The organism is Pseudoalteromonas sp. MM17-2 (genome assembly GCF_022347945.1).
In the GTDB taxonomy this organism is placed as follows: domain Bacteria; phylum Pseudomonadota; class Gammaproteobacteria; order Enterobacterales; family Alteromonadaceae; genus Pseudoalteromonas; species Pseudoalteromonas ruthenica.
In genome coordinates this window covers 1-57,671 of record NZ_JAKRFV010000022.1, presented here as the reverse complement: position 1 = coordinate 57,671, position 57,671 = coordinate 1, and the positions used below count along the sequence as shown (strand labels likewise).

Below are 57,671 nucleotides of genomic sequence, written 5' to 3'. Positions count from 1 at the left end.
CAGCGACCCCGCGCTTACGCTTGATAAAGCAGCTAATCAGTGGACAATTCGCAGCACTCAGCGTGGACGTTACCATGTTGAGCTCCATTGCCCCGGACAGGGTCAATAACGATGAACCCGCCAGCGCGTATTCACACCAAAGGCGACCCTCGCGGCGACAAGCGTATCGTGTTGATGAGTCGTCGTGCGCTGATCACCCTTGCAACGGTAACGTTGGCGCTGTTGTGGATACTGCAACCCAATCGCGCACTGCTAATTGATATGCTTGAAGACGCGCAAGACCCCACTGTGGCCATCGCCTTCTTGAACGTACTTAAAAGCAACCAAGTACCGAGCTTAAAACTGGATTTAACCCTCGCAAAGCAGCACTTCAAGCTCGATCAATATCATCAAAGCTTGGCCCAGCTAACACCGCTGACTAAATTTGCCGACTCCGCTTTACTTACGCAAGCGCAAACGCTCTACGCCGACAGCCTACTGCGACTGATACAGCGCCAAGACCCAACGGCGCGCAGACAATTAATCGATTATTTAAACGCCCTAGTGCCAGAGCTTAACTCATCACAACGCCAACACTTTGCCAGCTATGCCTTGCAAATAGGCGAGCCTCGCCTTGCTTATCAGCTGCTAAGTCAACAACAAGGTGAACATCAGGCTTTATTGTCTTTAGCGTTGCAAGCGGGGCTCAAAGAGCGGGCTATTTTTCACAGCCAAGCCTTGTACGAGCAACAACCCTCAGATGCACACTTTGAGCAGCTACTTGGGTTATATAGCGCGCAACAACACTGGCAACAAGGTGAGGCGCTTATTCGCCGCCATCAACATCAGTGTGACAACACCTGTTTGCAGTTGAGTATTAATTTTTTACGGGCCGCCAACAAGCCAACGTTAGCAGCCCAATTAAGTGCGAGTAAGGCCAAACAAAGTACTGATCCCGCTGATTGGCGCCAAGCCAGTGAACGCTTTGCTGAGGTGGGTGATATTGAACAAGCCGCAGTGTGGCTTGCTAAAGTGTTGAGCGTTGCACCTACTTTAGCCGATAAGCGCCAACTTCATGATTACTATCTTTGGCTGGGCGATACCGCCAGTGCGCTGGTACTTGCAAAGCAAATTATTGCCACGCAACCTGACAAAGCCCTTCTGTGGCAAGGCGTCAGTGAAGCTTTAGCGGAGAGTGACCTATTTGCTTTGAGCGACTTTTACTATCAGCTAGCACTCAAAGACGAGCTCGATGATAGCACCCTTAAACAATGGGTCGACTTCAGTGACAAAGCCCTAGGCGCACAAACGACCCTCACGCATTTGCAAACGCTGCATCAGCGCTTTCCAGCTCGAGAATTTTATTGGTTCCAACTCGCGCGTTTTTATAATTTTGTCGGCGCACCAAAGCAAGCCACGGCCTTGTGGGCAACCTTGCCGCTTGAGCCGACATACGATTACATCAACTTGAATTACTTTGCGCAAAGCTTTGTCGCGATTGGCGACGTAGATAAGGCGCTGATGCTACTTTATCGATACAGCGATGAAGAAGCCTTAGATGTAGAGCAGCTTACCAACTTACAAGAGCTGGCGACCTATATCGCAAACAGGCCATTGCAACAGCGCTTTCAGCGTGCTCGTGTGCATCGAGGCGATACCAATTTGGACCCCTACTTACTGATTGCCACCCACAATAAGCTCGACCAACGAAGCTTAGATACCTTGTGGCTTTATTATGCGCAAACAAAAAGCATTGTGGTGCTCAATCATCTCCTAGAATACGGCCTCAGCGAGCAAAATGCAGCACTGATAAAACGTGCCAGCGACGCCTTAACAGCCGATCACAGTGGCGACAAACGCTTATCCGTGCAGCTATTGCGCGTGCGTTTAGCCATGTATAAAAAACACCATACTCGCGCCAAAGAGCTGCTAAGTACATTACTCACCCAGTACCCGCGTAACCCGAACGTGCAACAAAGTGCATTGTGGCTGGCAATAGACAGTCAAGACACCCCATGGCTGCGTGAGCTGTACTGGTATTTAGCACCACACAACCAGCAAACTGCCTCTATGTATCAGGCTTTAGCTTATGCGGCGCAGCAACTGGGCGAATATACTCATGCTGATAGCTGGTATCGCAAGTTAGATAACGCCGAGTTAAGCACCGCCGCTGATAAATTAGCCTGGGCTTCGCTGTTGCAAAACCAAGGTGCTTTAGAGCAAGCTCAACGCTTGCGTGTGCAAGTGCTCACACAATTAAGTGCTGAGCTTCGCGCCCTCCAAGACGGTGAAATCAGCTACGTATCATTGCTACGCACCTTAGTATCGCCCGCCTATGCCAGCGCACAGCTCAATTGGCATCTGCACCAAGGCAACGGTGGCGCTGATATCAAAGCCTTGTTTAGCGACCCAACGCTTGGAGCCTTGCAAAAGATAGCCTTGTTACAAGCCCATCAAGTCATCGCATCCGAGCAGTTCAATGACAGCATTTTATTGTCTTTAGCGCTGGCACAGCACAACCACTCGCAAGCACGTGCTTTGGCTTACCAATCAACAACACTGACCGCCACTGAGCGGGCCACAGCACTCTCGCAATTAGGTGATAATTTTGCCGCATGGCAACTGGGCCAACAAGCCCTCAATGGTGGTGTCGCCAAACAAGATTTAGCACCATTGCAACGCTTTTTAGCAGCCCAACACGACCGCCATGCCCATGGCGTGCGTTTTGAACACAGCCTGCTTGATACGTGGCAGCTAAGCACAGAGCAGCTTAGCTATTATCGTCCTTTAGGCGATGGTCATATGGCGCTTTCTTATCAATATGATAGCGGCGACCCCGCCTCAACCCTAATCGATCATTACCAAGACCAGAGTGTGAATCTAGATTGGCGGATACGCGCTCGACCGCGTTGGCAAGACCTGCACTTTGGTATAGCCATCAGCGAGCGCGATACCAACACGGTATTTGGTCAGCACGCAAGCGCAACGTGGCAATCAGATAGACGCCTAAGCCACACCCTGAGTGTGCGTCACAGCATGCCCTCGCAGCAAAGTGAAAATCTCTACATGTTCGGCAATGAGGATAGGCTCGCCTATCAACTGAGCTGGCAGCCAACGCGCTACGAGCAAGTAAATATAAATATTTCGCGGGCGCTGTTTCATTCCGATTTTGGTGAGCCTATCGGTCAACAATGGCAAAGCAGCGTGCGTCTGAGTGAGCAATTCAACTTTACTCCGAGTTGGCAGGTGTATGCGCAGTATGACCACCAAGAAAACACCTTGGACGAGCGGCCATTACCGCGATTAACAGCACACCTCCAGCGCCCAGAGCCAGTTAGAGCTGTGGATTTTCTAACCCCTAAATACCGACGTTTAGCGTTGGGCCAATCGTTGCTGCGTGGTGAAGTCTCACAACCTGGGCGAAACACCCCAGGTATGCGCTATTGGCTTGATACTGCCGTGGGTTATAACTTTATTGAGCAACGCGTCGATTATTCGGCTAACGTAGGGCTGGGTGTGCAAGCATTTGGCAATGATGAATTTTTCATAAAGGGTGTGTGGCAAAGTGCCGACCAAAATGGCCGTGAGAGCTTAACACTCAACGTGGGATACTTTATCGACTTTTGATGTGAGGATAAAATGATGAAAACAATAATGGCATTGGCTTTGGCCTTCATAATCAGTGGCTGCGCAACGCACTATGCCGGTGAAAGCCCGACGCTCAGCGCCAATCAACAGGTTTATATTATGCCCTTGGCAAATCAGTCAAATATGCCTATGGCGCAAGCTCAGGCTGAGCAACTGCTGGCATCTGCACTTGCTGGGCAAGGGTTGAAGGTAACACTCTACCCCAAGCAACAAGTGGGTGATTTACAGGCGAGCCTTGAGCCTGCCCAGCGTAATCAAGAGGCGCAGCGGTGGCTGAGTGAACAACAGCCGGGCTATGTGGTATCTGGTTCAGTACAAGAGTGGCAATATAAGTATGGCTTAGATGGTGAGCCGGCTGTTGGGCTGACACTGACCCTTGCAGATAGCAGTGGCAATGAGCTTTGGCGTGGTTCCACATCAAAAACAGGATGGGGCCGTGAGTCGCTCTCGCAGGTCGCACTTGAGGCCATCGATACCCTGATTGATGAATTAGACTGGGATTAGTCGCGCTATGCCTCACAGTAAACGTCGTGGCCTTAATGCCGTTATCAGGCGCCTGCTTTTTGGCAGTGACCACCAGCCTATCGCCTGGTTTGAACTGGTTTTTATCACCTTTATTGCCCTGAGCATCTGGGTGTATCAAGCCAGCCTCGCTCATGAACACGCCACTGATTACTTTTATTGGCCGATGTTGGGGCCCCTTGTCATCGCCCTGCGCTACGGGTTTGGTCGCGGAATGATGAGCTTCGTGCTGTTACTTGTGAGTGTCGGTGTGGTCGATAATTTTATCGCCACCGAAGTACCGATTAGCCTATCTGTGTCTGTGGGCACAGCAGTAGTGACCATGTTGGTGGGCGAATTTCGCGATCACTGGCATGATATCAATCAGCGCTTTGAGCTAAACCATCGCTATATGGAACAAAAGCTAAAAAGCTTTACGCAAAATTATCATTTATTGAAGATATCCCACGACCAGCTTGAGCAGCGCGCGGCTGGCAAACAAATGAGCTTACGTACAGGCATTCAACTACTCCAACAAGCGGCCTCCGGCCATGCAGAAAACCGCCTTGCCAACTTGGCCCAAAAGAGCCTTCAAGTATTTGCTGATGTGATTACCATGTACCAAGCAGGTTTGTACGAAATACGCGATGGCAAGCTGGTGCCCGGCGCACTGGCCACCATTGGCAGTGAACATGCCCTTATCGCTGATGATTTAATGCTACAAGATGTGTACACCTCTAAGGCTGTACTCTCTCCGGCGAACTTTATCGACAGCGATGAGTATAATCTCAATTATCAGTTGGTGATCCCCCTAGTTGATGTCAGCGGCGAGCTACAAGGGGTGGTGCTTGCTGAGAAGGTCAAGTTTGTGTCCCTCACGCAAAGTAATATTGCCCTGATTGCATTACTGGCCGGTTATATTGCCAACTTTATGTCACACCAGTTGTTCGCACCCATTCTCAAACCCGAACAACGCCAGCTGTTCCGCCAGTATTTGGAAAACCAACTGTGGTATAAGCGCCATTACGGTGCAGATAGCGCCATGGTGGTGTTTTACGACAACAGTGAAGCGCAACACCTCGATTTAGAACATGTTACCGATTTTCGCCGTGGTGCCGATATTTACTGGTCTTGCGAGCGTGAAGATGGCCGCCAAGCATTGTGCGTGCTGTTGCCGATGACCACAGTGATGGAAGCCGAGCAATTTGTGCAGCGGATCCGCAGTATCCTCGCCAATAATGCCCCCATTGCCGAAGGCGATTTAGACGTATTCGGTCCGCTGTTGGTATTTGAGCAATACCAGCAAGTAAATACCTTGCTCGAAGACTTAGGAGCGTTCGATGAAGATTTGGCTGATTCTTCAAACGATTCTCTTTGAGTCGGCAAGCCTTTACCTACTCGGCGAGCAAGACCTTAGTCTGCTCGGCTGGTTAAGTTATGCTGCTAGCCATGGCGCTGCTGCGGGAACCTTCACCTTAGTGTGCTGGCTGGCGCTGCCGCGACGCTATAAACAACCCGTTATCGGTGCCATTACCTTTATTTTTGTCATTGCGTTCAGTATGCCCATGGTCGGCATGCTGGGGTTGGCGACGATTTTTATCGTCGCCTTGTATTTCCCGAAGAAAAAGCAGCCGGCACTATGGGAGCGCTCCGAAAGCTTGGAATTACCCCTGCACCCAGAGCAACTTGAACAAAGCCAATTTGGTGCCGCCGCACTGAAAGATATTTTGTTGTTTAATCCCTCCGATGAGCGTCGCCTGATTGCGGTCAATGCCTGTCGCTTTTTACCAGAGCGCGTGGCGGTGCCGCTGCTTAAGTTAGCGCTGACCGACAAGGTCGATGACGTGCGTTTACTTGCCTACGCCGCCATCGAAAAAATAGAATTTGGTATCAACCGCAACATTGACGCATTAAAAAACAAACTAAGCGAAGGCGCACAAGCCTCGTTGCACTTTCAAATTGCTGAGCTGTATTGGGAGCTATGCTACCTTGGCATCGCTGAAGGGCCACTGCGCAATCACTACTTAGAGCAAGCGAAAAGTTACTTACTGCAAGCCGAAGCCCTCACCCCTTCACCGCGCAGTGAGTTACAACTCGGCCGGGTGCTGCTGGAATTACAAGAATATGATTTAGCCACGCAGTATCTAGAAAAAGCGCGTCATCGCGGCCTATTATTAAAACAAGTGGCACCCTATTTAGCCGAGGCTGCTTTTGCTCAGGGCGATTACGACCATGCCGCTTTATTAGTCAGTCACCTGCCCACCGAACCCGGTGATGCGCTAAATGAATTAAGGGAGTTTTGGCGTCGTGAAGCGTATTGATGTGTGTTTATTGTTAGAGGGCACGTACCCTTATGTGCGCGGCGGTGTATCAAGCTGGGTGCATCAGCTGATCAGTGGCCTTAGCCACCTTAACTTTTACCTTGTATTTATAGGCGGAAGCCGCTCTTTTTATCAACAGCAACATTACACCTTGCCTGACAATGTGGTCGGCATGGAGACCCATTACTTGATGGACAAGGACGGCTTGCTGGCACCGCGCGCTCGACGCGGGAAAAAATCCGCTTTCAGCCTTTGGCAAAATGTCATCTCACGTTTCAAAAACCCAGAGCAAACCTTAGATGGTGAGCATTTACAAGGCTTGTTGGCTAACTTGGGTAAAAAACATGGCCTAAGTTATGATGACTTTTTATACAGCGAGCGCTCTTGGGATGTGATTGTTGATTTGTATTTCCAACACGCGCAAAACCAATCGTTTGTGGATTACTTTTGGACTTTTCGCAACATCTACAGCCCCTTATTCACCTTAGTCAAAGTGGCTGAAAACCTGCCCCCTGCGCGGCTATTTCACAGTATTTCGACCGGTTATGCCGGCTTTCTCGGCGCCTTGGCGAAACAAAAACAGCAGATGCCTTATTTATTAACCGAGCACGGTATTTATACCAAAGAGCGCAAAATTGATCTCACCCAAGCAAGCTGGATCAAAGACCGACACAGTGCGCTGGACACCAGTATCCATAAAAAAATGGAGCAAACACGGCAAACCTGGATAGATTTTTTTGAGCAATTAGGGCGTACCGCCTACGACCAAGCAGATAGCATCATCGCTTTGTATGAAGGCAATAGACAGCGGCAAATAAAAGACGGCGCACCGGCAGATAAAACCGGGGTGATTGTCAACGGTATCAGTATGGAGCGCTTCAGTGAGGCCTACGCCAAGCGACCGCAACAGGCGCCTAAAGTCGCGGGGTTAATTGGTCGCGTGGTGCCCATTAAAGATATAAAAACGTTTATTCGTGCTATTCGTGTGGCCCTTAATAGCGAACCAGAACTGCAAGGGTGGATCATTGGCCCCACCGAGGAAGATCCAAGCTATGTTCGCGAGTGCGAACTGCTGGTTAATAGCTTGGGGCTGCAAGACAATGTGCTGTTCTTAGGCATGCAAAATGTTGCCGAAATTCTTCCCAAACTTGGCGTGTGTATGCTCACCTCCATCAGTGAGGCGCAACCTCTGGTACTACTTGAGGCCATGGCCGCAGGTATCCCCTGTGTGGCCTCAGAAGTTGGCTCATGCCGCGAAATTCTTGAAGGTATGAACGAACACGACCAACAACTTGGGCGCTGTGGCTATGTAACAAATATAGCCGACCCCAACCAAGCCAGTGAAGCCTTGCTGGCGCTATTGGAAGATGACCAGCGCTGGCGACAAATGGGTGATAACGGCTATCGCCGAGTGCAAGCATATTATCAAGAACATACGATGTATGAGCGCTACCAAACGCTGTATGAGGAGCATTTAACATGGCAGGAATAGGCTTTGAGCTACGCCGAATATTAAAGAAAAACACCCTGCTCTCTTACCTCGAAGCATACGGCTTGGCGGCAGTTGTGGGCTCAGGGCCCTGGGTGCTATCCATTTTAGCGCTGATGATCATCGGTATGATAAGCATCGGTCGAGTGTTCCCTAACACTCTGATCATACAGTACCTAGTGCTAGTCACTTACATGATGGCTGGCTCACTGATCCTCAGTGGTATGTTCCAACTGCTACTAACACGGTTTATCTCCGACCGGCTATTTGAAGGCCAAGATCACAAGGTAACGCCAAATTTATTGGGCTGCATGTTACTTGTTTCGGCGCTTGGCACAGCCATTGGTATTGCCGTGCTCGCCAATACATCGTTAGATGCAGCAGTAAAAATGGCGTTGTTATGCGGCTTTGTGGTGCTGTGCAACCTGTGGTTAATCATCGTATTCCTAAGCGGTATGAAGCAGTATTATCGGATTGTTGCCACCTTAGCGATTGGCTACACCCTGATGGTGCTGGCTTCATGGTTACTGCCACCTTACGGTATTTTGGGGCTATTGATGATCTTTGCCGCGTGTCAGGGGCTTATCACCTTTGTTTTACTCTTTTTTATTTTACGCAATTACAGCGCCGGTTCGCTTATCGCCTTTCAGTTTTTAAACCGCAAGCAAGCTTTTTACTCATTAGCATTATGTGGGTTGCTTTATAACTTGGGAGTGTGGGTGGATAAATTCGTATTTTGGCTACACCCCGAGGTGTCTTTTGCCGTTATCGATATGTTCCGCGCCTCATATATCTATGATTTGCCAATTTTTATCGCGTACCTCGCCATTATTCCTGGCATGGCGGTGTTTATGCTGCACATGGAAACCGACTTTGCCGCCTCAAACGAGCGGTTTTACCAAACGGTGCGCGAAGGCGGCACCTTGGAGTCGGTGTACTTACTTAAAGACCAAATGGTATTGCACTGCAAAGACAGCTTGTATCAAATTTTTAAAGTGCAAGGGATCACCCTCGCATTGCTGCTGTTGTGGAGTGAAGAAATTCTCACACTGCTGAAAATAGACCTCGCGTATCTACACTTGCTGTATGTCGATTTAGTCGGCGTGTCCTTGCAAGTTATTTTGATGGCCATACTCAACGTCATGTTTTATTTAGATAAACGTTATCAGGCCACGGCCTTGGTGACGGTGATGACCCTCGCCAACTTGATGCTCACTGAGCTCTCCATTCAGCTTGGGCCTGAGGTCTATGGCTACGGTTTTGCTTTAGCCATGCTGATCAGCACCGTCTTGGGGTTAGTGATGCTAAATCGTCAGTTTAACCGCCTCGAATATGAGACTTTTATGCTGCAACGCTAACAAGTAAAGCGCTCATTGCTCGCGACAGCTAAAGCGATACGCGTCATTCAATGCCGTGGGCAGCACCAAGGTGGAAAAGCCCAGCGGCTCGGTTTGTGCACAGACTCGTTGCAGCTCACCGCTGCCGACCTCGGCCACTGACAAATATTCCACATGAAAAACCGCCTTTTTAGCATCAACAAAAGGGGCTAGGCGTGCACACTCATTAAAGCGAAAGCACGATTCATTGACCGCAAAATCAAAATAAGGCTCCAAGGTTTGCGCCAGGCCAACGTTGTTTTTAAGACCCACATACAAGCCGACCGAGCGCGCATATTCAGCAATAAACTGGCTGTAATTAATGCTGTTCTCACGAGTGAGTGCAAAGCCGGTGTTATTAATGTGACCATCAACATTATCCGGCTCCACCGCATCACACCCTTTGGCAGCGGCCAAATCCATGCGCGCGCGCATGATAGCGCGGACATTGCTACTGCGTGTGTCCAACCAACGCTCATTAGCAAAATTGGCCAAGGTATTGCCAAGCTCGGAGTCTAAAAACTCGCCAGCATCTTCACGGTAAGATTCATAACTTCCGGCTGAAAAATAACAGATGACGAAACGCCCTTGCTGTTGGAGGCTGGCAATGGTCTCGGCAGCGGTATTAAACAAATCAATGTCATAAGCGAATACATCGTACTCGCTATTGAGCGCCCCCAATAATTGCCATTGCCATGTACTACCTTGCGGTGGATACGGCGGCGGCCCTGCAGGCGCTTGTGAGTCGGAGCTTGACCCACCGCAGCCCACCAACATACTCATACTTAACAGCAATGCACTACTTAACCGTCTTATCATTGATGACTCTCTTTTCTCTGCTTAGCAGTCCATTGCGCTGGTATTATTTATTAATTGTTTGCCTCATGAGTCCTTACCCTGAGGCCAAAGCACTTAGTTATCTAAAAGCGGCCATCATTTGGGGCAATGCTGCGCTTTCGTATAGGTGTTATATTCCGTATCATTGGGTTTTAGTCAAGTGAAAGAAGCGGATGAATATTCAACAGGTTATTGACGACATTAACACCGATGTACGTTCACGATTGTCGCAGTTCGAGGGCGCGGTGGCCAGTTATATTCCAGCTTTGGCTGAGGTCGATAGTGAGCAGTTTGCGATGGCGGTGCATACCGTGGATGGGCAAACCTTCAGTACCGGCGATGTGGAAGTGCCTTTTACCATTCAATCGGTCTCCAAAGTACTCACTCTAACTTTAGCATTGCAACGCTATGGCAACTCGTTGTGGCACCGCGTTGGCAAAGAGCCTTCAGGCACTGCGTTTAACTCGCTTACCCAGCTTGAATTTGAACAAGGCATTCCGCGCAACCCGTTTATTAACGCCGGCGCGATTGTTACCTGCGATGCACTTTACTCTCGCTTAAGCGCGCCCACTCACCATATGTTAGAAACCGTGCGTTGGCTCAGCGGTAATCCTCGAGTGTGTATCAACCAAACAGTATCCCGTTCAGAGTTTCAACACCGCCATCGTAACGCTGCCATGGCGCACTTAATGACCTCGTTTGGCAATTTTGAGAATGATGTGGAAGAAGTGCTCAAGGTTTATTTTGGCTTTTGCGCTATCGAAATGAACTGCCAAGAACTGGCGCGCACCTTTGGCTATCTCGCTAATCGGGGTGTCGACATCGCCTCAGGCGAGCGCATTCTGACCAGCAAACAAAACTCGCAATTGAACTCACTGCTCTTTACCAGTGGCCTTTATGACGCCGCTGGCGATTTTGCATATCGCGTCGGCATGCCCGGTAAATCCGGAGTAGGCGGTGCCATTGTTGCTGTTGTTCCCGGGCAATTTGCGGTCTCGGTGTGGTCACCCAAGCTCAATGCCTTTGGCAACTCCAGCGCAGGTCTTTATGCGCTGGAGCTGTTCGCCGACAGACTTTCGCTGCATCTGTTCTAAACCTTAAATTGACTCACTAAATCGCGCAGATGCTGCGCCCGCGCTAATAAGCTTTGCGTTGCGCTTTGCTGCTGCTCGGCATAAGAGTGAATGCTGCCGGCACTGTCTGATATTTCATGGGCCGACTGGTTAATGTGCTCAACCACTGTGCCCTGCTCTTCGGTGGCGGCGGCAACCTGATGATTGCCCTGACTGATCTCCTCAAACTTTTGCTGAATCGCGCGCAGCGACGCCACCGCCGTTTGCGTGTGCTCAGTGACTTGGCGGCTACTTTCTGTGCCTCGTGCGATGGCCTCTTGTGATTGCGTCGAAGTGCTTTGCAAGCGCGCCACTTGATCGCGGATCTCTGAGGTAGACTTTTGCGTACGCTGCGCCAGTGAACGCACCTCATCTGCAACCACAGCAAAACCACGCCCTTGCTCACCGGCGCGAGCAGCTTCGATAGCGGCGTTCAGGGCTAATAAATTCGTTTGTTCGGAAATGGCATTGATCACTTCCACCACCGAGTTAATTTCTGCCGCCTGATTAGCAAACTCACCCACGCTGCTATCCACATTATTGAGAATATCGTTGAGTTCTTGCATGGTTTGCGCGGTGAGCGTCATATTGTCGTTGGTGGTGGTCGTTTCACGCACCGCTTCTTCGGTATCACTGGCGGTACGGTGGGCAATATCGGATACCTCGGTAATCGTTTGCCCCATTTCAGTGATCGCTGTCGCGACCTGATCCGTCTGTGAGCGCTGGCTTTCTGTGGCGCTGAAGGTTTTATCGGAAAAATCAGCCAGCTCAGCAATGCCCTCGCGCATCGCTTGTTCGGTGACACTGATTTCATCCACCAGCTCAGCGACTTTGGTAATAATGGCGTTAAAGCCCTTGGCCAGATGCCCCAACTCATTATCAACGCTATCATCAAGGCGCGTACTTAAATCGCCTCCTTGCCCAGACATAGCAAGGAGGTCATCACCCACGGTACGAATGCGGCTGCTTAGCCAATTGGCAAAATACATGGTTAACACCAAGAACACCACTGCAAGTACCACACTGGCAAGCACCGACGTCCAAATAACCGAATTAATTGCGCCGGAGATCTCATGCTCTGGCAGCACCGCGACCAATTTTAACTCGGTGCCTTCAATGGGCATCACCGCACCATAAACCGCCTCGCCATCAAGCTCAGTTTCATTGAGTACAAAGCCACTGCCATTGCTAGTAAGAGCCGAGCTCATTGGTGCTAACCGGTTAACATCGGCCACCGTTTTACCAATAAAGCGGCTGTTTTCATGAGCAATGATGCGCTGTGTGTCATCAACCAGGAACAAATACCCTTGCTCGCCGACTTTACGTGAGGTAACCATATTGGCAATTTTCGACACATCATAACCCAGTCCCGCGACTCCTGCGCGCTGGCCATCAATACTCACTAAGGTATTAACGTATAAAGTCAGTTGTCCACCTTGTTCACTGGCATCCAGTGCCAACTGCTGCTGTGCACTGCTAGAAATGAAATCAAAGAACCAGCTGTCCCGTGATTCACTGCGCGATACCTGCTTAAACAGTCCACCCTCGGTGTAATAATTCAGGCTTTCTCGGCTTACCCAAAATACCGATGTCGCACCGGATTTCTGCTGTAAGTCGCGAAAGTAATCAAGCACTAGTCCATGCTGAGCACTCCCTTGCTCGCCATCGCGCACCCATTGATGCAACATCGCGTTTTGCGACAGCGTTTTTGAAACCGTAGTGGGATACATCAGTTCGGCTCTAATTTCATTCGCTACTCGCCCAACAGTATCTGGTAATAACTGCGTTTCAGTTTGCCGATAATAAAGGCTGGAAAACTGCCCAGTATTAATGAGTGCAGTCACTAACGTAACCACAAACAGGGCGACAAACACAAAACCAATGAAAATGGTTTTGAGGGTGAGGTTTTGCATGGTGTAGCTCCTAAAACATCGGTCTTATTCACTATGGCACAAGATTGTTAAATTGCGATTAAAACGCTGCTAATCGCTTCATTTTTAACACTTTTTGAACCTATATTGGAAAATTCATTGGGGCCGTTATACATCGCCATTATGCTTGGCTAACAGCACCATCGCCTCTTTTAAAGGAACTGCAGGGGAGTAATAATACCCTTGACTAAAGTGACAACCATACTCACGCAATTGTTGCTGTTGCTGCTGTGTTTCCACGCCTTCGGCAATCACTTCCATATCGAGCTCTGAGGCAATACGAATAACGCTGGCAATCACCACCTGGTGCTTGTGTTCGCTGAGCATTTGCTGGGTAAAGCTCTTATCGATTTTAATATAATCAGCATGTAGGTCGATAAGGTGACTCAATGATGAATACCCTGTACAAAAGTCATCTAAGGCCACCATGACTCCTTTGCTGCGTAACTCATTAAGCATCCCTTCGGCTTGCTTCCGGGCATGAATGGCCACCGATTCGGTCACCTCAATGGTCAAACAGCTGGGCTTTAAGTTATAGTCAGCCAAGGTATCGAGCACCGTATCAACGGGATGCAATACATGGTTAAATTCTGAGGCTGAACGATTCACTGCCATGCTGATGTCGTTGTAGCCTTGACTATGGATCCATGCCAAATCGGCCAGCGCTTTGCGCAGCACAAACTGGCCCAAAATGGCCACAAGTCCGAACTCCTCAGCGATGGCAATAAACTCATCGGGACGGATCACCCCAAGCTCTTCATCGCGCCAGCGTGCTAGGGCTTCAAACTTAACAATACGCCCGCTTTGGTTATCGATAACCGGTTGGTAGGCCACATCTAGGCCATCAAAGCGCAGTAGCTTATGGAGTTTGTCGCGCAGTTTAAGTTTACGCAGGTAAATGGCTTCAATCTCTTGGCTGTGTACCGCAATGCTGTGAGACTGAGCGCGCTTAACACTCAACATGGCATGATTGGCGTTGCGAACGAGCACCGTGGCGCTATCGGTATCGCTATGCATGTGAGCAATGCCAATACTGCAACTTAATTCAATGCTTAAATCCCCCAAGCGTATGGGCTGGTGGATTCGCTCCAACACTTTCTCGGCGCAGCGGTGCGCGTGCCCAGGTTTGGCATCGGCAATTAAAATAGTGAATTCGTCACCGCCATAGCGGCTGATCACATCATGATTACGCACACAATTTTGCAGCCGCAACGCCACCGCAATCAGTACCTTATCGCCAATTTCTGGACCATATAAATCGTTGATATCTTTAAAACGATCGAGGTTTAAAAACAGCACTGACGCGTGCTGCTCTTGAGCGCGAAACAACGAAATATGTTGCTCCACTTTCTCTAAGAAACTGCGACGATTTAAAAGCCCAGTTAAGGGTTCTTGACTGGCGTAAAACCGTAGTTGGCGCTCACTTTCTTTCCATTCACTAATGTCACGAAACAAACCAATATAATGGGTAATTTGCCCATTAGCACCACGGTTAACAGTGATCGACAGCTCTTCTGGGTAAATTTCACCATTTTTACGACGATTATAAATCTCGCCTCGCCAATGGCCCATTTGCTCGAGCTGCCGCCACATTTCATGATAGAACTCTGGAGGATGCTGACCTGAGGAAAGCACTGCGGGTGAACGCCCTTTTAGTTCACTCTCACGATAACCGGTATACAACTCAAAGGCGGGGTTAACCCGTAGGATGCGGTTATTGTTATCGGTGATCATGATGGCTTCTTTGCTTTGCTCAAACACGATATTACGCAGTGATAGCTCAGCTAACAGCTTATCCTTTCGCGCCAAATCGGCATCATGGCGGGCTTGAGCAGCAACGATAAATGCCAAGTCCTTAAACCACTGCTCATCAACTTGGTCAAACGTTCGCTGTTGTTCAAATAGCGCCACCAAAATACCAATGGGTTGGCGTGATACATCGCGTAGCGTCACACCGATGTAGGCTTCAATCCCCAGCTCCGCAAGCATGGTATCATCGGGAAATAAATCAGCCACATTATCGCCAAAAGCGCACACATCGACGCTCTGTAATGCATCGGCGCACGGAGAGCCAGCCAGAGGATATTGGAAATTTGTGCGTACGGCACCGTCTTGATGGTAGGCCACAGTCTGTACTTCTGTCGCGTTGGCGCATAACTTACCAACAAAGCAATGGGCTGCGCCAAAAGCTTCATCAATCATACTCAGTGCCAGCTCATAGGCTTGCTCGCTGCAGCTACATTGGTAAAGCGCGTTAAAAGACGATGTCATATGATTCTTGTAATTTTGTATACCATTTCATAAGAAGCTTAGCACAGTATCAGGAACAGGCTTTAAGGGAAATTCTGGTTATTGGTTAGCTGGCGAATGTATGATTCAAATCAATAAATTACAAGAGTTTAATTGTTACTTTCCAACAGTTTAACAGCTGTGATCGGCGCGCATGCTAGCCGGTGGCGAAACTTTGCTCATCGCATCTTGAATTACGTCGTTAAGTTACAAAGTGAAGGATGATCAGCGCTCAGAAGTTGATATACTATCGGCAGTTTCTAAAACGGTAGGTGTGCATGACTAAGCAGGCGAATAAGCGCAAAAATACTTTACTGAGCATTTGTGTGTTTTGCTGCATTGTGCTGAGCCTAAGCTGGTTATTTATTAATGACTCGGCGCTGCTATTGGTGATCACACTGCTGATGATTTTGCTGTTAGTATGGGGCATTGCGCAGCGCCTATTGTCGCTTTGGGATAAACAGCAACCACGCAAATAACCCTAACCCAGCAACTCCACCTCGCAGCGATTGCGGCCTCGTTGTTTCGCCCGATACAGCGCATTATCAGCAGCTTTAAGTACCGCATCCACCGAGCAACCTGGCTGCCACAAACTCACGCCTAGAGACACCGTTACTTGCGGTACTGGTGTAAAATCATGAGCTTGGATAGCCACTCGCAAGCGCTCTGCCAGCTCTAACGCAATGTCTTTACCTATGCCCGGGAGAATAAGTAGGAACTCTTCGCCGCCACTGCGACACACGCCATCGTACTCTCGACAACTGCTCTGCAATAGCTGCCCTAGCCCTTGTATAACGTCATCACCCACATCGTGGCCATAGTTATCATTGACACGCTTAAAGTGGTCAATATCCAAGGTGATCACCGCAAAGGCTTGTTCATCGGCGACCATAGATTGAATAAACACTTCCATATAACGACGGTTGCCAATGCCGGTGAGCGGATCGGTTAAGCTTGCTTTATTCAAGTCATTAATACGCTGACGCTGTTCATTACTGTAAGTTCTCAGTGCGTTGCGTAGTGTTTTCGCTTCAAAAAACCACGTTGGCACATCATCATATTCTTTACTTGAATCGGCCACGCGTTGCGCAAGCTGTCGCAGCGGAGCACTAATTAAATTCGCTAAATACCAAATCACCAACAAGGTAATCACGGTCACTGGAGCAGCTTTGGCAAGCACATTCATTATGGTATTGCCGACACTCTCAACGACTTGGTCGCGCTCAGTCCCTACTAGCACCACCCAATTCGCTGCGCGCACAGGTGCATAGCCCACCAACATACCACCAACACCTTCGCTGCCACTTTGCATTTGCGCATTAGCGAACGCAGGCCACAATGGCGAAGCGGGCGTTATTTTAGAGCCCACACGCTGGCGTTGAGAATGATAAATAACGCTGCCATTTGCGCTGAGCACTATAATATTGGCTTTATCGTTGTGAAAGTGCTGCCCGAGTAGCCGCGAGAGAATATTGTCGCCATGTAAATAAATGGTGCCAGCAATATAGCCTTGATATTGCTCATCGGCGCTAAAAATGGGGTGTGAGGGGCTCACAATTAAATTACTGGCCGGCGATACAAACGGTTGAGGAATGGTGGGTGCTTGTGCGCGCAAAGATTGTTTGGCACTGTCGCTTTGTAATCTCACACCTTTGACACCTAAGGTTAACGGCGCAGTGCTGGTAATCACGCCTTGCTCGTTCACCACCACCACAGAGTTAAAAGACGCGGTTTGCTCTAATAAGCGCAGCGTTTCTTGCTGCTGTGTTTTTGGGGTATTGTTATCGGCTAATCGCGCAGCGCTATAGCGCAACTGCATTTGTAAAGAGTTGAGGAACTGTTCGGTAATATCAGAGAGCTTACTGGCATAAGCCTGATTGGATGTCAGGGTATGGGCCACCATTTGCTGGCCGTGTACTCGGTAGTTAATAATGAACTGATTACCGAGGGTGACCATCACACACAGCACCGCAAACCCGAGAATAACTTGGCGTAAGTCAATCACACCAAAACGGGAAAACTTCATATACACAGCCCAACTACAAGCACTACCTACTACTTTATGAGTATAACAATAGCACTAATCATCAAGCTTGTGCTACATCAAATGATCTTCCTACTGCGATGCCCCGTACTGCTCGGTAGAGAATGATGTATCACCTTAGGTGCAATCGTTTAACTACGGTTGTCGAACAACAATGCTATTGCTGACACGGCTGTAACTATGAATCAACCAAGCGCATATTTAGATTTAGCCGAACTCACTGAGCTGGAGCTGTTTACCTTATGGCTTTGCCTGCATGCAGACAAAAGCAAGGAACAGGTTTTGGCACAACTTCAACCCATGCTTGGCAGCGCTTTTTTATCGCCGCAAACCATGGCGCAGCGTTGGCGTGAGGATGTTTACAGGCAACTTATGCACAAAGGTATGGCCACAGAGCAGCGCCCGGCAAAACCTGGGTTTGCGGATTATCTATTTTGCCTGTTATCAAAAGTGCCCGATGTAGAAACCCATTATGCCAAAGAGCTAGCGCTATTGGAGTCCATCATTCAGCACCCAGAGAAGTATCAAAACAATCCAACCATCATTCAGCATTGGTTGGAATCCCCTATTCACTGACCTGAAAAGGCGAAAAATTCATCAACTATTCAGTATGATTGCGAATCGCGCTTTTTGGCTATAGCTAAATGTGGCCACAAGCTTTAGACTACGTGTAGATAACACCTTGTTTACCCATGTTTATAAAATGAGATTTGCGTATTTCGTCTTATTCCTAACCTTGAGCTTAGCGAGCACTCAAAGCAGTGCCCGCGAGTATAACAGTGCTATGTGTATTCTTTTGAAGCAGCAAATGGCGCAGTTTGATCACTCTCGCACGCACCCAAGTTATCGCAGTGCCAAACGAGATTACGATGCCAATTGTAAGAATTTAGAAAAGCGCACACCGCAAGCGAAAACGACATCGAAGCCCGAAAACGACCAATCTCAGCCTCAGGAAGTAGCTAGCAAACCTAAAAAGGTACTAAAAGAGCAAAGACCTGAGGCCGAACCAACAGTAACCACCTCTGAACCGCAGCTCACTATTGTCGAGCAGCGTGCCGCCGAAGAGGCTGCAAAACAAGCGAAGGCAGAAAAAACGCAAACTACCGCGAAAAAATCAGCTCCGGTGACAGCGAAAAAAGTGGCTCCTGCTCCTGTACAAAGCCAACCCTCAGAGCCCAGTTCACCTTTCGTTGGCTTGATTTTCCCTGCATTAATAGCCTTGGTGCTTATTGCCATGCTAATTACATTGCTGATTTTTATTCGCAGCAACCGCAGTAGCCAAGGTAAAGCTGTGAAGCCGAAAAAGACAGCAGCTATCAAAGCTATTCCTGTGCCGAAGCTGCCTAAAAAACAGGTTAATTACAAAAAGATGTGGCAAAAGGTCACCGGTAAACAGCCTGACACGCTCGACCCACAAGTTTATAAACGCTTTTCTTCGGTTCCTGTACTGGTGAGTCCAAAAGCAAAGCCCTCAGCCATCGAGCAGTTATACATTAGCCCGTACGGTGTGTTTATCGTGGCGCGACCAAACCAAGAAGGCGACATTTTTGGCGGCGAGCACGCTCAAGAGTGGACCGCCCGAAACGGCGATGAAGAAATCAAGTTTGATAACCCCATCACCGAGCTCAAGGCTCAGGCTGGTGCGCTAGCCAAAGTACTGGACATACAAGAGCAACAGGTTAACTTGCTGGTCCTGTTTAGTAACAACGCTTTATTCAAATCTGATTTGCCTGCGTTGGTGATGCAGCGTGAAGACTTGGTTGACTACATTCTTAGCTACAGTGTTGAAAGCTTTGACGCCCAACAGTGTACTAACTTAATCGACAAAGTGAAGCAATTGCTTGCGCAAGGAAGCAACGCCGCGCTGGGCGCGTCTTCAACCAAGCCGTTAATCGAGACGCCCGTGCAACCACCAAGATCAGAGCCGCGCACTGAGCCTAAGTCTCAACCAAGCGCTGCAAAAGAAGAGACACCTCGCCCTGAGGTGCCTGCAGAGAACGTTGCGCCGATGCCCAAAACTGCCACAGAGCCTCGTTCCAGCGATCCGGAAGGAGCAAGTAAGAGCGCGGAAATTCACCCATTCAAACGCAAAGACGACGCACCGAACTCGGACGATACAGCGCACTCTAGTAAAGATTTGGCACCCGCGCCGACTCCCAAATCGACACCTGCAACGGAGCAACAAGAGCAAACTCCTGAGCCGAGCAGTGACAGCAGTAGCAAAGACTGGTCGAATATGAGTGATGAGGAGTTTATGGCGTTTTTAGAAGCCGCCAATAAACGTGCAGGTGGTGAGTCCGACCCAAGCTCCGATGAGCAAGCATCATCCACTTCTGCCACAGAGCCGCCTGCATCAAGCTCGCAGCAAATCCACGAGGGTTCCAGCCAAGGGGATGACCCATTTGACGACTTTGATCCGTCACAACCCTTGTTAGATACCCCTGAGCCTGAGCCTGAGCCTGAGCCTGAGCCTGAGCCTGAGCCTGAGCCTGAGCCTGAGCCTGAGCCTGAGCCTGAGCCATCAATTATTGAGCCCCAAAGCACAGCGACACAAGCGCAAACATCATCAAGCGATGAAGAGTTGGCGCTAGATATTGACGATGGTAACAGTCAAAGCCTTGATGACGCGCTTGCGGAGTTAGAATCTGCGCTTTCAGAGCAAGATCAGCAAAGTGAAGAAGCTCGCACTGATGACTCGGAGCCAGAAAAAACCAGTGCTGAAGACGAAGACGAGAACAAAGACAAAGACAAAAAGTCGAACCCTTTTGCTAATCTTTCGCTAGACCCTGACTTTAAGCCAAGCGAAGAAAAAGTGGATATTGGCGCCGGCCCGCTCGATGACGAGAAACCAAAACGTTAGTGCCTGCGTATTATTTACTGGTGCGCGTGGTATTGAGCGAACGTGCAAAAATAGTCAGGCTACAACGCCGTGTGGTGCCTATAATAAATAATTGTCAGTGGCTCACACTGGCGCAGTAAAGCTCCAGTTACGTATCTAGCGTACGGAGCAAGATTGGGCATAGTCACAACATTTTTGTTGTGAGGAGAGTGGCAAATGGTTGATTTATTTCAGCTTAACTTGGCTTTAACTAACCCAGGTTTAAGCCACATAGAAAAGCTGCAAAAGATAGTTCACACTGCAGCAGAGCATGTTCCCCAAGCCGATGTCGTAAGTCTTTGGGTGGCCAATGAAAACACCTCAAGTATTGTGTGCATCGCTAAATTTGATAAACACACCGGCGCCTATTCTGACGGCGGGGTTATTGGCCAAGATACAGCCCAGGCTTATTTTTCTGCGCTATTCAGCCATGATTTTCTTGCCATTGAAGACGTGCGTCATCACCCGTTTACCAAACATATGGTCGCAGGCTACTTTGAGCCATGTGGCTTTTACTCTTTGCTTGATTACGTGCTGCACGATAACTTCGAGCCAAGAGGGGTGCTTTGCTGTGAAAGCCGCACGCAAGTGCCGCAATGGCAGGACCAAGAAAAGGCAGCATTGAAGCGCATTGCCAATATGAGCTCGCTGTTTTTCGATTTGCCCACTTACCAACGTGCCGTGGGCTAGTTTATTTACTGATAAGTGCTATCACTCACACCGAAATAACACATTGATTTGTGAACTAAAGCTGCTAATTTAGACGCAGGTCAATTATCTAGGAGTGATGATGGCGCACATCGATTTTACTACAAAAATAAACACCGCACGCCAAGTGAACCCGCTGAAAGCTTTGCATACCAGCTTAGAGAGCGATCGCGGCCGCATCATCAATTCCTCCGGCATACGTCGATTGCAGCAAAAGACTCAGGTATTTCCATTAGAGCGCAACGCCGCCGTACGCTCTCGCCTCACCCACTCCCTTGAGGTACAGCAAAACGGCCGTTTTATTGTGCAAAAACTGTTTTCTAAGCTCAATGCACAAGAGCGTGCACACTATGGCCTCACCGACATGGAGCGGCCCTTTGAGACCTTGGTGGAAATGGCGTGTTTGATGCACGATATAGGTAATCCGGCCTTTGGCCATTTTGGTGAGGCCGCCATCAACCACTGGTTTAGTCGCTACCTGCAACAACGCTTTGGCTCGTTGCCGACGCTTGCGCAAACACACCCGCTAAAGCACCAGCTAATGCTTGATTTACAAAACTTCGAAGGCAACGCGCAAGCGATCCGCGCAGTTCACTCGTTGTTAGCACTGAACTTAAGTTACAGCCAAATAGCGGCCATTCTTAAATACACTCGCCCCGGCACTATGGCGAAAGACGCGCGGCCTGAAGATAAAAGCTACCTTATGAAAAAAGTCGGCTTTTACCACAGCGAGGCTGCGTTCATCGCCCAACTAGGTGATGCCTTAGAAATGGATAATGGCTGTCGTCACCCCGCCAGCTACATTATGGAGGCCGCCGACGACATCGCCTATTGCTTGGCCGATATGGAAGACGCGGTAGAAAAAGGCATACTCTCGGTGGAAAAATTGGTGCACTACTTGGATGATGCTTATCGCCAAAGGCTGGGGGCACTGGATACCGCAGAGCAAGGTTACAGCAACCTCGTGGCCAAAGCCTGCGAGTTTGCCCGACAAAAAGCAGATGAGGCCGAGTTCAACTACAACAACACCTTTTTCATTTATCTGCGTGTAAAACTCTTACACCCATTGGTCGAGCATGCGGCAACGCGCTTTAAAGACAACATAGAGCAGGTGTACGCGGGCACTCTCAACGCCTCATTAATCGAAGATGGCAGCCACCACCAAGCCATTACCGATGCCTTGAAAACAGTCGCTCGTGAACGCGTATTTTGTCACCCCGAAGTTGAAAAGCTAGAGCTACAAGGCTATAAAATCATCTCCGGCCTGCTCGATGAATACCAAGTGCTACTCGATTTAGAGTATGAGCAATTCACCCAAGTGCTGAGCCACCACAAAGACTTTTTAATTGCCACACGCATGGTGAAGAAACTTTCGGGGAAATACCTCAACGTTTATGAAAAAGCCGTTGCCAAACTGGATAAAAACGCCGAACACTTTCACCTGTACGAGTTTTACCACCGCTGTCGATTGATTCAAGACCACATCAGCGGTATGACCGACCAATTCGCCTACGACGAGTACCGTACCTTAAAGGTGGTGGATTAAGTAATGGTGATAAAGCCGTGAGCTCTATACAGTCTAAAGGTAAGACATCACCATTCTTGAAGCTGTTGCATTTCCCGTAAACGATCACGCTGCAACACTAAGGCGTCGAAAAGATCATCGACTGAGGTGTTGTTAATATCTAAATTCGGCAGAGCCAAATTGGCCTCTGCAAAAAACCGTTGCTTTTGTCGATTCGCTGCATCGCCAGTATCAAGCCAAGCACTACGCCACCAGTGCTTTATTAAACCTTCTTGTGCTTCTAGGCGCTGTACACTTGGCAAGCGGTCGCGCTTTTCGTTGTTGGCTTGAGCTGATGCGGGAAGCAAATTCCACAGGTCATTATTGGGCCATCGCGCAAAGGGCATGCAATGATCAATGTCATACTCACGTTGCAGCTTACGGGTTGTCCAGACACAAGATAAGCTCTCACCTGCATGGCGCAGTTGGTCAAAGCGCTGGCGTACCTCGGTTGTCGTTCTTTTCGGCTCTAACCAACTCAATGCTTCCATAAAAATATGACGCTTAGTGGGGCACTGGTACTGATCGTTGCCCTGATAGGATTGCATGGTTTTAGCCCATTCATTGACTAAAACAGGCTCAATCCAGCAGGCATAGCGATTAAGCGCTGTCCAGGTGTGCTCAGGCAAAGAGAACTCGCCCCATTTGCATAACGTTTGAAAATCAAGAAATAGTAACTCAGTAGCTCGCACTACCGAACTGCTGAGTTCAAACACGCATTGCTGCGTATTAGGGAAAGTAATGTAACGACAAGGCATATCACGAATGTTACTCACCGCATGCGACAACGTGCGACACACAGATTTAGCCTCTTCTCCTTTAAAGCCATTCCCGACTTTCAGATCTGAGGCGGTGAGGTGGCCTAATTTGTGCCAACCATTTTCCTTCATAAAACCCATATTAGGGCTTTTATTGGGCGTTTGATAAAGGCCATAGTGATCAATTAAGGTTTTATATTGATGGCACCAATAAAGAGCGACTAAGCCAGCTGGTAATATCACGCGATTATCCTCGCGCCGTATCACCGCACCGGGATGACCATCAGCAATACGCAGTAGCACTCGCATCAAGGCAAGCTTATGTGTCGCTGACTTACCATCATTTAACGCCACATGGCGGATCAGCGGAAATGCACCGGAACCATCATCTGGTAAACGAAAAACCAGCGTTTGCCAGCTTACTTGTTCACGTTTTAGCTTATCGCCCTCACGTTTAGTACATAGAGTGCAACTAAGGCCCAAATTGCGAGCCATCGCTTTAAGCGAGTCAGCGCAAACTTGATACATAGCTCGCTCGTTACGCTCATGCTCACCTTGACCATAACGCAGGGAAATAACAATTTGTCCACCTGGTTTAAGTAAGTTGGTCAGTTTACGCAACGAGCGCTCGCGCTGAGACTCCGGAATGTGCATCCAAACGGCGCTAAGTAAAATAAGATCAAAGCTGACTTCTAATCTTGTCACAGCGTGAAGTGCTGGTAATGAGTCCGTGAGCCAGGCCACAGGTAAGCCTTGCGTATGCTGTTCACCGAGCTGAGCTAATAGTTCCGCTGGCTCCACAGCATAGACTTGAGTTTGGTTACCTTATTCAGCAAAATAGCGCGCGTCACGACCTGCTCCGGCACCAATATCGAGGACCCGAGCGCGAGCCTTGTTCAGCACCGGTACAATATATGGCATACACTGCTCATGTACCTGCTCAAAGTCAGTACTTAGATACTGTTCTGCTAAGCGCTCGGCATGGATGTTGTAAAAGTCGCTATTCACAAAAAGCTTTGTTATTTATAAAGTTAGTTAAAAACTATCATATAACGAACAAAAAGTAATGGAGTGCTTTGCACATAAAAAACGCCTCACTGAGGCGTTTTTAAAAGTTAATGTCTCCGGCTGATAATCTCGACTATTTCTAGGCTGTTCTCTAATAGTCGGAACACATCGCCGTGCATATCCACAATTACGTGGCCATGGCGGTCGCGTCGCAGGACCTTGCCGTGACGGTATACGTCATAATCAATATGTCGGCCTATACGCCAGTAGTCATCTTCGTATCTATGGCTGTAATGATCACAGTGATGATGGCGCTCAAAGCGCTCTTTGTGTTTATGCTTATGTTTTTTGCCGTGGTGCATTTTCTTCGCATGGCCTGGGGGCGTGAAGTGTTCAGGCTTAGCCATTGCCTCACTCATAGGAATGACGTAGTTAAGCATAAAGCTGTCAGTCGCATAGCAACCTCCTTAATTGGTCTGTTGACCATTTCGCAACAACTTTACAGTGAATGTGCGCCAATGAACCCAAGCTAAACGTATTGAGGGCAAAAATATTGCGGTTTTCTCATTTTTTATTCTAGTAACGCACTAAAAATAAATAGCTTTTAATAATTAGCCTATACTTTTGTATGAGCTATCAAAATAAATACACTCTAAAGTATCGGTACCTAAATAGGTCATTAATTTGGCTGAGGAAGGAGGCGCTTTGCAGACACAGTCGCACACATCACTGCTTATTTTCGACTCGCAAGGAGTTTGCAGCGCTGCGCACCCCGCTCAGCTTGAGCGCTATGTAGGTCTGCATTTTGATGATTTTTCATTTTTTAACAAACAAGATGTGTGTGTGTTCACCACGTTTTGCAAGCAAGCCCCTTACATTACCCTGCAAGTTGAACTTGAACAGCGTACTTTTATTGCTACCGCGCAGTGGTGTCAGGGCAACCAGAGTAGTTTAGTGGTCTCATTAAGCGAACATTTTGAGGGTTACCGACAGCGCTCCAGTGCTGAGCGTTTGGAGGCCTTAATCGAGGGCACTCAAGCCGGTACGTGGGAGTGGAATATGCAAACCGGCGAGGTTGTGTTGAATGAGCGCTGGGCCAATATTATTGGCTATACGTTGGATGAGCTCTCACCCATTTCAATTGATACTTGGCTGCTCTACGCCCACCCTGAGGACTTACACGCATCGGATGCTGCCTTTGACCGCCATTTCAGCGGTGAAGACCCAGTTTATCAATGTGATGTGCGCATGAAGCACAAGCAGGGTCATTGGGTTTGGGTTCGAGATTGCGGCAAAGTGGTGACCCGCACCGCAGATGACAAGCCCGAGTGGATCTCTGGCACCCATATCGATATAACCCAACGCGTGCATGACTTGGAGCAGCTCACACAAGTAAGAAACGAGCTTAAAACCATTATCGACAGTGTCCCTGCCGCTATTTATAAAGCCCCCTTTGATGAGCCTTGTTGTTTTTGTTTTATTTCTTCGCAGATAAGCCACATTACCGGTTATAACCGCATAAAGTTCGTACAAAGCCCAAACTGGTGGCGCGAACATATTCACCCTGAGGATTTAGATGCACAGGACACACAAACCCGCCACTGGCGCAAAGAAGGGGCACAAGGGGTGTTTAAGTCCGACTTTCGGTTTCGCCACAAAGACGGCCACTACATTTGGCTTACAGAGTACAGCCAACGCATGCAAACCACGGCGAATAATGGCCAAGGTTACTTAGTAGGCTCGCTCACCGATAAAAGCGAAAGTGTCAGCCTCTCGAATCGACTGGATGCGTTTGCACAAGTGCTTCCGGGAATGATTTATCAATTTGCGCTAACGGCTGAGCGCTCTTGGCACTTCCCTTACATAAGCGAGGGATGTACGCGCATCTTTGAAGTCGCACCCGAAGCAGTGCAACAGGACCCCGCCTCGTTGCTTACCAAAATCGCCCACGACGATCGTCAGCGGGTGGTACGTTCTATTTTAAATTCCGCGCAAAGCCTGGATGACTGGGAGTGCGAGTTTAAAGTGGAACTTGAAGACAATGAAGAAAAATGGTTATTTGCCCATGCTATTCCCAAGCGCCAGCTCGATGGCACAGTGTTATGGTCTGGCATGGTGATTGATATTACCGATCGTAAAAGCTTGGAGCTCATCTTACTGCGCGAGTCAACAACCGACCCACTCACCGGACTGTATAATCGCCGTCATTTCAATGAACAATTGCAGCAGCAACTAGCTCGCGCAGAGCGAGATGGTACCCATGTATCGCTAATGATCATCGACTTTGATTTATTCAAACAGATTAATGACCAATATGGCCATCATGCCGGTGACATAGTACTCAAAGAAGCCACCATGCAGATCAGCGCCATTTTACGTAAGTACGATATTTTTGCTCGCATTGGCGGTGAAGAATTCAGTGTTATTTTACCCAATACATCCTTGGCGCAAGCACGCCATGTGGCAGAAAAAGTACGCCGCCAGGTGGAGCATTGCCACATTCAAGCGCACGAACACAGCATTTTGGTGACCACCACGATAGGTGTTGCCTCTACTGAGCAAACCACCGCCCACCCCGGCGCACTTTTAAAACAAGCAGACAATTGTTTATACCAGGGCAAGCATCAGGGTCGTAATTGCGTAGTGAGCGACTAGGCGTTGGCCTACGTATCAGCACCATAGACAACACTTAAATCTTAATGCACCCTGTGCTTTTAATTGCAGTTATCAACGAATATGAGCCTACGCCAACCTTACTCTGTGCTCGTGGTTATCTACACCCTCGAGGGCGAATTTCTGTTACTACAACGCGCTGATGACCCTGACTTTTGGCAATCGGTTACCGGCGGTATTGATGAGGGTGAGATCCCGTGTGCTACCGCAGCTCGCGAAGTGTTCGAAGAAACCGGCATTGATATTAGCCAACAGCAACTCAGGCTGGTGGATGAACAGCGCTGCCACCGTTATGCTATCCGCGAGCAATGGCGCTATCGCTATCAACCGGGGGCAACGGTGAATACCGAGTATGTATTCTCATTGTGCTTGCCCAAGCGTTATCCAATCCAACTGGCCGCCGACGAGCATCTTAGCTACCTGTGGCTTGATGCCAATCAAGCCAGCGCCAAAGCCTGGTCTGACAGTAACGCGCAAGAAATCCGTACACTCGCGTCGAAGCTTGCACATAACAGCCGTTAAACACGAATATTTGTTCCGCCTTTAGCTGCTGTGGTAATCTTTGCTTCCTAACATGGAAGTGTGAACGCTATGGATACTGCACAGATACTTATCAACCTCTTACTCTTCGTTTTTTTGCCGCTGTGGGGCATTGCCGGCTTCATTGACTGGTGTTGTCACCGCGCAACCGATATCGAACACACCTCTGGGTTAAAAGAGTCATTAATGCACTCGGTCATGGGCATCCAAGTGGGTATCCCTATCCTAATGTGTTTGCTATATCGCGTAAATGTCTTGGTGCTGCTGATATGCTTTGCCGCTTGGCTGCTGCACGAGGTGGTGGCCCATTGGGATGTCTCATACGCGACGGGTAAGCGCCACATCAGTATATGGGAGATGCATGCACACAGTTACCTGGCGACCTTGCCGCTTTATATGTTGGCGCTCATCGCTGTGGTTAATTGGCCGGTGGTGGTCGATTTAGTCACCCTCAATTGGCAAGGCCAAATGCAGCTTACCCCGATGGAATACCCTCATGGTGGCTCTTGGTTCTTACCCGCTTACTTAACCTTTATGGCGGTGCTGTGTGTGTTCCCTTATTTAGAAGAAAATATTCGCTGCTTGCGCAGCAGTTTGAAAGGACTTTAACGTGAGCGTTTATATCACCAGCACGGGTTACCACTTGCCGGGCCCGGCCATTAATAATGAGCAAATTGAGCCGCTTCTGGGTTATGTGCACGGCAAAGCAAGCCGTCTAAAAAAGCGCATTTTGCAATCTAATGGTATTAAAACACGCCATTACGCCATTGATAGCGATCACAACACCACTATTTCTAACGCCGAAATGGCCGCTAAAGCGGGTGCCGACTGCCTTGCGCAAAGCTATCTTGATAAACATCAGCTTGGCTTATTGTGCGCTGCCACCAGCCAAGGTGACTTGGTGCTACCCGGGTTTGCCTCTATGGTGCAAGCCGAGCTGGCAATCAGTGATGTAGAAATCCACTCCAGCCACGGCATTTGCTCGAGCAGCTTAATGGCATTAAAGAATGCCTATTTACAACTGTTGGCTGGCGAGCACGAATCGGCCATGGTGGTCGCCAGTGAACTCACCTCGCGGCTGTTCAAAGCCAGCCGTTATGAAGCGGCAGACGCGCAGCTAGATTTTAACGCCGAGTTTTTACGCTGGATGCTCTCCGATGGCGCGGGCGCCCTCATGCTCGAGCGCCAACCTCGTGGCACCTGCTTTAAAATAGAGTGGATCCGCAGTTTTTCGCACGCCGATGCCTATCCTGTGTGTATGTCGGTGGGTACGGCGGATAAAAGCACTAAGCCATGGCAGGATTACCCGAGCTACCGCGATGCCGAGGCCGCAGGGGCTATCTTATTACGCCAAGATGTGCGCTTACTCGATAACATCGTCAAACTGGGCGTGGATGGCTTTTTACGGCTATTAGACCAAGGCCGTGTCCAGGTCGACGAGATAGACCATTTGCTGTGTCACTACTCATCCGACTATTTTCGCCAGCCCATCTTCGACATGCTTAAGCGCGCTGGCTGTCATATTCCCGAGCATAAGTGGTACACCAACTTGTATGAACGCGGCAACACCGGCTGCGCCTCTATTTTTATTATGCTCGATGAGTTTCGTCGCACTCAGCAGTATAGCGTAGGCGATACCATTATCTGTATGGTGCCGGAAAGCGGTCGCTTTAATAACGCCTACATGAAATTAACCGTGGTACAGGAGTAAATATGGAACACTATGTATTAAGTGAGCACGGCCAACAGTGCCTGCAAGGGCTAATGCGCATTTGGTTCGACTTTGAGCGCCAACTTGGACGCGTCGACATTATTGCGCGCCTACAGCGTGGTCAGTTTACAGTGCACGACTACCAAAAATTACTCCTTAATCTGCGCCAGCAGGTGGTTGAGGGAGCCCGTTGGATCACCCGCACCGCTTCAAGCTTTGATAGAGACTATGCCGATGTGCGCGCCGTGGTCATTGGTCATGCCCAAGAGGAGCACCGCGACTACGAGGTGTTAGAGCAAGATTACCTTGCCACCGGCGGCCAACTTGACGATATTCTCAGCGCCCCTCGAAACGCCGGTAGTGAAGCCTTGCATGCGTTTTTAATGTATCGCGGCTCGCAGCCCAACCCGGTGGATATGATAGGCGCGATGTGGATCATTGAAGGCCTAGGCCACAAGATGGCCAGCGATTGGGCAAAGCAAATAGAGCAATGTGTCGCGTTAGAGGGTGAATACACTCGCTTTATGCGCTACCACGGCGATAACGACGATGCCCACTTAGAAAAGCTTTATCAATTAATCGACCGGGTGTGTCAAAACGAGTCTCAAGTGCAAGCTATTTTACGCACCGCCAAGGTTGTCGCCCGCCTTTATGCCCTGCAATTGGAGGAAGTCGATGGCTAATAATAGCGCCAATAAAAACGACTCAGCGCTGCTGCAAGCGCTGGCCGTTGATAATTCCATCCCCATTGAGCAAGCGGCTGTGGATTTATGGCTTAAAGACTTAAACAATCCGCTACGCTGGTTAGTGCGCCCGCTTTTTCAAGGGCTATTCGCTATTTTGCTGCATTTGGTGTGGTTATTTAAACGCTTACCGCTGCCCCAATTTAGTGCCCATGGACTACTACAAAAGTTGATTTGCTGGTTTTGTCGTCACTTTGTGAGTGTGGAGGCTAATTTGTTGATTTTGCGCCACTACGCCACCGAGTCTAACATCTTGAATTTTATTATCGCCAATAGTGATAAAGCCGGTGTTGAGCCAGTGCCGCTGTACCCAAAAACCATTGATGATATGCGCCATGCCAGCTTTGTTGAACATGATCAGTGCTTGTTTAAAGCCTTTGCTCAGCTCGGCCATTGGCAACCGTTATCAAAGCCTAAAGCTGAGCTTGATTGGCGCCATTGGCAAGCGGTTAATATGGATGATTTTCAGGTGGAAAAGCGTTGGAGCCAGTTTTTAGACTTTGAAAGTGCTCATGCACTGTTTATGTGCCTGTTTTGTTTACTACTCAAACGCGACGAATACCGCGACGCCATTAATGGCTTTAACCTAGACCAATCTATGGCTATTCGCATTGGCCAAATGATTGGCGAACCTAATCTCACCGAAATGGCTTACAACAAACACCCACTGTATTTAGTTGGGCCATGGAACCTCAGCCAGCGCTTTTTAATGCATGGCTTTTTTACCGAGTATATGTACGCACGCTTGGAACAGCTGCGCGACTCATCTTGCTAATATCAACAAGGATTTACATAATAAACATGAAACATTCGCTTCTTTGTAGTGCTATTGCACTGTCTCTTTTTGGCTGCGGTGGCAGCTCTTCTGATTCAGAAAATACTCCTTCACAGCCACAAAACACAGCCCCATCGCTCAGTGGTGTTGCCAACAACACGGTTAAAGCTTTGCAAAGCACCACGGTCACGCTAGAGATGAGCGACAACGAAAGTGATGCGCTCACCTTGACCATTGAGGACAAACCACAATGGGTCACTGTGGACCTTAGCGAGAATACCGCCACGTTAACGTTGGCACCGGATTTTTTTGATATTGGCAGTCACGAATTAGCACTGAACGTTTCCGACGGTGAGCTTAGCCAAGCCTATTCTTTAACCGTTGAAGTAGATGACAACCCCGAGCAATGGCGTGATGACATCAGTCTGAGTCGCGCTGAACTGCGTGGTGCTTGGTCAAACAGCGCTAATGATTTTAATATTGTATTTAATGGTTATGATGCCGGCGCGCTAATTATTGATGACACTATGAAGCAGTTTGACTATGAGTTAAACAATAGTGCGACCGCTGTGAACTTAGCTGTTGATCCCGCTTTGTGTGGCCCATATTGCAAGCGTGAGCAACAAGCTGCAACGCTGCGCGCCGTCGCTGAGTCTGACTCGCAACTGCGTATCCATGTCGAGGGGCTAGAGCAAAACTACACTGTTAATATGGCCAAACGCTCTGCTCCTACAATCGAAGATGCCTACTTTACAACAGCAATAGACCCTAGACTCACATTTTTAGGGCAGTTCACCGCTAACGCTGAAACTCGTTTAGAAGCGAAAGTTTCGTTACCTGATCGCTCTTTTTATTACGCTAGCCTAGTTGGAAAACTCGATGGTGAGCACTTCACTGTGAATGAAACCGAGATTAGTTTTTCTAGAGACTTTGAAAACGCCAGTGCGCCTCGTTGGGAAGAAGTGACGATAGGTCGCAACATCGATTACATCGAGCCACTTTACGTTGATGATAACTTTGTCGTGTATGATGCACTGCACAGTGGCGAAGTATTATCTTCATTAAATGGCTACGAAGTAGATGACTTTATTGGCTTAGCCCCTTTATTAGCTGATTATGCTTCTTTAAGCGTCACCTATCGCCTGCACAAAGTAGCCCCACCCTCTTTAGAATTCGGACAAAAATATATTGGTCGATTAGCATCAGTTCACGATGATCTTGCCAGTGAAACACAATTTAGAGGAGTGGTTGAGGTCATCTTTGATTCTGCCAGCGAGCTAACCTTTCCTTTAACTGTTCCACACACTGAAGGGTCGTTGGAACTAAAGTTTCCTTACCAGATAAAAACAGACCACATGCTTTTAGGTAACCCAAGCAATGAATATAAGGTAGGTTTCTTCCAACACAAAGATGACGATATTTTTGTGTCGCCAGATACAAGCTATGTATATACAACAAAAAGATCTATGGGTCTGTTTATGAAGGCCGAAGAGCAGCCGCCGCTTTCAGTGCAAAGCTTTGCCGGTTTGTATGAGCACCTAGATTGGGTAAATGAAAATGACGATATCTATTACTCAGTTTTTCACGACAATGGCACATTGGGTTTCAATTTACGTGCCGATGGCCCTCTCGATGAAGTTGAATTGAGTGAGGAGACATCACACTTTTGGGGAGTTTACGATAATCGCGTCGTTTTTATAAAGTATGATAATTGTCCTCAAGCGACTGACTTTACTACATGTTTTGGCATCGTAAAAAATGCCTTAAACAATAATGAAGTAACTTTTATACAAAGTTTTGCACCTCTGGCAACAGAGGGTGAGAGTATCATTTTTAATTATTCATCATACTATGGTGGCTGGGCGAATAGTGAATTTGACTCAGTTTCCAATACCGCTGTAACTTCACTTCGACAACTAAAAAAGCATTAACTTTTTAACGCCGAGGCAAGCGCCTCGGCTATGCTTTTCCGTTATTCAGGGTTGTTGATTTTGACGATCATTTTGCCAAAGTTACGCCCTGCCAAAACATCATTGAGGCCTTCAGGTGCATTTTCTAGCCCTTCAATTAGGTGCTCCCTATACTTAATTTTTCCCTCTTGCACCCATTTTTGCATGTCGGTGGCAAACTCTTCATAGCGATGAGCGTAATCATCAAAAATAATAAATCCTCTCACGGTCATACGTTTAGTAAGGATTTTCCCCATCAGCAATGATAAGCGATCAGGCCCCGGCGGTAATTCGGTGGCATTGTATTGGGAAACAAGGCCACACACCGGAATACGCGCACCGGTATTTAATAACGGCAATACGGCGTCAAACACTTTGCCACCGACATTTTCGTAATACACATCAATACCGCTGTCGCAAACCTTGGCTAATTGCTCAGCAAAGTCATCGGCTTTGTGGTCGATGCAGGCGTCAAAGCCGAGTTCATCTTTAACATAACTGCATTTTTGCGCGCCACCGGCGATACCAATGACCTTTGCCCCTTTTAGCTTGGCGATTTGCCCGACATTAGCACCTACCGCGCCACTGGCCGCAGCAACCACAACGGTTTCCCCCGCTTGTGGCTTGCCAATATCAAGTAGCCCCATGTAAGCGGTAAATCCTGGCATGCCCAAAACACCTAAAGCATAAGACGGGTTTTGTGGCTGGGAGCCTAGGTTAATAACGCCTTCACCATTGCTGATGGCGTAATCTTGCCAGCCATTCATCGATAGTACCCAGTCCCCTGCTTTAAATCCTTCAATGTGAGATTCAACAACCTGGGAGACCGTACCACCGACCATCACCTCATCGATAGCCACAGGATCGGCATAAGACTCGGCGTCGCTCATGCGCCCGCGCATATAGGGATCAAGAGATAAATAAATCGTGCGCAGCAGCATTTCCCCTTGCTTCGCTTTCGGGGCGTCCACCTCTTGCAGGCGGAAGTTATCTGCGACGGGCTCACCTTCAGGGCGAGAGTTCAATACGATCTGGCGGTTTGATAATGACATAGTCACTCCTTTTTGAATAGCCGTTCAAATTTAAATTGGGACACACCGATGAATTTCAATAGCCGAGCGTCGATTTATTTTTAAGGTGCGAAGATATCAATACAGCGCAAAGCGTTATAATATAACATTTGAAATTTAAGGGAGGACCTATGAAAGATAAATTAGCTATTTTTTTCAGTGCTTTTTGCCTAGTCCATTGCATTGTATTGCCCGCAGGCTTTTTGATATCGACATCTATTTTAGGGCAGTTTTTGTTCTCAGAGCGCATTCATCAAGGACTATTCCTCGTTATTGCAGCCTTAGCGCTGTGGGCTCTTCCTCAAGGTCTGCGTCAGCATCATCAACCACTGCCGTTACTGCTCGCGTTGATTGGCTTGTCGCTGCTTGGCACAGCGTTATTTGTGCCAAGCTTAGAGGTGATTTTCTCCGTTGTCGGCAGTTTATTGCTGATGACTGCGCATCTACGCAATTTTTGGTTGTTAAAAAAAGCTAAGCCACTGTGTGTTTAAATTTGGCCAATTAAAGGTTGAAGACTCGAAAGTAAGTGTTACTTTCGTTACGCTTAACTTCTCGTTATCGCTAAGTCTGTTTGCTGTATGGCCTTGAATCCGCATTTACCTTTGGTTTATCACCCCAATTACTCGTTTAGCTTTGACCCCAATCATCGCTTTGTGATGAGCAAGTTTGCGCGCCTGTACCATCATGTAAAAGGCCTAGGCCTGGTCGGTGATAACCTTGAGCAACCGCCGCTCGGAACCCCGGATGATCTCAGCTTAATTCACTGCGATAACTATGTGCATGACCTATGGCATAACCGCTTAGATGCCAAAGCGATGCGCCGTATTGGCCTACCCTGGTCACACAGCTTAATGGCGCGTACCTTCACCGCGCCTTTGGGGACACTGAAAACAGCCCGCCTTGCCCTTACTCATGGGGTGGCTTGCCATTTGGCAGGGGGCACTCACCATGCTCATTATGACTTTGGCTCTGGCTATTGCATGGTTAATGATTTAGCGTTCACGGCACAAACACTAATTAATAGTGGCGAGGTGACCAATGTGTTGGTTTTTGACCTTGATGTACACCAAGGCGATGGCACCGCCGCGCTGCTGCAACATCAACCCTATGCTTTTACCTGCTCCATTCACTGTGAAAAGAACTTCCCGTTTCGCAAATGCCCCAGTGATTTGGACATCGGTCTTGCCAATCACATAAGCGATGACGAATACCTCGGCGTGGTCGATGACACCCTAGTGCACTTGCTCGACAGCCTGAACCCCGACTTAGTGTTGTATGACGCGGGCGTTGATATCTGGCAGCAAGACGGCCTAGGTAAGCTGGATGTCAGCTGGCAGGGGATCGCACAACGAGATCGTTTAGTGCTCAAACGCTGTGCACAGCACAATACCCCAGTGGCTACGGTGATTGGCGGCGGCTACGATAAAGACCATGAACGCCTAGCGGCACGCCATGCTATTGTTGTTGAGCAGGCGGCACAACTATAAGAAAAAAGGCCCTTACGGGCCTTTGGTTAACTTTGGGAAAATGCTGCTAAAAGGTGCTAATTAAGCACCAGCAACTGTGGATTGGCAGCGTGATAGTCCACAGCCATGGTGATGCTCAACACGGTGATATTAACAATGGAAAAGGCAAACACTTGGCGTGCCCAGCCATGCATATCAATATCGCGGCGATAGCCACGTAGGGCCATCAGCAACCACCAAAAACTAGTCGTGCATGCCACCGCCATAAAGGCGAGCCCGGTGTAGCCACCGAGCGGCAATAGCATGACCACCAAGGCATACAAAGCAATGTAGAAAACAATATGCCGCTGCGCCCGGGCTAAGCCCTTTGCCACCGGGAGCACCGGAATATTGGCGTCGCGGTAATCCTGATAACGGAAAATCGCAATGGCATAGGAGTGCGGCATTTGCCATAGGCAAAACATCAGCAGCAAAATGGCTGCCCCAGCATCAAATTGGCCACTGACGGCGCCATACCCCACCACCGGAGGCACCGCCCCAGAGAGGCTGCCAACCAGGGTGCCGTACACGGAGTGACGTTTCATATACAAGCTGTATACGCCCACATAGATGATGTAGCCAAAGGCAGCAAAGCCCACCGCCAAGGTATTGGTGTAGTAGATTAATGCGCCAAAACCACATACCGCCAATACCAAGGCGTGGAGCAGTGCCGCCGACGCCGATATTTCGCCGGTGACGGTGACGCGGCCTTGGGTGCGCGCCATTTTGGCATCAATGTCACGGTCAATAACATTGTTTACAACGCACCCCGATGCCACCACCAACGAGAGCCCCGTGAGCGTAGCTAGCATCAGTGGCCAGTCTATCTCGCCGCGTGCGGCCAGTAAGAAGCCCCCCGCCACAGAGATAAGGTTGCCGATGATGATCCCCGGTTTAGTCACCGAAAAATAACGACGAAACATAAGCACGACCTCGCCGTTAGTACATCATCATGGCGTTGGACTCATAAATGATCCACACCGATAAGCCAACCACCATAACGATGATAAGGGCACTAAAAATAAAGGAGATACTATTCGCTTTGCCTTCTTCACTAACAAAGTTAAGGTGCAAAAAGTATTTTAAATGCACGCAAATTTGCACTATGGCTGCCACCACCACAGTGGCCAAGGTACTGGTTGTGGATAGCACCCCACTGCTCACCGCCCAAAACGGTGCGCCGGTAAGTAATACCGAGAGTACAAAACCAATGACATAATCCTTAGCGTGATTAACTAGACCTTGCTCTGCGACTGCCTCGAGCTTATCCATCGCGTGAGTTTCACTGTGACTCATGACATCACCCCCATTAGATACACCACGGTAAATACACAAATCCAGACAATATCCAAAAAGTGCCAAAATAAGCTTAAACAGCTTAATCGCGTCACCGTTTGCCCCTTAAGCCCCCGGCGTAGCACCTCAATCATCATCACGCTCATCCAAATCAACCCTGCACTCACATGCAGGCCATGCAGCCCCACTAAAGAGAAAAACGAAGTTAAAAACGCACTTTGTTGTGGGCCATTGCCAGCGGCAATTAAGTGATGAAACTCATACACTTCCATAGCGATGAACACCGCCCCTAGGGCAAAAGTAACCGCCAACCAGCTCAATGTAGCGGCCTGTTTTTGCGCCTTGGCGGTTATCATAGCAAAACCAAAGGTAATACTGCTGAGCAACAAGGCCGCCGTTTCTAGGGCAACAAAGTCAAGCTCAAAGATATCTTTGCCGGAAACCCCGCCGGCGGTGTTCATGTACAGCACCGCATAGGTGGCAAAAAATGACGCGAATAACAGGCAATCGGTCATCAGGTATAACCAAAAACCAAACACGGTATTGCTTGATGTATCGTGGTGCGCACAATCGGGGTGATGCGCCTCACCTAAGGTGTGAATAGCGGTTGATGTAGTGGCACTCATGAGCGACCCTCCGCAGTTGCATGGTGGATATGGGCTGACTCGATGGCTTCAATTTCGGCCACCGGCACATAGTAATCAACGTCATTGCTGTAACAACGCTTAATAAACACGGTTATGGCGGCGCCAAGGCCGGCAATGGCAAGCCACCAAATATGCCAAATCATGGCGAAGCAAAATGCCGTAAGCGCGGCGCTCATAAGCACGCCAGCTGAGGTGTTTTTCGGCATGTGGATGGGCGCATAATGTTGTCCTTGCTGGTAAGCCTGACCTTGCTCTTTGGTGTCGGTCCAAGCATCAATATCACGTACCACCGGGGTGTTCGCGAAGTTGTAGTACTGGGGCGGTGATGCCGTAGACCACTCTAAGGTATGGCCATTCCAAGGGTCGCCAGTGGTATCTTGCAATTGCGCTCGGTTCTTATAACTCACCACTAGTTGGATCACCTGAAATAGGATGCCAAACATAATGATCACTGCACCGACAAAGGCAATGTACAGCCAGATGTTCCAATCTGGGTTGTTGGTGTGGTTTAGGCGTCGTGTCATACCTAAAAAGCCCAGTACATACAGCGGCATGAAGGCAACAAAGAAGCCCACCAGCCAACACCAGAATGACGCCTTACCCCAACGTTCATCCAGCTTGTAGCCCATGGCTTTAGGGAACCAATAAGCAAAGCCGGCAAGGTAGCCAAAAACCGCGCCACCAATAATGGTGTTGTGAAAGTGCGCAATCAGAAACAAGCTGTTATGAAGCACGTAGTCTGCGCCGGGAATGGCCAACAACACGCCGGTCATACCGCCCACGGTAAAGGTGATCATAAAGCCAATGGTCCATAGCACCGGCACGGTGATGCGCAGACGCCCTCGGTACATGGTAAATAGCCAGTTAAACAGCTTCACCCCAGTAGGCACCGCAATGACCATGGTCATCACCCCGAAGAAGGCATTTACGTTGGCACTGGAGCCCATAGTGAAAAAGTGATGCAGCCAGACGATAAAGCCCAAAATGGAAATTGCACCACTGGCATAAACCATGGACTTGTAGCCAAACAAACGCTTGCCAGTGAAAGTCGAGATCACTTCAGAAAAAATGCCAAACGCTGGCAAAATCAGAATATAAACCTCAGGGTGACCCCATGCCCAAAATAAGTTGATATACATCATGGCATTACCACCTGCTTCATTGGTGAAGAAGTGGAAATCCATGTATCTATCTAGAGTAAGCATGGCTAGCACCGCTGTTAAGATGGGGAACGATGCGGCAATAAGAATATTCGCCCAGGTGCATGCCCAAGTAAAAATAGGCATTTTCATCAAACTCATGCCCGGCGCACGCATTTTAAATACCGTCACCAAGAAGTTTACCGCCGTTAGCAAAGTACCCAAGCCTGATATCTGCAACGCCCAAATATAATAATCGACTCCCACACCGGGGCTAAAGGATAACTCTGATAGCGGCGGATAGGCGACCCACCCAGTCTTCGCAAATTCGCCAAGCCCCAGGGATAAATTAATCAGTATTGCGCCGCCCGCCGTAAGCCAGAAGCTCAGGTTGTTTAAAAATGGGAAGGCCACATCGCGGGCACCGATTTGCAGTGGCACTACAATGTTCATCAACCCAATCATAAACGGCATCGCCATAAAGATAATCATGATCACGCCGTGTGCGGTAAAGATTTGGTCGTAGTGCTCAGGGGGTAAGTACCCGGCCGCTCCGCCGGTAGCCATGGCCAGCTGAGTACGCATCATAATAGCGTCAGCAAAACCACGGAATAACATGATCAGGGCAAGGGTTATGTACATCATGCCCAATCGTTTATGGTCAATGGAGGTGATCCAATCTCGCCATAGCACGCCCCATTTTTGATATTTTGTCATCGCCGCTGCAAGCAGCAACCCCAGTACAGCCACAACCGACAAAGTCACCATAATAATGGGCTCGTGGTATGGAATGGCCTCAATTGATAGTTTTCCAAATAGATTCATTTTCACTCCTCGACGCGATGTTGGTTATGCGCCGCATGCTCGGGCTTGGCGTAGTAATTCATTTCACCGTGACCTTGCATGTACTTCATCACAATGCTGTGAAACAGCCCCTGCTCCACCTCGCTGTAATAGCTCACCGGATGATATTCACTGGGTTGGGTTAACGCCTCGTAGCTGTGTTGGTCTAACTTAGTCCCTTTGGCTTTGACATTGGCAACCCAGGTATCAAAGTCGGCCTGTGTGGGGGTGGCAATGGCATTAAACTTCATACCGCTAAACCCGGCGCCACTGTAGTTAGCTGAAAAGCCTTTGAATGTACCAGGCTCGTTGGCAATCAGGTGTAGCTGGGTTTCCATGCCCGCCATGGAGTAAATTTGGCTCCCCAGCTGGGGAATAAAAAAGGAGTTCATGGTACTTTGCGAGGTGATTTTATATTCCACCGGCACATTGGCTGGAAACACCAGCTCATTGACCGTGGCAATACCCTGCTCAGGGTAGATAAATAGCCACTTCCAATTTAGCGACACCACCTGCACGGTTAAGTGCTTCCCTTTACCGGCCAGCGGCTTGTATGGGTCAAGTGCTTGTGTAGAGCGCCAAGTGATCACCCCAAGCACAATGATAATAACGATGGGAATGGTCCACACCGCCGCTTCTATTTTGCTAGAGTGCGCCCATTTCGGGGCATAGATCTCATGGTCGCGACCATCGCGATATTTCCAGGCAAAATACAAAGTCATGATGATCACCGGGATCACCACAACCAACATCAGAACGGTGGCAATAATAATGAGATTTTTCTCATCAATGCCAATTTGCCCCTTGGGGTCCAGCACTCCGCCACTACAGCCACTGAGCACCAACACCATAAGAGCGAAAGCGAATGAAAAGAGTTTTCGAGTTAACAAAACATTACCCTACAACCTAAAGGTTAAACCTCGCCACAAAGTGGCCTGAGCTACTTCAAGCGCATAAATACAGCGCTTAAAGAGCGAAATTCGCGGTTAAGGGAGCATTTTAAAGATGCAAAAATGCTGCTTTGCCAAAGGTTCTCTGCAGCCGCAGCATGGGCGACTGAGTCAGCGTATAGCTTGACCTTCACTAATGTAGAGTGTGCAGAGATAGATTAGCATTGCTGCCCGAGGCACCGCGAATAACACTGCGGTGGGTTGACTGTGGTCAGTGACAAAAATTAAGCAGACGCACTGAGGTCGCTACCAAGGACACGCATTTCCTGAGTGGTAGCAACTAAAAACAATCAACCGGCAAATGATGGAGGAGCGCGGCACCCATGCGCGCCTTGAGGATTCTGGCAACGGGTGGGGGCGACAAAGTCAAACGCCGCTTTACGCAGCGAAATGGCTGCGCGCCTAGGCGCAAAAAAGTGAAACAATAACCAACATAAACCAATTAACAACTGGGCGCTAAGCACCGGCTGGGCAAAAAACTGCATCGCCGCCACCAACCAAGGCTCTTGGCTTAAACCTTCGCCCATTAGCGCTTCAAGCTCAATGGCATCTCCAAGGGAGCCGCTGAGCAACAACGCCGTATTAAGCGCAAAGAGTACACAAGCAAGCACAATACCACGACCAAAGCACGCGCCCAACACCAGCGGTTGCGTTAGCAAGGTTGAATTGTTCGTGTTAACTGAAAGCACTGTGTACATCCACTTCGGGTTTAATTGCGAAATATTGGTTAGGAACTTTCACTACTTACTGAAAGTTCGCGCCGAGTATAACAAAGGCATGCTAGGTTGCAACTAACAAATCACCTAAGTCCGCGCATTAAAGCAAGGTGCTAGTTCTCTGGCCGCGAGATAGACGCGATTGTTATTTTTTTAAAATAAAAGTGATCGCTCTATTTATAAAGTTCCGTAAAAGCGTGCGAAGGGTTTGCAATTGCAACCACCTTTTGTTCCTCTCTAATTGGATTCAAACAGGGGGTGTGCATAGGAATTGGCCCCCCTTCACCATAGCGTAGAATAAGCGCCCTGACTGGGCGCTTTCTTTTTATTGTGCTTTTTTTTAGGCATCATATCGGGTAATATTGTCGCCAGTTAAAAACAATTTATGTGTGCTATGGAAAGCTCTAGTCTTGTCAAGGATTACAACCCAGTAACGCCTGCGGCATTTGCTCGCGGTTACATTGTGTATTGCAGTTTTGGTCACCCTCATTTGGTGTGTCGCCCTGAACATATCCCCGATGATCCTATGCTTCCCCATCCCATCTATGCATTTCGGTCCGGGCGTGTATTCGCCGAGCAGTTTTTGCATGATCTCGACCCATGGCGCAATAGTCAGTTTATTATTAGCACCTTGTTCGACTATTTACATATCACCAGCTTCGGCTCAGGCTATAAGCCAGTCACTTCACAGCTTAACGAGGTGGCCGAAGCTTTGGTGGATGAACGCTTAGTGATATTCGAATTGTGGGATATTGCCGAGCACCCTAATGTGGTTAAACAACAGCTGCAAAAATCAGATAAAACACGCAGTAGCGATGCCGCTGGCTCAAGCGCACCAAAGCGCAGCAGCGGCGCCGATTTGGCAAGCCCAAAGAAAAAGGCACCTGCCCCCAGCTCCACAAGCTCAGCCCCAGTGGTCACCGGCGCAGGCAAAAAAGCGGATACCAGCAAAGCGAGCGAACCGCAAGCAAGTGAAGCAAGCGCGAAAAAAGCGCCAGCACCGAAAAAGGCCCCACCGCAAAGCATGGAAGAGTGTGTGCAGCGCTTGGCGGATGCGCGTAAACGTCTAGAAGAGACCGGCGAATATCAACCTAAATATTCACAGAGTGAATTAGAAGCCTTAGCCGCAAAGGGCGTTGTAAAAGAGCGCTTTATTGTCACCTTACAAGAAAAGAAAGGACCTAACGATAAGCTTGGTTTTGAACGTGAGTCGGGGCGTACAACCACTTGGACCACTACCTTTGACCAAATGGAAAATGCTGATACAGACCCTAAACTGCTGAACGATTTAAATGGTATGAATTGGAAAGAGGATGCCGAGTGGGAAGTTATTATCGTAGACCAAGAAAAGTACTTGGAAAACGAAGACTCTTATACCTTTGTACCAACCTATGATCGGATGAAGGACGTGGGTGTTAAGGAATTTAGCAATAAAAACTTATCGGAAAAAAATGAACACTCCCCAGAGAAGTTAAAAGAGGTCATGACTCCAGAGTACTCTAAAGAGTACAGCAAAATTATGGACGACTTTGAAAAAGCAAAGCTAAACCAATACGATAAAGAGCACGTTAAAGCTTTTTCAAATAACTACTTTAAAGATAAAAATGAAAAAGAGAAATTCCTTTGCCGCCACGAGTACACCTGTGAAATTGGCACAAACAAGTGGTTCTCCGGCGATGGTCTAACAAAGACTAATGGCAACTCTGGATATGTTCCAGCAAATCAACATGGTACGCTAGAGAGCATTACACTAGAGCGCTCCCCTAAAACAATCGCCGAACTAGAAGACCCTAGCTTAGGTGCTATTATTCGCGTTCCTGCGAAGCCGATAAAAGGGTAATAAATATATGCTGGATATTAATAACCTTCCTTCTGAATATCGTTTAGTTAAAACCTTTCCTAATTATTTTGGCCCTCAAAAATTAATGTATATAATTGAAGGGAAAGATTCTCTTATTTTTTTTAATGAGAGTAAGTTGAACGAGGCACAGCAAGCTTTTTTGAAAAAAAGTGTTATTCAAAGCACCTTTAGCCTCCCATTAAGTTCACTCGATTGGGTGGTAGACGTCATAGAAAATGGCTTTATGAAACTACCGAGCGAGGGTGGATTATCTGCTGACACACGTCATGTTAAGAATAGTTTTGATAGGCAAGAATTAAAAGTGCGCTTCTCACCGAATTGCATGGCAGAAGGTGAAAAGGGAATTACGTTGATAAATCTCTCAATACCTGATGATGTATCAAACTACACAGAGCTACAACTGCCTTACGTGTCACTAATAGAGCAGGGTATTCTTGCTGAACTCAAGCGTATAGCCCAAAACTATAAAAACGCTTGAACGCTCTAATATAGATAGAAATAGCGAAAAGCGACTGAAGCGCTCATAAGAGGGTTTATGACTATACCAGCAGAAAGACTACAGTACATTGCAGACCTATTCTTACGCTGTGAGAGAGCAGAACAAAACCCTTGGACAGAATTAGCCTTTGTTTTCGAGTTTAATGAAGGTCATATGGCCAACTCTGGTTTCTTATATAACGGAGAAGCAGTACGCCCTGCCTCTGCCGAAATAGAAGACGATCCTTTGTTGTTAGACGACACTCTGCTCGAATTCCGTGAGGAAGTTTATGAGCAATGCGACTGGCGTTTTATAAAGTTATTGTTCCAAATGGAAAGCGAAACTGGGCGCTTTAAAATCGATTTTGAGTTTGAAGATAAAAGCCGCTGGGAAATCCACCCAGGTAATATGATGGAGATGCGAGAAGAGCTGCGCCCTCATTTCGATTAATGCCTATTCTGATGTGCCTACTATAGGTCTTCGATTGCGAAAAGTATCAGCCAATCAGTCTGGTACTTTTCGTACAGCAAAACCGTTGACATTGTTAATCATCTCTTAGAAACTTAATAAAAAGGCCTTGTTATTGAATGCCTTGTGAAATGACAGGATCAGATCTCAAAGCCCAAGGCACTGGCACAATGAATTTCATAAGACTTGAGAGCGCGACTCGAAATGCGTTGAGGTTACTCAAGCTGGAAACGGATGACTCAATTGCCAGCGTTAAGCCCGAGATAATGGCGCAACTGGCGTTTATTTTGGCCTGCGCTCAATATGAGAAGAACCCTAGAGACGAGCTTTCTGAAGGAAAGGTTTTTACTTTTGGAGTCCTAGCTTCCAGATATTTTACTGCGCCAATTCATAACGAATTCTTAGCAAATATCGATGTGATCTTCGAAGAACTCTTAACGTAAGCCATGCTTTGAGCTCAATTTAGCAAGGCCCGAGAGCGCTGATACGAGAACAATATGAATATACCAGCAGAACGACTCCAATATATTGCCGATCTCTTCCTGCGTTGTAAGAAAGTAGAGCAAAACCCATGGACAGAATTGGCTTTTGTCTTTGAATTTAGTGAAGGTCATGTAGCCAACTCCGGTTTCCTTTATAACGGTGAGGCAGTGCGTCCCGCTTCAGCAAGCATTGAAGAGGAGCCTCTATTACTACGCAATACTTTGCGTGAATTCCGTGAGGAAATTTATGAACAATGCGACTGGCGTTTCATAAAACTGCTGTTTCAAATGGATGGTGAAACAGAGCGCTTTAAAATCGATTTTGAGTTCGAAGATAAAAACCGCTGGGAAATCCACCCTGGTAATATGATGGAAATGCGTGAACAGCTGCGCCCTCATTTCGATTAATTGCTACTTTGGCGTTGGTTGTCGGTTTAATGCATCAAACTCCTATAAGAGGACACTGTATGAATATACCAGCAGAAAGACTCCAGTACATTGCCGATCTGTTTTTACGCTGTAAAAAGGTTAAAGAGACCCCATGGACGGAGCTTGCGTTTGTCTTTGAGTTTAACGAAGGCCATATGGCCAACTCTGGTTTTCTATACAACGGAGATGCTATTCGTCCAGCAACAGCAAGAATCGAAGAGGATATGTTACTGCTTAGCAATACTCTTCGTGAATTTCGTGAGGAAGTTTATGAGCAATGCGATTGGCGTTTTATAAAACTGCTGTTTCAAATGGAAAGCGAAACCGGGCGCTTTAAAATCGACTTTGAGTTTGAAGATAAAAGCCGCTGGGAAATTCACCCTGGCAATATGACGGAAATGCCTGAGCAGTTGCGTCCTCAGTTCGATTAATCGCTATTTTGGCGTTGTTTGTCGATTTTATGCATCAAACGCCTACAAGAGGACACCGTATGAATATACCAATGGAACGACTCCAATACATTGCTGATCTCTTCCTACGTTGTGAGGACGTAGCAGAGAACCTATGGACAGCGTTTACGTTTGTTTTCGAATTCAATGATGGCCATATAGCTAACTCCGGCTTTTTATATAATGGCGACGAAGTTGAACCCGCAACAGCCAGAATAGAAGAGGACATGTTGCTACTTAGCAATACTCTTCGTGAATTCCGCGAGGAAGTTTATGAACAATGCGACTGGCGTTTTATAAAACTGCTGTTTCAAATGGATGGTGAAAAAGAGCGCTTTAAAATCGATTTTGAATTTGAAGATAAAAACCGCTGGCAAATCCACCCTGGCAATATGATGGAAATGCGTGAACAGCTGCGCCCTCATTTCGATTAATTTACGCTCTGCCAATATTATTGAGTCTTTGGTTCTGGCCCAGCACTTCTTGTATAATTGACCAGTGCTTTTGTAAAACAAGGCCGCAGAACAACTTATAATCAACCATAGCGCCCTGCAACCTGATGCAGAGCTAACTGCTTGGTTATAGGAACATGGGTGCTTTAAGTACCAATTCAACGCGACGGTTACGCTGCATATTATCGTCATTATCGTTTGCAGCCAACGGAGCGACTGGCCCGACACCCACCGCTTGCAATCGCTGTTGGGTTATTTGGTAATCACGAACTAGGGTATTCACCACTTCTTGAGCGCGTCGACTCGCTAAGTCTTGGTTGTAGTCAAATGCACCTTTGTTATCGGTGTGACCAACCACATACAAAGAAACATCAGTCCTTTGCGTTAAGAACTTTGCAATTTCATCCAATTGCGCTTTTGAGCTAGGTTTAATGGTGTGTTTATTAAAATCAAACTCAATACCATACAAAGAAACACTGCCTGTGTTTTGTATTTCTTTTAAAAGATTATCACTGTCGATATTTAAAGCTACGTGGCTAACTCCTTTTTCTTCAATAATATCAACCACCAACTCTACACTTTCCTTGGCCCTACGTTGTAGGCTGTACATCGATGTGTATAGCTTGCCATGAGGTGTGTCTTTCTCAGCTGTGAACAAGTAAAAGTTGCTTTTTTCAGTCATGTTATAGATATCAGAATCATGACGCTTAGCAAAAATGGTATCGCGGTAATTATCACGCAAAATATAGTTGCCACAACTACGTGCTTGGCACTCATAAATAATAGTGAACCCAGCTTGGGTCAGTGCATTCATGTAGTTTTTATGGACTGCATAAGGTCCAACCGTTTTATCAATACGGTAATTTAGCGTGGTCACTTTACCGCCGACGGTGCGCACCGGAATTGATTTTTTATACTGACCGACAATTAACGGATAGGGTTCATAATCACTCACGCCGCTGCTTTTGATATAACTGCCAGGGAAGCGCTCGATTAATGGGTGATCAGCACTGCCTTTTGCATCTTTTTCCTTGGCTTTTAGCTGACTAAAATCCAACGCATCAATCTCAAAGTCTTGCTGCACGCTAAGACCCGCATTAGGCATAGGCAACGATGCAATTTGCTCATAGCCTAAGGAAAGCCCTCCGCTGCGCTCTTGTTTAGCAAACAGCATAACTGCACGTGGCTGCTCATTCACTGTTTTCATCGCTGACAGATAGCCAAATCGGTTTTCCTGCACATTGTAATAACCTAAGCGATACAACACTGTATCGCGAAAGGTATCATCAATTAGCCGGGCGTAAGTACGTTTATCACACTCCTGAACGCAATAAACCTGTATGCTAAAACCCTTAGCCTCCAGCTTGGCTTTAACATCAGCAAGTAGGTGTGAAAAGCCGAGCTTAGCGCTAGGCTCAATCTCCTGCATGTAAGCGCGATACTCCCCCGCTAACTCTATACGTTGATCGCCTTTGCCTAGCACTAACACAGGCATATAGCTGTAATGGGCGTCAGCCTTGGTGCGGCCGCCTTTGTATTTGTCGACGAATAGATTACTTTGCGCAAGGCTAGAAGTGGTAAGTAACAGTAAAGCGAAGGTAAAGAGCAAGCGAACCATTATTTTCATCCTTAAATATAATTAGCCTTATTAATACTTATTACCGTATTTAAATCAACTAGTTTCAGTAGCGAAAGCAAAAAGGCGGGGAGCACCGCCCTGCACTTGTCTTACTGCCACAACTGAGTACTCATTAATACCTCTTCGCCGATTACGGTGATCTCCGCTCAATGTGGATTCAATAACATTTCTAATTTTAACCGACGCTTTCAAACAATAAAGAACTGCACCCCAAGCCAGTTTCGCGCGCGGCTACAGCAGCGCGCACTGATCTAAACATCGGAACCTTCTCCCGGGCACTATTAGAGCTTTACACAGCAACCACGCCAGAGCAGCCGCACAGCGCTATACTGATACTGTTGGCGCTTTATAGCAACTGTACCAAAAATTAAAACTCATTGACTTTATAGCTCACAGTTGCCAAAGTTAACTTATTGAGTAAAAAGACATTACTGGAGGCGAAATGGCTAATTGGCTGAGCGCAAAAGTGACCCGAGTGAAGTGGTGGAATGATAAGTTATTCTCGCTGGTGGTCCACGCCGACATCGCCCCTTTTACTGCGGGGCAATACACTAAGCTTGCGTTAGAGGTAGACGGTGAGCGTGTGGCCCGAGCCTATTCGTTTGTAAACCCTCCTAGCAGTGATGACCTCGAGTTTTACTTAATTAAGGTTGACGATGGTGCCCTATCTGAAGCGCTGGCCAACTTACAACCCGGTGATGAGGTACGCATCGCCGAGCAGAGTACGGGCTTTTTCACACTTGATGAAGTGCCCAGCAGCGAGCAAGTGTACATGCTTAGTACCGGCACCGCGATTGGCCCGTTTTTATCAATACTGCAACAGCCCCATGTATGGCAAAAATTTACTCACGTGGTGTTGGTACACTGCGTAAGAGAGCAGCAAGATTTAAGCTATCAAGCACTGGTTAAACAGCTGCAACAGCAGTATCCACAACTACACTATGTGCCCGTGGTCACCCGCGAAAATGTCGATGGCATGTTGAGTGAGCGTATTCCCGGGTTAATAAAAAGTGGCAAACTTTTTGACCATGTTCAGCTCAGTGCCAGCCCAGATGTGGCACAGTTTATGATCTGCGGTAACCCTGAGATGGTAAAAGACACCAGTGCCTGCCTTCAAGAACTTGGCTATAAACGCAACCGACGGCGCACGCCAGGGCAGATCACCGTAGAGCAGTATTGGTAAAAAAGGACCAACAAATGAAATACCTAATTGTGTCATTGCTATGCCTAAACTTTATTGGCAATGCCTTCGGCGAACAAACGCCGCTTGAGAAAGACCCAGCGCAGCAACAAGCGCTTGAGCAAGCCATCAAAAAAGCCGAAAAGAAAGCGGTTAAAAAGCTCAGTAAAGAACAACAACAAGCGGTTGCAGTCGTGGATGCCTTGGTGGATGCCTATAACAACAAAGACATCGACACCTTCATTAGCTACTTCGCTGAGGATGTGGCGTTTTATATGTTCCCCAACGAGTTGATGTTCACTGGCAAAGAGCAACTCATAGCCCGCTATGGCTTGATGTTTAAAAAATTACAGTGTGTAAATACCGCCCCTATCAAGCGTATTGTTCATGGTAGTTTTGTTATTGACCAAGAGCTTTCAGAGTCGTGCAGTACAGACCCCGAAGTTATTGATAAACGCTCTGAAGTGGTCACCAGTTATCAAGTGAAAGACGCCAAAGTACAAAAAGTGTTGTTTTTTAAAACTACCAGCTAAACTGCTAGGTGTGCGCAAGTAATTGAGGAAAGCCATGGCAGCAAACACCCCACCACAGATACAGTTATTATACCGTGTTGAACCGGGATGTTTGGGGCCGGATGGCAAAGATCACATAGAAGGGTTTTGTGCCTACGCACAACAGCATATCAGCGCTCCCGAATTTGCCACTTACCGTTTTGTGCCACGTTACGATAAAAGCAAAGATGAAGTCAGCTACACGCTGCGTAATAAGCGCTTATCACTGCAACAGGCCGAGCAATTTCTTGCTCACTTTGGCAGCCAACGCAGTGATTTTGAAGAACATCTAGACGAACAACTCGCCGAAGCCATCGACCAATTTTTACGTCCAAGCTAGGGGCGTAGCAGCGGCTACACCCCCCAAATTCCTTTAGCCATTAACGATTTCATTAAAGCTATCGTTGTCATGTAAGCTGGCAAACGCGCTTTCGTGCAACAGCTCGTTGCGCAGATTAGGCGAGTAGTCTAAGGCCATGCGAATATCCGCCAAGGCATCGCTGTGCTCGTGTGTTAGTGCGTATGCACAAGCTCGCTGCCAATAGGCATAGCCATAATCTGAGTCAATTTCTAGCGCCTGATTACACAAACTAATTGCCTCTTGGGTATCACCAAGCTCGAGTAAGGCATCCGCCTTGTAGGCGATAGCTTCAACATCTTCAGGCTTACGATTGAGGATCTCGTCGTAAATCTCAACCTTGGTAGCAAAGTCACTCTCTAAATTAGCACGCATCCACAATGAATGAATTTCGTTGGTGATGGTGATCTTCTTCTGGTTGTTGAGGATTTCCTCTGAGCGACCTCGAAGCTGCTCTTCTAAATCTTTTAGGCGCGCTTCATATTCGTCGGTAATGGCACTGACGCGGGAGTTAACAATGTCTTCAACCTTATTTTTTACATCGCGTAGTGAGTTCCACCCAACTAACACCAAAATTGACGCCGTCGCGGTAAGAATAAAAAACACATTGTTAATGGTGTCTGTGGTGTAGACAATAGCGCGATCAGCGGTTTCTAGCTGCGCGTGAGCAATCTTTTCGGTGTATTCGGCACGCAAAGCCTGTTGGTCTTGGCGCACCGCCTTGAGCTCATCAAGGATGTAACGCTCAATCAACGGGCGATACATGGGCTCATTTAAATCCTTAACCACCTGCTGTGTTTGTTGCTCTTGGTTCGGTGTTAGCCCTTTCGCCTGTTGCGCCGGCAGCGCCGACTCGGGGGTATTGGCATAACTGCTGGCCATAGCGCCAAAAACAAAAAGTAAGCCGCTGAATATAAAGCAAACTAACTTAGACATGCCTATTTCCTTTTTTATAAATCTCTCAGCCCCTATGATGCCAGTTTGCTGTGTTTCAGGCAAAAAAAAGCCAGCTACAAAAGTAACTGGCTAACCTGCTTAACAACAATAAAGGTTCAAAGGAACATTAACAGGAGTGAGATTATAATTTAGCAAGATGTCCCTGAACCCATACTTAATTGATTTTGCTAAAACTTAGTTTATCTCCTAGGCTTATTTGGGACGAAGGATTGAGTAGATTGATGTGAAGTATTGGCTGTTATTATTACCCCTTGTGAGCTGTTTGAGCATAGCCCAGAATAAGGTTTTTTTGGTCACCGAGCAGTTGCCGCCGTTAAGCTATGTTGATAAGCAGGGCCAGGTACGAGGAGATGCCACCGAGCGCGTACAACAACTTATGCATCATGCCGGCCTTGATTACAGCATTGAAGTGTTGCCATGGAAGCGCGCCTACAAACAAGCAGAATCCTCTGCCAATACCCTTATTTTTACCATATTAAAAACTCCCTCACGCAGTGAGCGTTTTGATTGGTTATGCCCTTTGGTTCCTCCTTTGGAGGTTTATCTATATAAGCTCAAAAACCGTCATGACCTGGCCCCAAGCTCTCTGGCTGACGCAAAATCGAGCTTAGTGGGCGCAAGTCGTGGCTCGGTTGCACATTCTTTATTACTCAATCAAGGGTTTATCGAAGGCAAAAACCTCATGGTGACGACCAATATCGATGTATTAACGCAAAACCTCCGTAATGGGCGGTTAGATTATGTGTTATTAATTAATACCTCAGTGCATGATACAGACAATATTACCGCAGCTCTGCCGGAGAATTTTAGCCGCGATCTCCCTGCATGCTTGGCAATTAATAAGCAATCTGACCCACAGATCAAGCAGCGATTAATGGCTTCGTTCACTACGTTGAGCGCTACAAACTTCCACCAACCTTGAGAAAAGCGCCAGTGTCATATTGGCTAATGACACTGGCGTTCAATACAGGCCGTTAATCAACTAACGCGATAGGCCACTGCCCCATTTCTCGAACAGCATTCATAACCGTCACAACTTGCTGATGACGGCTTTGCTCATGCGCGCGAATGGCAACCGAAGAGAATGGCTCTGTGGCAGATATGCGGGCGATGTTGCTGGCGATTTGTGAGGTCTCGATATTCCTTCCCGCCATCACCACATGGTTACTGTGAGTGACTTGAATCATCAAGGTTTTATTTTCTGCTGACACCGCTGAATTAGACTCGGGGCGAGTAACGCTCAAACTGTGCTCGCGAACGAATGAGGTTGTCACCACAAAGAAAATAAGCAGGATAAAAACCACATCAAGCATTGGGGTCATATCAGCTTGCGCTTCGGTGTTGGTCGGTCTTTTTCTATTCATAGCATGTTCCTTTTTATTAGACTCCTTATTCACCCTAGACCACGAATGAAAATGTTTTGTTACATTAAAAGCGTATAAACATTTTATTTTTATGATCTTTTTGTGCTTTTAGCGATGCAAAAATTAAAACAGTGAGGTGTATACCTCTAGCTGCCTTTGTCTCACGCACTTTTGTATTGTTTTGTAACAAGCTGGTTGTTTTTATTTACGTAGCCATGACTTATGCTCACAGTAGCCAAGTAAATATGGATATAAGGAAAGGGCAATGAAAGACTTACAAAAACTCGTAGGGAGTTTAAATAAATCAGGTGCACTAAGCGGCTTTCTAGGCGGTGTCGCTGGCGGTGGTCTAAGTGGCTTAGTCACTGGCAAAAGTGGCAAAAAGACTTCTAAGAAAGTGATGAAGTATGGTGCCCTTGCCGCCATTGGTGGCCTTGCTTGGAAGGCATACCAGCAGTATGCACAAAAAAGTTCAGCTGCTGAACCAAGTACAGCACATCAACGCTCAGGCAACTTTAATTATCACTCGACTCCTATGCAACAACAAAGCTTTGAACACGTTGTGGAAGATGACAACGAAGGCGGTCAACTGCTGCTGATGCGCGCGATGATTGCAGCCGCCTACGCCGATGGTCATATAGACGAGCAAGAGCGACAACGCATTTTTGCGCAAGTAGAAAACATGGACTTGCAAACCCATGAAAAAGCCATGTTATTTGATGAGCTGCGCCAGCCCATGAGCTTGTCGGAGCTGGTTCATGCTGTACCAAATGCACAAACAGGTATCGAAGTCTATGCCGCCAGTGCCAGCGCCATAGACCTGAGTCAGCCCATCTCTGGGCAATATCTTGATGCGTTAGCAAATAAGCTCTGTATCCCACAGGAATTAGTCAACAATGTGCATCAACAGCTGACTCAGCAAGCGCGCCTAGCCAGTGAGTAACCGTTGAGTGCACGCTAGAGTGACCCACGCGGCGTCACTCTCTGTTTATTTATCAAGTCACACTCCCCCCTGGTTTTTCACGGCATTTGAGCCGACAAATAAAAAAGATTGATGTTATTTGAAAGTTAACTGAGAACCACAAGGTCTGTCTTAGCTGAGTGATGAAACGGCCGATTCGCATTCACGAACTTCCCATAACTAGGTTGCCTTTGCCAGTGCAAAACGCGCTGTGATCGGCATATGAATAACAGAGGATTCGAGATGAAATCGTTGCCAAAAATGACCCTGAGCGCTTTTGCGCTCACACTTTGCCACACTGCGGGCGCTGCTGAACTTGATGTGCGAGTGCAAAACCTAACCCAAGGTATGTATTTCACGCCCCTGCTGGTGGCTGCCCACGATAGCAACAGTGAATTGTTTCGCGTTGCCACTGCCGCCTCCAGTGAATTACAAGCCATGGCCGAAGGCGGTGCCATCGACGGTCTTGTTAACCAAGTAGAAGTCGCTGGCGGTGATGTGCTTGCCAACCCCGCGCAAGGTTTGCTTGCGCCCGGACACAGTGGCGAAGGCACCCTCACCACCAGTGAAAGTAATACCTATTTATCGCTGGTGGCGATGATGCTACCCACTAATGATGGTTTCGTTGGCCTTAGCAATTGGCCTGTACCGAGCGAACCCGGAACTTACCATGTATACCTTAACGCCTATGATGCCGGCACTGAAGCCAACGATGAAATACGCGGCGGCGGTGCCCCAGGTGTGCCTGGTATGCCGGTTCCGCCGCCTTTAGAGGAACTCATTGGCAGCGGGGGCAGCGGCGTCACCAACGAATTGAGCAATACGTTGGTGCACATTCACCCCGGCAACCTTGGCGATGACAGTGCATCAGCGGGAAAAAGCGACATCAATAACAGCGTCCAGCGATGGTTGAACCCTGTCGCTAAACTAACAATTACTGTGCAGTAGGGGGTGAGCATGCGTTTGCAAACACATTTCCCTCGAGCACTGGGTTTAAGTGCGCTTATAGTGCTTGGTTTAAGCGCCTGCGGCTCTGATAACACAAAACCCACGGGAGCAACTGTGGACACGCCAGAGCCGGTGCAATATCGTTATCAGGTGACACTGACCAACTTAACGCAAGCACAACCATTGAGCCCTATCGCTGGCGTACTGCATCAGCAAGGTCAATTTTGGCGTATTGGTGAGCCGGCTTCAGCTGCTCTCGAAGCACTTGCTGAAGGGGGCGATAACTCGGCGCTGCTAGCAAAGACAGAGGTGATTGCACACTATGGTGGAGAAACGCCTATCAGCCCTGGTCATACCGATGAATTTACCCTGTCAGTAGAGGATGTTGCTGATAGTAAGTTGACCTTAGCAACCATGTTGGTCAATACCAATGATGCGTTTACGGGTGTTAACGCCGTGGATTTAACGCCGCTGGCTGCTGGGCAAAGCATATCGCTCTATGGCCATGGGTATGATGCTGGCACCGAGGGCAACTCTGAACTTGCGCAGTTTATCCCAGGCCCTGCCGGTATGGGTGAAGGATTCAACGCAATAAGAGACGATACTAACTTTGTTGCTTTGCACCCTGGCGTGGTAAGTGCCGATGATGGCTTAGCGCAATCGGCTTTGGGCGCTCAACATCGCTTTGACAACCCGGTGATCAAAGTGGTGATCACGCGCACCGAGTGAATCACATTCATATCTAGGCGTCACACCCAGGAGCACAACCGCTGGGTGTGAACTCACAGCTTTTTACGCCAAACTGCAACGGCACTGAATACCTGCTATGTGACCTTGGTACTTACAAGTCAGTGTTAAGCGGGGCATAGGCAACTGTATTTCTGCCAGAGTCTTTAGCATGATAAAGCTGCACGTCGGCGGCTTTTATCAACGCTTCAATATTATCGCTGATGCCGTAGGCAGCCCCGATAGAGACGGTAAATGCAATGCTCTGCGGCGTTAATGCCGCACCTTGAGTGTGCACAAAGTGGCGAAAAGCCTCCAGTTTTTGCAAACAGTGCTGTGGCTCTTCAACGGCAAAATACACCGCAAATTCCTCACCGCCCATACGTGCGACTTGCTCATAATCAAAATGCTCACATAATGCCTTACTCAATGCCTTGAGCACCTCATCGCCACCATCATGGCCGTAGCGATCATTCACCGCTTTAAAATGATCAACATCTAACATGGCAATCATACTTGGTTGCTGTTGCTGCGCAGCCGCCTTAAGAGATTTGTTCACTTGGCTAAAAAAATAACGCCGATTCGGAAGTTCGGTTAAATAATCCGAGTTTGCCTGGCGACGGATGGTACGAATTTGCTCGAGCATTTCTACATTTTGTCTTACCCGACAGTAAAACTCTTCCGGGTTAAAAGGTTTACGCAGGTAATCGTTGGCACCATTTTTTAAAAATCGCGCCGATAAATGCGAAGACTCCACCCCAGAAATACCGATAATGGCGATATCCTCTTCAGTGTAAATACGACGAACCTCAATGCACAGCTCCTCACCTCGCATTTTCGGCATCTCATGGTCAGTTACGATTACAGAAATATCATTATACTGCTTCAGCTTGGCCAAAGCCTCTAAGCCGTCTCGCGCTTCCAGCACTTGGTATTTATGGCGCTTGAGCAGGCCACTTACATAGTTTCGGGATGTCGCTGAGTCATCCACCACCAATATCTTTATCTTCTCATTGCGCGGCAAGCGCTCGAGCTGACGCTTTAGGTACTGATAGGCCTGCTTGTTTTCTTTGGTGATGTAATCAATGATGGGATGGCGGTCTACAATTTCTCGGGTTTTGCTCTCTAAGCTGCCGGTCATCACTATGGTAGGGATTTTCGCCCTTGTACTACAAGGTATAGCCTCCCCCTGCGGCGCATCGGGCAATATAAAATCGACAATAGCGCAAAAGTAATTGTTTTTTGCAATCAGCGCCTCGGCTTTCGCTTTAGAGTCAGCGATATCAACCTCATAGCCCGCTTGCAAACAAATGTGCTTTTGCACCCGGGCGATAGTAGGGGTGTCTTCTACGATAAGGATTTTTCGTAGCACTATTCGGCGCTCCAACTGTTGCTCAATCGATAACTCAATTGTTAGCCCTACTTGCGCTAAAAGCAATCTTTGCATTTGAATCTTAAGCAAAAATATTGTTATTTAGAAAAGACCTAAAAAGGGCTTAAAAAGATACCCGCCCTGCATGCTTAGGTTTGCCTAGAACCGCAAACCTAACTTCTATAAAGTATAAAAGAAAACAAGGACCATCATGTATATAGGTGAAGTTGCCAAAAGGACGGGGTTAACTGTTAAAGCCATCCGTTTGTATGAAGCCCGAGGGTTAATAACCGCACCACCAAGGCAAGGGCGCTACAGGGTGTATAACAAGTCTCATGTAGAAGTGTTGTTATTGATTATGGAGACAAAAGCCTTAGGCGCGACCTTGGCAGAATTAAAAGGTGCGCTTATCTATAACAACGGCGCGCTTGATTGGTCACGGGTGCACGGATTTTTAGCTGAAATTAAAAACAAATTACTCACTCAGCAATCCGATATTCTGAAGCGTATAGACGCTGTAGAGCGCTGTTTATCCACTCTCGATTCATGCCCCCATATTCAGCACGCTTGACTCTGCCCCTAGGGGCAGAGCTTAAGATAGTCATCGAGTTTTCACCTTACGGAAGTACGCCCGATGACAAAAAATATCCTAATCATTAACGCTAACCCAAAACGCTCAAGCTTTTGCCAACACTTAGCAGATACCTATGAATGTGAAGCGAGGGAGCAAAATAATACCCAAAGAGTTAACCTGTCGGCATTGCAATTCAATCCTAGCTTGGATTGTGGCTATGATGATGAACAACTTTTAGAACCTGATTTACAAGTATTTCAGCAGCAAATTGCCTGGGCAGATCATGTTGTGATCGTTTCGCCTATTTGGTGGGGCAGCCTTCCGGCAAAATTCAAAGGCCTGTTTGATAGAAGTTTCCTGCCCGGGTTCGCATTTAAGTACCAAGGCTATACACCCGTGCCTCTGCTCACCGACAAAACCTCACGCATCATCTTAACCATGGATGCACCGCCGCAGAGCCTACAAGACCAAGCCGCATCGGTTATTGCACAACTCGATATATTCACCTTACAGTTCAGTGGGTTTCAGCCCAGCGCAGTGAGTTTATTTGGCTCAGTTGTAGCGGCCTCTGAATCCGAAAAGTCTGCTTGGGTAAATGAAATAAAGCAATTAGGCCGAGCAGCGAAATAGCTTGTACTGACTCGAGCAGCTTCTCCAGTGCTAGGGTCAGGTTTACGCTTTTGTTTCAAAGGGTCAGAGTTGTTTGTTTCAAAGGGTCTGTTTCAAAGGGTCAGAGTTGTTTGTTTCAAAGGGTCTGTTTCAAAGGGTCAGAGTTGTTTGTTTCAGAGGGTCAGAGTTGTTGATTTTTATCCCGAGCGTTAAATGATGCCGATTTCCTGTCTCCGCCATGCGTTTTTAACTCAATGGTATGCCCCAACTGCTGCTCAATCTGTTTCTTAAAACGCTCATCCCCCAGTACCCAGGTTCTTTGCAGGGCATCTCGAATCTGCGCGACGGAATAATCCGGCATCTGCGATTTAAGCAAGGCTTGGTATGCCAGCTTTCGAGCTGATTTGTCTTTACCTAGGTTTCCAAAGGGTCAGAGTTGTTGATTTTTATCCCGAGCGTTAAATGATGCCGACTTCCTGTCTCCGCCATGCGTTTTTAACTCAATGGTATGCCCCAACTGCTGTTCGATCTGTTTCTTAAAACGCTCCTCCCCCAGTACCCACGTTTTTTGCAGGGCATCTCGGATCTGCGCGACGCAATAATCTGGCATCTGCGATTTAAACAAGGCTTGGTACGCCAGCTTTCGAGCCAATTTGTCTTTACCTAGAGCCTGATAGACAGGATGCTCCGTAATCAGCTCTATTTGCTTGTCCCAAGCATTATGGCGATAACTGGACCAGGGGTATTCAGACGGATGAACAACCATGTTCGCTCGCACCGGGTTCAGTTCAATATACCGACTGACCAAAAGCA

Annotated in this window: 54 protein-coding genes and 3 pseudogenes (1 of these 57 running past the window's edge); 39 read left to right on the top strand and 18 right to left on the bottom strand. The window is 47.9% G+C overall.

The annotated features are described in order from the left end of the window. The 7 genes in view from MHM93_RS15960 to pelG are tightly spaced (at most 12 nt apart) and all read left to right on the top strand, a layout consistent with a single transcriptional unit that may run on beyond the window. On the top strand, positions 1–109 hold the 3' portion of the coding sequence (locus MHM93_RS15960) for an endo alpha-1,4 polygalactosaminidase (RefSeq protein WP_239449778.1). The gene continues 2,510 nt to the left of window position 1, outside the view; the window shows 109 of its 2,619 coding nt (coding positions 2,511–2,619); its start codon lies beyond the left edge, outside the window; its stop codon occupies positions 107–109. Between the two features lie 2 nt (positions 110–111). Then, the gene (locus MHM93_RS15955) at positions 112–3,606 is read left to right on the top strand and encodes a tetratricopeptide repeat protein (RefSeq protein ID WP_239449777.1); all 3,495 of its coding nucleotides are present in this window, start codon (positions 112–114) and stop codon (positions 3,604–3,606) included. 12 nt (positions 3,607–3,618) lie between these two features. Continuing rightward, the gene (locus tag MHM93_RS15950; RefSeq protein WP_239449776.1) at positions 3,619–4,131 is read left to right on the top strand and encodes a hypothetical protein; all 513 of its coding nucleotides are present in this window, start codon (positions 3,619–3,621) and stop codon (positions 4,129–4,131) included. 7 nt (positions 4,132–4,138) lie between these two features. After that, positions 4,139–5,506 (top strand): PelD GGDEF domain-containing protein, encoded by a 1,368-nt coding sequence (locus tag MHM93_RS15945; RefSeq protein ID WP_239449775.1) that lies wholly within the window; start codon positions 4,139–4,141, stop codon positions 5,504–5,506. Beyond that, on the top strand, positions 5,469–6,449 hold the full coding sequence (locus tag MHM93_RS15940) for a hypothetical protein (protein ID WP_138548389.1): 981 nt from the start codon (positions 5,469–5,471) through the stop codon (positions 6,447–6,449). Before MHM93_RS15945 ends, MHM93_RS15940 begins: the two co-directional genes overlap by 38 nt. Next, complete coding sequence (pelF, locus tag MHM93_RS15935; protein WP_053909599.1) at positions 6,436–7,941, top strand: GT4 family glycosyltransferase PelF; 1,506 nt, start codon at positions 6,436–6,438, stop codon at positions 7,939–7,941. Before MHM93_RS15940 ends, pelF begins: the two co-directional genes overlap by 14 nt. After that, positions 7,929–9,296, top strand: a complete 1,368-nt coding sequence (gene pelG, locus MHM93_RS15930) for an exopolysaccharide Pel transporter PelG (protein ID WP_239449774.1) — start codon at positions 7,929–7,931, stop codon at positions 9,294–9,296. The genes pelF and pelG overlap by 13 nt, the downstream gene beginning before the upstream one ends. A gap of 12 nt (positions 9,297–9,308) precedes the next feature. Here pelG and MHM93_RS15925 read toward each other — a convergent pair whose 3' ends face one another. After that, a complete protein-coding gene (locus MHM93_RS15925) occupies positions 9,309–10,133 on the bottom strand; it encodes an endo alpha-1,4 polygalactosaminidase (RefSeq protein ID WP_239449773.1) in 825 nt (274 codons plus the stop codon). A gap of 191 nt (positions 10,134–10,324) precedes the next feature. On the opposite strand from MHM93_RS15925, the gene glsB reads away from it, so the two are divergent. Beyond that, on the top strand, positions 10,325–11,245 hold the full coding sequence (gene glsB, locus MHM93_RS15920; protein WP_239449772.1) for a glutaminase B: 921 nt from the start codon (positions 10,325–10,327) through the stop codon (positions 11,243–11,245). On the opposite strand, the gene MHM93_RS15915 is transcribed toward glsB, so the two are convergent. Together MHM93_RS15915 and MHM93_RS15910 are read right to left on the bottom strand one after the other, a co-directional pair. Further along, on the bottom strand, positions 11,242–13,176 hold the full coding sequence (locus MHM93_RS15915) for a methyl-accepting chemotaxis protein (protein WP_239449771.1): 1,935 nt from the start codon (positions 13,174–13,176) through the stop codon (positions 11,242–11,244). The two genes, glsB and MHM93_RS15915, sit on opposite strands and share 4 nt — an antisense overlap. Positions 13,177–13,302: 126 nt before the next feature. After that, positions 13,303–15,465 (bottom strand): EAL domain-containing protein, encoded by a 2,163-nt coding sequence (locus MHM93_RS15910; protein WP_239449770.1) that lies wholly within the window; start codon positions 15,463–15,465, stop codon positions 13,303–13,305. Between the two features lie 296 nt (positions 15,466–15,761). Here MHM93_RS15910 and MHM93_RS15905 point away from each other — a divergent pair, with 296 nt between their 5' ends. Beyond that, positions 15,762–15,962, top strand: a complete 201-nt coding sequence (locus tag MHM93_RS15905; RefSeq protein WP_045980600.1) for a hypothetical protein — start codon at positions 15,762–15,764, stop codon at positions 15,960–15,962. 2 nt (positions 15,963–15,964) lie between these two features. Here MHM93_RS15905 and MHM93_RS15900 read toward each other — a convergent pair whose 3' ends face one another. Beyond that, a complete protein-coding gene (locus MHM93_RS15900; protein WP_239449769.1) occupies positions 15,965–17,509 on the bottom strand; it encodes a diguanylate cyclase in 1,545 nt (514 codons plus the stop codon). Positions 17,510–17,707: 198 nt separating this feature from the next. Between MHM93_RS15900 and MHM93_RS15895 the strand changes: the two genes are divergently transcribed. The 4 genes from MHM93_RS15895 to dgt all read left to right on the top strand — a co-directional run bounded on the left by MHM93_RS15895 (position 17,708) and on the right by dgt (position 22,659). Further along, complete coding sequence (locus tag MHM93_RS15895; RefSeq protein ID WP_239449768.1) at positions 17,708–18,103, top strand: hypothetical protein; 396 nt, start codon at positions 17,708–17,710, stop codon at positions 18,101–18,103. A gap of 127 nt (positions 18,104–18,230) precedes the next feature. Beyond that, positions 18,231–20,387 (top strand): nuclease-related domain-containing protein, encoded by a 2,157-nt coding sequence (locus MHM93_RS15890; protein ID WP_239449767.1) that lies wholly within the window; start codon positions 18,231–18,233, stop codon positions 20,385–20,387. A gap of 195 nt (positions 20,388–20,582) precedes the next feature. Then, complete coding sequence (locus MHM93_RS15885) at positions 20,583–21,095, top strand: GAF domain-containing protein (RefSeq protein WP_022946437.1); 513 nt, start codon at positions 20,583–20,585, stop codon at positions 21,093–21,095. A gap of 100 nt (positions 21,096–21,195) precedes the next feature. Beyond that, the gene (gene dgt / locus MHM93_RS15880) at positions 21,196–22,659 is read left to right on the top strand and encodes a dGTPase (RefSeq protein WP_239449765.1); all 1,464 of its coding nucleotides are present in this window, start codon (positions 21,196–21,198) and stop codon (positions 22,657–22,659) included. Between the two features lie 47 nt (positions 22,660–22,706). On the opposite strand, the pseudogene MHM93_RS15875 reads toward dgt, so the two are convergent. Together MHM93_RS15875 and MHM93_RS15870 are read right to left on the bottom strand one after the other, a co-directional pair. After that, positions 22,707–24,443, bottom strand: a pseudogene (locus MHM93_RS15875) (class I SAM-dependent methyltransferase). Between the two features lie 107 nt (positions 24,444–24,550). Continuing rightward, entirely contained in the window at positions 24,551–24,850 is a 300-nt protein-coding gene (locus MHM93_RS15870; protein WP_239449763.1) for a hypothetical protein, read from the bottom strand. Between the two features lie 298 nt (positions 24,851–25,148). On the opposite strand from MHM93_RS15870, the gene MHM93_RS15865 reads away from it, so the two are divergent. The 7 genes from MHM93_RS15865 to MHM93_RS15835 all read left to right on the top strand — a co-directional run bounded on the left by MHM93_RS15865 (position 25,149) and on the right by MHM93_RS15835 (position 32,816). Next, a complete protein-coding gene (locus MHM93_RS15865; protein ID WP_239449761.1) occupies positions 25,149–27,098 on the top strand; it encodes a sensor domain-containing diguanylate cyclase in 1,950 nt (649 codons plus the stop codon). Between the two features lie 81 nt (positions 27,099–27,179). Then, the gene (gene nudB / locus MHM93_RS15860) at positions 27,180–27,638 is read left to right on the top strand and encodes a dihydroneopterin triphosphate diphosphatase (protein WP_138587592.1); all 459 of its coding nucleotides are present in this window, start codon (positions 27,180–27,182) and stop codon (positions 27,636–27,638) included. A 69-nt stretch (positions 27,639–27,707) separates the two neighbouring features. Beyond that, entirely contained in the window at positions 27,708–28,265 is a 558-nt protein-coding gene (locus MHM93_RS15855) for a hypothetical protein (protein ID WP_022946431.1), read from the top strand. A gap of 1 nt (position 28,266) precedes the next feature. Next, a complete protein-coding gene (locus MHM93_RS15850) occupies positions 28,267–29,367 on the top strand; it encodes a beta-ketoacyl-ACP synthase III (RefSeq protein ID WP_239449760.1) in 1,101 nt (366 codons plus the stop codon). A gap of 2 nt (positions 29,368–29,369) precedes the next feature. Then, positions 29,370–30,050, top strand: a complete 681-nt coding sequence (locus tag MHM93_RS15845) for an iron-containing redox enzyme family protein (protein WP_239449759.1) — start codon at positions 29,370–29,372, stop codon at positions 30,048–30,050. Then, on the top strand, positions 30,043–30,885 hold the full coding sequence (locus MHM93_RS15840; protein WP_239449758.1) for a hypothetical protein: 843 nt from the start codon (positions 30,043–30,045) through the stop codon (positions 30,883–30,885). Before MHM93_RS15845 ends, MHM93_RS15840 begins: the two co-directional genes overlap by 8 nt. 26 nt (positions 30,886–30,911) lie before the next feature. Then, positions 30,912–32,816: a hypothetical protein gene (locus MHM93_RS15835; RefSeq protein ID WP_239449756.1), complete on the top strand. Its 1,905-nt coding sequence runs from the start codon at positions 30,912–30,914 to the stop codon at positions 32,814–32,816. Between the two features lie 41 nt (positions 32,817–32,857). On the opposite strand, the gene MHM93_RS15830 is transcribed toward MHM93_RS15835, so the two are convergent. After that, positions 32,858–33,886: an NADP-dependent oxidoreductase gene (locus MHM93_RS15830; protein WP_239449754.1), complete on the bottom strand. Its 1,029-nt coding sequence runs from the start codon at positions 33,884–33,886 to the stop codon at positions 32,858–32,860. Between the two features lie 149 nt (positions 33,887–34,035). Here MHM93_RS15830 and MHM93_RS15825 point away from each other — a divergent pair, with 149 nt between their 5' ends. Together MHM93_RS15825 and MHM93_RS15820 are read left to right on the top strand one after the other, a co-directional pair. After that, positions 34,036–34,395 carry a MerC domain-containing protein gene (locus tag MHM93_RS15825; RefSeq protein ID WP_138590165.1) on the top strand — a complete coding sequence of 120 codons (360 nt, stop codon included), beginning with the start codon at positions 34,036–34,038 and terminating at the stop codon, positions 34,393–34,395. 87 nt (positions 34,396–34,482) lie between these two features. After that, positions 34,483–35,391, top strand: a complete 909-nt coding sequence (locus tag MHM93_RS15820; protein ID WP_239449753.1) for a histone deacetylase — start codon at positions 34,483–34,485, stop codon at positions 35,389–35,391. A gap of 56 nt (positions 35,392–35,447) precedes the next feature. Here MHM93_RS15820 and cyoE read toward each other — a convergent pair whose 3' ends face one another. The 6 genes from cyoE to MHM93_RS15790 all read right to left on the bottom strand — a co-directional run bounded on the left by cyoE (position 35,448) and on the right by MHM93_RS15790 (position 40,973). Then, a complete protein-coding gene (gene cyoE / locus MHM93_RS15815) occupies positions 35,448–36,332 on the bottom strand; it encodes a heme o synthase (protein ID WP_239449751.1) in 885 nt (294 codons plus the stop codon). A gap of 16 nt (positions 36,333–36,348) precedes the next feature. Continuing rightward, entirely contained in the window at positions 36,349–36,705 is a 357-nt protein-coding gene (cyoD, locus tag MHM93_RS15810) for a cytochrome o ubiquinol oxidase subunit IV (RefSeq protein WP_239449750.1), read from the bottom strand. Continuing rightward, the gene (cyoC, locus tag MHM93_RS15805) at positions 36,702–37,331 is read right to left on the bottom strand and encodes a cytochrome o ubiquinol oxidase subunit III (protein WP_053909576.1); all 630 of its coding nucleotides are present in this window, start codon (positions 37,329–37,331) and stop codon (positions 36,702–36,704) included. Before cyoC ends, cyoD begins: the two co-directional genes overlap by 4 nt. After that, positions 37,328–39,316, bottom strand: a complete 1,989-nt coding sequence (gene cyoB / locus MHM93_RS15800) for a cytochrome o ubiquinol oxidase subunit I (RefSeq protein WP_239449748.1) — start codon at positions 39,314–39,316, stop codon at positions 37,328–37,330. Before cyoB ends, cyoC begins: the two co-directional genes overlap by 4 nt. A gap of 2 nt (positions 39,317–39,318) precedes the next feature. Then, positions 39,319–40,185 carry a ubiquinol oxidase subunit II gene (gene cyoA / locus MHM93_RS15795; RefSeq protein WP_239449839.1) on the bottom strand — a complete coding sequence of 289 codons (867 nt, stop codon included), beginning with the start codon at positions 40,183–40,185 and terminating at the stop codon, positions 39,319–39,321. 389 nt (positions 40,186–40,574) lie between these two features. Then, a complete protein-coding gene (locus MHM93_RS15790; protein WP_239449747.1) occupies positions 40,575–40,973 on the bottom strand; it encodes a hypothetical protein in 399 nt (132 codons plus the stop codon). A gap of 421 nt (positions 40,974–41,394) precedes the next feature. On the opposite strand from MHM93_RS15790, the gene MHM93_RS15785 reads away from it, so the two are divergent. The 7 genes from MHM93_RS15785 to MHM93_RS15755 all read left to right on the top strand — a co-directional run bounded on the left by MHM93_RS15785 (position 41,395) and on the right by MHM93_RS15755 (position 45,601). Then, on the top strand, positions 41,395–42,840 hold the full coding sequence (locus MHM93_RS15785; protein WP_239449746.1) for a hypothetical protein: 1,446 nt from the start codon (positions 41,395–41,397) through the stop codon (positions 42,838–42,840). Positions 42,841–42,847: 7 nt separating this feature from the next. Then, positions 42,848–43,339 (top strand): hypothetical protein, encoded by a 492-nt coding sequence (locus MHM93_RS15780; RefSeq protein ID WP_239449745.1) that lies wholly within the window; start codon positions 42,848–42,850, stop codon positions 43,337–43,339. A 57-nt stretch (positions 43,340–43,396) separates the two neighbouring features. Further along, positions 43,397–43,789, top strand: coding sequence for a hypothetical protein (locus tag MHM93_RS15775; protein WP_239449744.1), 393 nt, complete (start codon positions 43,397–43,399; stop codon positions 43,787–43,789). A 149-nt stretch (positions 43,790–43,938) separates the two neighbouring features. Next, positions 43,939–44,250: a hypothetical protein gene (locus tag MHM93_RS15770; protein ID WP_239449743.1), complete on the top strand. Its 312-nt coding sequence runs from the start codon at positions 43,939–43,941 to the stop codon at positions 44,248–44,250. A gap of 54 nt (positions 44,251–44,304) precedes the next feature. Further along, positions 44,305–44,697, top strand: a complete 393-nt coding sequence (locus tag MHM93_RS15765; RefSeq protein WP_239449742.1) for a hypothetical protein — start codon at positions 44,305–44,307, stop codon at positions 44,695–44,697. A gap of 59 nt (positions 44,698–44,756) precedes the next feature. Further along, positions 44,757–45,149, top strand: coding sequence for a hypothetical protein (locus MHM93_RS15760; protein WP_239449741.1), 393 nt, complete (start codon positions 44,757–44,759; stop codon positions 45,147–45,149). 59 nt (positions 45,150–45,208) lie between these two features. Beyond that, positions 45,209–45,601 carry a hypothetical protein gene (locus tag MHM93_RS15755; protein WP_239449740.1) on the top strand — a complete coding sequence of 131 codons (393 nt, stop codon included), beginning with the start codon at positions 45,209–45,211 and terminating at the stop codon, positions 45,599–45,601. A 145-nt stretch (positions 45,602–45,746) separates the two neighbouring features. Here MHM93_RS15755 and MHM93_RS15750 read toward each other — a convergent pair whose 3' ends face one another. Beyond that, the gene (locus MHM93_RS15750) at positions 45,747–47,237 is read right to left on the bottom strand and encodes an OmpA family protein (protein ID WP_239449739.1); all 1,491 of its coding nucleotides are present in this window, start codon (positions 47,235–47,237) and stop codon (positions 45,747–45,749) included. Positions 47,238–47,366: 129 nt separating this feature from the next. Here MHM93_RS15750 and MHM93_RS15745 point away from each other — a divergent pair. The 4 genes and pseudogenes from MHM93_RS15745 to MHM93_RS15730 all read left to right on the top strand — a co-directional run. Further along, positions 47,367–47,513: pseudogene (locus tag MHM93_RS15745) on the top strand (AraC family transcriptional regulator); the annotation flags it as partial. Positions 47,514–47,700: 187 nt separating this feature from the next. Further along, positions 47,701–48,441, top strand: a complete 741-nt coding sequence (locus MHM93_RS15740; RefSeq protein ID WP_239384908.1) for a ferredoxin--NADP reductase — start codon at positions 47,701–47,703, stop codon at positions 48,439–48,441. Positions 48,442–48,455: 14 nt separating this feature from the next. Further along, positions 48,456–48,971, top strand: coding sequence for a nuclear transport factor 2 family protein (locus MHM93_RS15735; RefSeq protein WP_239449738.1), 516 nt, complete (start codon positions 48,456–48,458; stop codon positions 48,969–48,971). A 34-nt stretch (positions 48,972–49,005) separates the two neighbouring features. Beyond that, positions 49,006–49,329, top strand: a complete 324-nt coding sequence (locus MHM93_RS15730; protein WP_045980153.1) for a hypothetical protein — start codon at positions 49,006–49,008, stop codon at positions 49,327–49,329. A 33-nt stretch (positions 49,330–49,362) separates the two neighbouring features. On the opposite strand, the gene MHM93_RS15725 is transcribed toward MHM93_RS15730, so the two are convergent. Next, complete coding sequence (locus MHM93_RS15725; RefSeq protein ID WP_040643106.1) at positions 49,363–50,229, bottom strand: tetratricopeptide repeat protein; 867 nt, start codon at positions 50,227–50,229, stop codon at positions 49,363–49,365. Between the two features lie 298 nt (positions 50,230–50,527). Here MHM93_RS15725 and MHM93_RS15720 point away from each other — a divergent pair, with 298 nt between their 5' ends. Then, on the top strand, positions 50,528–51,226 hold the full coding sequence (locus tag MHM93_RS15720) for a transporter substrate-binding domain-containing protein (protein WP_239449737.1): 699 nt from the start codon (positions 50,528–50,530) through the stop codon (positions 51,224–51,226). 52 nt (positions 51,227–51,278) lie between these two features. Here the strand turns inward: MHM93_RS15720 and MHM93_RS15715 are convergent, their stop codons facing one another. Then, positions 51,279–51,668 carry a biopolymer transporter ExbD gene (locus MHM93_RS15715; RefSeq protein WP_022944665.1) on the bottom strand — a complete coding sequence of 130 codons (390 nt, stop codon included), beginning with the start codon at positions 51,666–51,668 and terminating at the stop codon, positions 51,279–51,281. A 265-nt stretch (positions 51,669–51,933) separates the two neighbouring features. Between MHM93_RS15715 and MHM93_RS15710 the strand changes: the two genes are divergently transcribed. From MHM93_RS15710 to MHM93_RS15700, 3 genes are all read left to right on the top strand, one after another. Continuing rightward, complete coding sequence (locus MHM93_RS15710; RefSeq protein ID WP_239449736.1) at positions 51,934–52,611, top strand: tellurite resistance TerB family protein; 678 nt, start codon at positions 51,934–51,936, stop codon at positions 52,609–52,611. A gap of 279 nt (positions 52,612–52,890) precedes the next feature. Next, the gene (locus MHM93_RS15705) at positions 52,891–53,577 is read left to right on the top strand and encodes a spondin domain-containing protein (RefSeq protein WP_239449838.1); all 687 of its coding nucleotides are present in this window, start codon (positions 52,891–52,893) and stop codon (positions 53,575–53,577) included. Between the two features lie 9 nt (positions 53,578–53,586). Next, positions 53,587–54,306, top strand: a complete 720-nt coding sequence (locus MHM93_RS15700; protein WP_239449735.1) for a spondin domain-containing protein — start codon at positions 53,587–53,589, stop codon at positions 54,304–54,306. Between the two features lie 112 nt (positions 54,307–54,418). On the opposite strand, the gene MHM93_RS15695 is transcribed toward MHM93_RS15700, so the two are convergent. Next, positions 54,419–55,675, bottom strand: coding sequence for a diguanylate cyclase (locus MHM93_RS15695; protein ID WP_239449837.1), 1,257 nt, complete (start codon positions 55,673–55,675; stop codon positions 54,419–54,421). 211 nt (positions 55,676–55,886) lie between these two features. Here MHM93_RS15695 and MHM93_RS15690 point away from each other — a divergent pair, with 211 nt between their 5' ends. Both MHM93_RS15690 and MHM93_RS15685 read left to right on the top strand, forming a co-directional pair. Then, complete coding sequence (locus tag MHM93_RS15690; RefSeq protein ID WP_239449734.1) at positions 55,887–56,246, top strand: MerR family transcriptional regulator; 360 nt, start codon at positions 55,887–55,889, stop codon at positions 56,244–56,246. 63 nt (positions 56,247–56,309) lie between these two features. Next, a complete protein-coding gene (locus MHM93_RS15685) occupies positions 56,310–56,879 on the top strand; it encodes an NAD(P)H-dependent oxidoreductase (RefSeq protein WP_239449733.1) in 570 nt (189 codons plus the stop codon). Positions 56,880–57,288: 409 nt separating this feature from the next. On the opposite strand, the pseudogene MHM93_RS15680 reads toward MHM93_RS15685, so the two are convergent. Continuing rightward, positions 57,289–57,671: pseudogene (locus tag MHM93_RS15680) on the bottom strand (transposase); the annotation flags it as partial.

Bases quoted from the DNA above. Each gene is read 5' to 3' on its own strand.
- MHM93_RS15955 (WP_239449777.1), top strand. From the start codon at position 112: ATGAACCCGCCAGCGCGTATTCACACCAAAGGCGACCCTCGCGGCGAC.
- MHM93_RS15950 (WP_239449776.1), top strand. From the start codon at position 3,619: ATGATGAAAACAATAATGGCATTGGCTTTGGCCTTCATAATCAGTGGC.
- MHM93_RS15945 (WP_239449775.1), top strand. From the start codon at position 4,139: ATGCCTCACAGTAAACGTCGTGGCCTTAATGCCGTTATCAGGCGCCTG.
- MHM93_RS15940 (WP_138548389.1), top strand. From the start codon at position 5,469: ATGAAGATTTGGCTGATTCTTCAAACGATTCTCTTTGAGTCGGCAAGC.
- pelG (WP_239449774.1), top strand. From the start codon at position 7,929: ATGGCAGGAATAGGCTTTGAGCTACGCCGAATATTAAAGAAAAACACC.
- MHM93_RS15925 (WP_239449773.1), bottom strand. From the start codon at position 10,133: ATGATAAGACGGTTAAGTAGTGCATTGCTGTTAAGTATGAGTATGTTG.
- glsB (WP_239449772.1), top strand. From the start codon at position 10,325: ATGAATATTCAACAGGTTATTGACGACATTAACACCGATGTACGTTCA.
- MHM93_RS15915 (WP_239449771.1), bottom strand. From the start codon at position 13,176: ATGCAAAACCTCACCCTCAAAACCATTTTCATTGGTTTTGTGTTTGTC.
- MHM93_RS15910 (WP_239449770.1), bottom strand. From the start codon at position 15,465: ATGACATCGTCTTTTAACGCGCTTTACCAATGTAGCTGCAGCGAGCAA.
- MHM93_RS15905 (WP_045980600.1), top strand. From the start codon at position 15,762: ATGACTAAGCAGGCGAATAAGCGCAAAAATACTTTACTGAGCATTTGT.
- MHM93_RS15900 (WP_239449769.1), bottom strand. From the start codon at position 17,509: ATGAAGTTTTCCCGTTTTGGTGTGATTGACTTACGCCAAGTTATTCTC.
- MHM93_RS15895 (WP_239449768.1), top strand. From the start codon at position 17,708: ATGAATCAACCAAGCGCATATTTAGATTTAGCCGAACTCACTGAGCTG.
- MHM93_RS15890 (WP_239449767.1), top strand. From the start codon at position 18,231: ATGAGATTTGCGTATTTCGTCTTATTCCTAACCTTGAGCTTAGCGAGC.
- MHM93_RS15885 (WP_022946437.1), top strand. From the start codon at position 20,583: ATGGTTGATTTATTTCAGCTTAACTTGGCTTTAACTAACCCAGGTTTA.
- dgt (WP_239449765.1), top strand. From the start codon at position 21,196: ATGGCGCACATCGATTTTACTACAAAAATAAACACCGCACGCCAAGTG.
- MHM93_RS15870 (WP_239449763.1), bottom strand. From the start codon at position 24,850: ATGGCTAAGCCTGAACACTTCACGCCCCCAGGCCATGCGAAGAAAATG.
- nudB (WP_138587592.1), top strand. From the start codon at position 27,180: ATGAGCCTACGCCAACCTTACTCTGTGCTCGTGGTTATCTACACCCTC.
- MHM93_RS15855 (WP_022946431.1), top strand. From the start codon at position 27,708: ATGGATACTGCACAGATACTTATCAACCTCTTACTCTTCGTTTTTTTG.
- MHM93_RS15845 (WP_239449759.1), top strand. From the start codon at position 29,370: ATGGAACACTATGTATTAAGTGAGCACGGCCAACAGTGCCTGCAAGGG.
- MHM93_RS15840 (WP_239449758.1), top strand. From the start codon at position 30,043: ATGGCTAATAATAGCGCCAATAAAAACGACTCAGCGCTGCTGCAAGCG.
- MHM93_RS15835 (WP_239449756.1), top strand. From the start codon at position 30,912: ATGAAACATTCGCTTCTTTGTAGTGCTATTGCACTGTCTCTTTTTGGC.
- MHM93_RS15830 (WP_239449754.1), bottom strand. From the start codon at position 33,886: ATGTCATTATCAAACCGCCAGATCGTATTGAACTCTCGCCCTGAAGGT.
- MHM93_RS15825 (WP_138590165.1), top strand. From the start codon at position 34,036: ATGAAAGATAAATTAGCTATTTTTTTCAGTGCTTTTTGCCTAGTCCAT.
- MHM93_RS15820 (WP_239449753.1), top strand. From the start codon at position 34,483: ATGGCCTTGAATCCGCATTTACCTTTGGTTTATCACCCCAATTACTCG.
- cyoE (WP_239449751.1), bottom strand. From the start codon at position 36,332: ATGTTTCGTCGTTATTTTTCGGTGACTAAACCGGGGATCATCATCGGC.
- cyoD (WP_239449750.1), bottom strand. From the start codon at position 36,705: ATGAGTCACAGTGAAACTCACGCGATGGATAAGCTCGAGGCAGTCGCA.
- cyoC (WP_053909576.1), bottom strand. From the start codon at position 37,331: ATGAGTGCCACTACATCAACCGCTATTCACACCTTAGGTGAGGCGCAT.
- cyoB (WP_239449748.1), bottom strand. From the start codon at position 39,316: ATGAATCTATTTGGAAAACTATCAATTGAGGCCATTCCATACCACGAG.
- cyoA (WP_239449839.1), bottom strand. From the start codon at position 40,185: ATGGTGTTGGTGCTCAGTGGCTGTAGTGGCGGAGTGCTGGACCCCAAG.
- MHM93_RS15785 (WP_239449746.1), top strand. From the start codon at position 41,395: ATGGAAAGCTCTAGTCTTGTCAAGGATTACAACCCAGTAACGCCTGCG.
- MHM93_RS15780 (WP_239449745.1), top strand. From the start codon at position 42,848: ATGCTGGATATTAATAACCTTCCTTCTGAATATCGTTTAGTTAAAACC.
- MHM93_RS15775 (WP_239449744.1), top strand. From the start codon at position 43,397: ATGACTATACCAGCAGAAAGACTACAGTACATTGCAGACCTATTCTTA.
- MHM93_RS15770 (WP_239449743.1), top strand. From the start codon at position 43,939: ATGACAGGATCAGATCTCAAAGCCCAAGGCACTGGCACAATGAATTTC.
- MHM93_RS15765 (WP_239449742.1), top strand. From the start codon at position 44,305: ATGAATATACCAGCAGAACGACTCCAATATATTGCCGATCTCTTCCTG.
- MHM93_RS15760 (WP_239449741.1), top strand. From the start codon at position 44,757: ATGAATATACCAGCAGAAAGACTCCAGTACATTGCCGATCTGTTTTTA.
- MHM93_RS15755 (WP_239449740.1), top strand. From the start codon at position 45,209: ATGAATATACCAATGGAACGACTCCAATACATTGCTGATCTCTTCCTA.
- MHM93_RS15750 (WP_239449739.1), bottom strand. From the start codon at position 47,237: ATGGTTCGCTTGCTCTTTACCTTCGCTTTACTGTTACTTACCACTTCT.
- MHM93_RS15740 (WP_239384908.1), top strand. From the start codon at position 47,701: ATGGCTAATTGGCTGAGCGCAAAAGTGACCCGAGTGAAGTGGTGGAAT.
- MHM93_RS15735 (WP_239449738.1), top strand. From the start codon at position 48,456: ATGAAATACCTAATTGTGTCATTGCTATGCCTAAACTTTATTGGCAAT.
- MHM93_RS15730 (WP_045980153.1), top strand. From the start codon at position 49,006: ATGGCAGCAAACACCCCACCACAGATACAGTTATTATACCGTGTTGAA.
- MHM93_RS15725 (WP_040643106.1), bottom strand. From the start codon at position 50,229: ATGGCCAGCAGTTATGCCAATACCCCCGAGTCGGCGCTGCCGGCGCAA.
- MHM93_RS15715 (WP_022944665.1), bottom strand. From the start codon at position 51,668: ATGAATAGAAAAAGACCGACCAACACCGAAGCGCAAGCTGATATGACC.
- MHM93_RS15710 (WP_239449736.1), top strand. From the start codon at position 51,934: ATGAAAGACTTACAAAAACTCGTAGGGAGTTTAAATAAATCAGGTGCA.
- MHM93_RS15705 (WP_239449838.1), top strand. From the start codon at position 52,891: ATGACCCTGAGCGCTTTTGCGCTCACACTTTGCCACACTGCGGGCGCT.
- MHM93_RS15700 (WP_239449735.1), top strand. From the start codon at position 53,587: ATGCGTTTGCAAACACATTTCCCTCGAGCACTGGGTTTAAGTGCGCTT.
- MHM93_RS15690 (WP_239449734.1), top strand. From the start codon at position 55,887: ATGTATATAGGTGAAGTTGCCAAAAGGACGGGGTTAACTGTTAAAGCC.
- MHM93_RS15685 (WP_239449733.1), top strand. From the start codon at position 56,310: ATGACAAAAAATATCCTAATCATTAACGCTAACCCAAAACGCTCAAGC.